Origin of the sequence: Paenibacillus sp. FSL R10-2736 (assembly GCF_038000245.1) — a bacterium.
Classification (GTDB): Bacteria; Bacillota; Bacilli; order Paenibacillales; family Paenibacillaceae; genus Paenibacillus_AQ; species Paenibacillus_AQ phytohabitans.
This window is the reverse complement of sequence record NZ_JBBOBN010000001.1, coordinates 3977299-4034969: the sequence shown is the minus strand read 5'-3', so window position 1 is coordinate 4034969 and position 57671 is coordinate 3977299. Positions and strand designations below refer to the sequence as shown.

53 protein-coding genes and 1 riboswitch (1 of these 54 running past the window's edge) are annotated in these 57671 nt (G+C 50.6%); of the genes, 29 read left to right on the top strand and 24 right to left on the bottom strand.

Annotated features, from left to right (window positions below; all coding sequences use genetic code 11):
* The 3 genes in view from NSQ73_RS17470 to NSQ73_RS17460 are tightly spaced (at most 39 nt apart) and all read left to right on the top strand, a layout consistent with a single transcriptional unit that may run on beyond the window.
* A protein-coding gene (locus NSQ73_RS17470) for a Gfo/Idh/MocA family protein (protein ID WP_340987455.1) crosses the window boundary here: on the top strand, positions 1–592 show its 3' portion. The gene continues 479 nt to the left of window position 1, outside the view; 592 of the gene's 1071 nt are visible here — the last part of the coding sequence; its start codon lies beyond the left edge, outside the window; it ends in the stop codon at positions 590–592.
* A gap of 39 nt (positions 593–631) precedes the next feature.
* Positions 632–1600, top strand: a complete 969-nt coding sequence (locus NSQ73_RS17465) for a sugar phosphate isomerase/epimerase family protein (RefSeq protein WP_042136766.1) — start codon at positions 632–634, stop codon at positions 1598–1600.
* A gap of 3 nt (positions 1601–1603) precedes the next feature.
* Complete coding sequence (locus NSQ73_RS17460) at positions 1604–2572, top strand: phosphotransferase family protein (RefSeq protein WP_340987454.1); 969 nt, start codon at positions 1604–1606, stop codon at positions 2570–2572.
* A gap of 101 nt (positions 2573–2673) precedes the next feature.
* Here NSQ73_RS17460 and fabV read toward each other — a convergent pair whose 3' ends face one another.
* On the bottom strand, positions 2674–3864 hold the full coding sequence (fabV, locus tag NSQ73_RS17455; RefSeq protein ID WP_340987453.1) for an enoyl-ACP reductase FabV: 1191 nt from the start codon (positions 3862–3864) through the stop codon (positions 2674–2676).
* 270 nt (positions 3865–4134) lie between these two features.
* Here fabV and NSQ73_RS17450 point away from each other — a divergent pair, with 270 nt between their 5' ends.
* The 3 genes from NSQ73_RS17450 (at position 4135) to NSQ73_RS17440 (ending at position 7542) form a co-directional block, all read left to right on the top strand.
* Complete coding sequence (locus NSQ73_RS17450; RefSeq protein WP_340987452.1) at positions 4135–4677, top strand: HXXEE domain-containing protein; 543 nt, start codon at positions 4135–4137, stop codon at positions 4675–4677.
* Positions 4678–4817: 140 nt separating this feature from the next.
* A complete protein-coding gene (locus NSQ73_RS17445; protein WP_042213143.1) occupies positions 4818–5888 on the top strand; it encodes an ABC transporter ATP-binding protein in 1071 nt (356 codons plus the stop codon).
* A gap of 220 nt (positions 5889–6108) precedes the next feature.
* Positions 6109–7542 carry a glycoside hydrolase family 43 protein gene (locus NSQ73_RS17440; RefSeq protein ID WP_445669530.1) on the top strand — a complete coding sequence of 478 codons (1434 nt, stop codon included), beginning with the start codon at positions 6109–6111 and terminating at the stop codon, positions 7540–7542.
* A gap of 80 nt (positions 7543–7622) precedes the next feature.
* On the opposite strand, the gene NSQ73_RS17435 is transcribed toward NSQ73_RS17440, so the two are convergent.
* On the bottom strand, positions 7623–8789 hold the full coding sequence (locus tag NSQ73_RS17435; protein ID WP_340987451.1) for an MFS transporter: 1167 nt from the start codon (positions 8787–8789) through the stop codon (positions 7623–7625).
* 166 nt (positions 8790–8955) lie between these two features.
* Between NSQ73_RS17435 and NSQ73_RS17430 the strand changes: the two genes are divergently transcribed.
* On the top strand, positions 8956–9831 hold the full coding sequence (locus NSQ73_RS17430; RefSeq protein ID WP_052421845.1) for a LysR family transcriptional regulator: 876 nt from the start codon (positions 8956–8958) through the stop codon (positions 9829–9831).
* Between the two features lie 406 nt (positions 9832–10237).
* On the opposite strand, the gene fabF is transcribed toward NSQ73_RS17430, so the two are convergent.
* Positions 10238–11476 carry a beta-ketoacyl-ACP synthase II gene (gene fabF, locus NSQ73_RS17425; protein WP_336100833.1) on the bottom strand — a complete coding sequence of 413 codons (1239 nt, stop codon included), beginning with the start codon at positions 11474–11476 and terminating at the stop codon, positions 10238–10240.
* A gap of 171 nt (positions 11477–11647) precedes the next feature.
* On the opposite strand from fabF, the gene NSQ73_RS17420 reads away from it, so the two are divergent.
* Both NSQ73_RS17420 and NSQ73_RS17415 read left to right on the top strand, forming a co-directional pair.
* Complete coding sequence (locus tag NSQ73_RS17420; RefSeq protein ID WP_340987450.1) at positions 11648–12499, top strand: helix-turn-helix transcriptional regulator; 852 nt, start codon at positions 11648–11650, stop codon at positions 12497–12499.
* Between the two features lie 114 nt (positions 12500–12613).
* On the top strand, positions 12614–13723 hold the full coding sequence (locus tag NSQ73_RS17415) for a citrate synthase/methylcitrate synthase (RefSeq protein ID WP_340987449.1): 1110 nt from the start codon (positions 12614–12616) through the stop codon (positions 13721–13723).
* A 95-nt stretch (positions 13724–13818) separates the two neighbouring features.
* On the opposite strand, the gene NSQ73_RS17410 is transcribed toward NSQ73_RS17415, so the two are convergent.
* Positions 13819–14106 carry a hypothetical protein gene (locus tag NSQ73_RS17410; RefSeq protein WP_039303550.1) on the bottom strand — a complete coding sequence of 96 codons (288 nt, stop codon included), beginning with the start codon at positions 14104–14106 and terminating at the stop codon, positions 13819–13821.
* Positions 14107–14467: 361 nt separating this feature from the next.
* On the opposite strand from NSQ73_RS17410, the gene NSQ73_RS17405 reads away from it, so the two are divergent.
* Entirely contained in the window at positions 14468–15235 is a 768-nt protein-coding gene (locus NSQ73_RS17405; protein ID WP_340987448.1) for an exodeoxyribonuclease III, read from the top strand.
* Between the two features lie 78 nt (positions 15236–15313).
* Here NSQ73_RS17405 and NSQ73_RS17400 read toward each other — a convergent pair whose 3' ends face one another.
* On the bottom strand, positions 15314–16861 hold the full coding sequence (locus NSQ73_RS17400; RefSeq protein WP_340987447.1) for an amidase family protein: 1548 nt from the start codon (positions 16859–16861) through the stop codon (positions 15314–15316).
* Between the two features lie 29 nt (positions 16862–16890).
* Complete coding sequence (locus tag NSQ73_RS17395) at positions 16891–18021, bottom strand: VanZ family protein (RefSeq protein ID WP_340987446.1); 1131 nt, start codon at positions 18019–18021, stop codon at positions 16891–16893.
* Between the two features lie 216 nt (positions 18022–18237).
* Here NSQ73_RS17395 and NSQ73_RS17390 point away from each other — a divergent pair, with 216 nt between their 5' ends.
* From NSQ73_RS17390 to NSQ73_RS17370, 5 genes are all read left to right on the top strand, one after another.
* Positions 18238–18585: a hypothetical protein gene (locus NSQ73_RS17390; protein WP_340987445.1), complete on the top strand. Its 348-nt coding sequence runs from the start codon at positions 18238–18240 to the stop codon at positions 18583–18585.
* An 85-nt stretch (positions 18586–18670) separates the two neighbouring features.
* Positions 18671–19219 carry a hypothetical protein gene (locus NSQ73_RS17385; RefSeq protein WP_340987444.1) on the top strand — a complete coding sequence of 183 codons (549 nt, stop codon included), beginning with the start codon at positions 18671–18673 and terminating at the stop codon, positions 19217–19219.
* Between the two features lie 103 nt (positions 19220–19322).
* The gene (locus tag NSQ73_RS17380) at positions 19323–20555 is read left to right on the top strand and encodes an aminopeptidase (RefSeq protein ID WP_340987443.1); all 1233 of its coding nucleotides are present in this window, start codon (positions 19323–19325) and stop codon (positions 20553–20555) included.
* A 169-nt stretch (positions 20556–20724) separates the two neighbouring features.
* Entirely contained in the window at positions 20725–21261 is a 537-nt protein-coding gene (locus NSQ73_RS17375) for a sigma-70 family RNA polymerase sigma factor (protein ID WP_340987442.1), read from the top strand.
* Entirely contained in the window at positions 21251–22384 is a 1134-nt protein-coding gene (locus tag NSQ73_RS17370) for a DUF4179 domain-containing protein (RefSeq protein ID WP_340987441.1), read from the top strand. Before NSQ73_RS17375 ends, NSQ73_RS17370 begins: the two co-directional genes overlap by 11 nt.
* 78 nt (positions 22385–22462) lie before the next feature.
* Here NSQ73_RS17370 and NSQ73_RS17365 read toward each other — a convergent pair whose 3' ends face one another.
* Positions 22463–23020 carry a hypothetical protein gene (locus tag NSQ73_RS17365; protein WP_340987440.1) on the bottom strand — a complete coding sequence of 186 codons (558 nt, stop codon included), beginning with the start codon at positions 23018–23020 and terminating at the stop codon, positions 22463–22465.
* A gap of 236 nt (positions 23021–23256) precedes the next feature.
* On the opposite strand from NSQ73_RS17365, the gene NSQ73_RS17360 reads away from it, so the two are divergent.
* Complete coding sequence (locus NSQ73_RS17360; protein WP_340987439.1) at positions 23257–23592, top strand: antibiotic biosynthesis monooxygenase; 336 nt, start codon at positions 23257–23259, stop codon at positions 23590–23592.
* A gap of 211 nt (positions 23593–23803) precedes the next feature.
* Here the strand turns inward: NSQ73_RS17360 and NSQ73_RS17355 are convergent, their stop codons facing one another.
* From NSQ73_RS17355 to NSQ73_RS17345, 3 genes are all read right to left on the bottom strand, one after another.
* The gene (locus NSQ73_RS17355) at positions 23804–24958 is read right to left on the bottom strand and encodes a hypothetical protein (RefSeq protein ID WP_340987438.1); all 1155 of its coding nucleotides are present in this window, start codon (positions 24956–24958) and stop codon (positions 23804–23806) included.
* A 64-nt stretch (positions 24959–25022) separates the two neighbouring features.
* Positions 25023–26594: a DUF4179 domain-containing protein gene (locus tag NSQ73_RS17350; RefSeq protein WP_340987437.1), complete on the bottom strand. Its 1572-nt coding sequence runs from the start codon at positions 26592–26594 to the stop codon at positions 25023–25025.
* Positions 26563–27144, bottom strand: coding sequence for an RNA polymerase sigma factor (locus tag NSQ73_RS17345; RefSeq protein WP_340987436.1), 582 nt, complete (start codon positions 27142–27144; stop codon positions 26563–26565). Before NSQ73_RS17345 ends, NSQ73_RS17350 begins: the two co-directional genes overlap by 32 nt.
* A 176-nt stretch (positions 27145–27320) precedes the next feature.
* Between NSQ73_RS17345 and NSQ73_RS17340 the strand changes: the two genes are divergently transcribed.
* Positions 27321–28250 carry a hypothetical protein gene (locus tag NSQ73_RS17340; protein WP_340987435.1) on the top strand — a complete coding sequence of 310 codons (930 nt, stop codon included), beginning with the start codon at positions 27321–27323 and terminating at the stop codon, positions 28248–28250.
* A 23-nt stretch (positions 28251–28273) separates the two neighbouring features.
* On the opposite strand, the gene NSQ73_RS17335 is transcribed toward NSQ73_RS17340, so the two are convergent.
* The gene (locus NSQ73_RS17335; protein WP_340987434.1) at positions 28274–29119 is read right to left on the bottom strand and encodes an ornithine carbamoyltransferase; all 846 of its coding nucleotides are present in this window, start codon (positions 29117–29119) and stop codon (positions 28274–28276) included.
* 111 nt (positions 29120–29230) lie between these two features.
* Entirely contained in the window at positions 29231–29950 is a 720-nt protein-coding gene (locus NSQ73_RS17330; RefSeq protein WP_340987432.1) for a L,D-transpeptidase family protein, read from the bottom strand.
* Positions 29951–30123: 173 nt separating this feature from the next.
* Here NSQ73_RS17330 and NSQ73_RS17325 point away from each other — a divergent pair, with 173 nt between their 5' ends.
* On the top strand, positions 30124–30396 hold the full coding sequence (locus tag NSQ73_RS17325) for a hypothetical protein (RefSeq protein ID WP_340987431.1): 273 nt from the start codon (positions 30124–30126) through the stop codon (positions 30394–30396).
* Positions 30397–30439: 43 nt separating this feature from the next.
* Here NSQ73_RS17325 and NSQ73_RS17320 read toward each other — a convergent pair whose 3' ends face one another.
* From NSQ73_RS17320 to NSQ73_RS17310, 3 genes are read right to left on the bottom strand one after another with little or no spacing between them, the layout of a single operon-like run.
* Positions 30440–31579, bottom strand: a complete 1140-nt coding sequence (locus NSQ73_RS17320; protein ID WP_340987430.1) for a toxic anion resistance protein — start codon at positions 31577–31579, stop codon at positions 30440–30442.
* A 27-nt stretch (positions 31580–31606) separates the two neighbouring features.
* Positions 31607–33295 (bottom strand): vWA domain-containing protein, encoded by a 1689-nt coding sequence (locus tag NSQ73_RS17315; RefSeq protein WP_340987429.1) that lies wholly within the window; start codon positions 33293–33295, stop codon positions 31607–31609.
* A 27-nt stretch (positions 33296–33322) separates the two neighbouring features.
* Complete coding sequence (locus tag NSQ73_RS17310; protein WP_340987428.1) at positions 33323–34072, bottom strand: hypothetical protein; 750 nt, start codon at positions 34070–34072, stop codon at positions 33323–33325.
* Between the two features lie 343 nt (positions 34073–34415).
* Positions 34416–34525: riboswitch (purine riboswitch) on the top strand.
* An 86-nt stretch (positions 34526–34611) separates the two neighbouring features.
* On the opposite strand from NSQ73_RS17310, the gene NSQ73_RS17305 reads away from it, so the two are divergent.
* The 4 genes from NSQ73_RS17305 (at position 34612) to NSQ73_RS17290 (ending at position 40235) form a co-directional block, all read left to right on the top strand.
* The gene (locus NSQ73_RS17305; RefSeq protein WP_340989307.1) at positions 34612–35577 is read left to right on the top strand and encodes a DMT family transporter; all 966 of its coding nucleotides are present in this window, start codon (positions 34612–34614) and stop codon (positions 35575–35577) included.
* A 326-nt stretch (positions 35578–35903) separates the two neighbouring features.
* Positions 35904–36740 carry a BglG family transcription antiterminator LicT gene (licT, locus tag NSQ73_RS17300; RefSeq protein ID WP_340987427.1) on the top strand — a complete coding sequence of 279 codons (837 nt, stop codon included), beginning with the start codon at positions 35904–35906 and terminating at the stop codon, positions 36738–36740.
* A 102-nt stretch (positions 36741–36842) separates the two neighbouring features.
* Complete coding sequence (locus tag NSQ73_RS17295; protein WP_340987426.1) at positions 36843–38741, top strand: beta-glucoside-specific PTS transporter subunit IIABC; 1899 nt, start codon at positions 36843–36845, stop codon at positions 38739–38741.
* Between the two features lie 45 nt (positions 38742–38786).
* The gene (locus NSQ73_RS17290; RefSeq protein ID WP_445669674.1) at positions 38787–40235 is read left to right on the top strand and encodes a 6-phospho-beta-glucosidase; all 1449 of its coding nucleotides are present in this window, start codon (positions 38787–38789) and stop codon (positions 40233–40235) included.
* A 277-nt stretch (positions 40236–40512) separates the two neighbouring features.
* Here NSQ73_RS17290 and NSQ73_RS17285 read toward each other — a convergent pair whose 3' ends face one another.
* Genes NSQ73_RS17285 through NSQ73_RS17275 form a run of 3 tightly spaced genes read right to left on the bottom strand, consistent with a single transcriptional unit; the run spans position 40513 to position 41984 of the window.
* Positions 40513–41268 (bottom strand): methyltransferase domain-containing protein, encoded by a 756-nt coding sequence (locus NSQ73_RS17285; protein WP_197074394.1) that lies wholly within the window; start codon positions 41266–41268, stop codon positions 40513–40515.
* Positions 41246–41629 (bottom strand): cupin domain-containing protein, encoded by a 384-nt coding sequence (locus NSQ73_RS17280; RefSeq protein ID WP_340987423.1) that lies wholly within the window; start codon positions 41627–41629, stop codon positions 41246–41248. Before NSQ73_RS17280 ends, NSQ73_RS17285 begins: the two co-directional genes overlap by 23 nt.
* 16 nt (positions 41630–41645) lie before the next feature.
* A complete protein-coding gene (locus NSQ73_RS17275) occupies positions 41646–41984 on the bottom strand; it encodes a cupin domain-containing protein (protein WP_340987422.1) in 339 nt (112 codons plus the stop codon).
* Between the two features lie 135 nt (positions 41985–42119).
* Here NSQ73_RS17275 and NSQ73_RS17270 point away from each other — a divergent pair, with 135 nt between their 5' ends.
* The 5 genes from NSQ73_RS17270 to NSQ73_RS17250 all read left to right on the top strand — a co-directional run bounded on the left by NSQ73_RS17270 (position 42120) and on the right by NSQ73_RS17250 (position 47847).
* A complete protein-coding gene (locus tag NSQ73_RS17270) occupies positions 42120–42803 on the top strand; it encodes a Crp/Fnr family transcriptional regulator (protein ID WP_340987421.1) in 684 nt (227 codons plus the stop codon).
* Between the two features lie 239 nt (positions 42804–43042).
* Positions 43043–44419 (top strand): DHA2 family efflux MFS transporter permease subunit, encoded by a 1377-nt coding sequence (locus NSQ73_RS17265; protein ID WP_340987420.1) that lies wholly within the window; start codon positions 43043–43045, stop codon positions 44417–44419.
* A 150-nt stretch (positions 44420–44569) separates the two neighbouring features.
* Positions 44570–45529, top strand: coding sequence for an ABC transporter substrate-binding protein (locus NSQ73_RS17260; protein ID WP_039303485.1), 960 nt, complete (start codon positions 44570–44572; stop codon positions 45527–45529).
* 174 nt (positions 45530–45703) lie between these two features.
* Positions 45704–46003: a heme biosynthesis protein HemY gene (locus NSQ73_RS17255; RefSeq protein ID WP_042136836.1), complete on the top strand. Its 300-nt coding sequence runs from the start codon at positions 45704–45706 to the stop codon at positions 46001–46003.
* 254 nt (positions 46004–46257) lie between these two features.
* Positions 46258–47847, top strand: coding sequence for an ABC transporter substrate-binding protein (locus tag NSQ73_RS17250; RefSeq protein ID WP_340987419.1), 1590 nt, complete (start codon positions 46258–46260; stop codon positions 47845–47847).
* A gap of 66 nt (positions 47848–47913) precedes the next feature.
* Here the strand turns inward: NSQ73_RS17250 and NSQ73_RS17245 are convergent, their stop codons facing one another.
* The 4 genes from NSQ73_RS17245 to NSQ73_RS17230 form a co-directional block, all read right to left on the bottom strand.
* Positions 47914–49263: an FAD-binding oxidoreductase gene (locus NSQ73_RS17245; protein WP_340987418.1), complete on the bottom strand. Its 1350-nt coding sequence runs from the start codon at positions 49261–49263 to the stop codon at positions 47914–47916.
* 115 nt (positions 49264–49378) lie between these two features.
* Positions 49379–50392, bottom strand: a complete 1014-nt coding sequence (locus tag NSQ73_RS17240; RefSeq protein WP_042136839.1) for a FecCD family ABC transporter permease — start codon at positions 50390–50392, stop codon at positions 49379–49381.
* The gene (locus NSQ73_RS17235) at positions 50389–51411 is read right to left on the bottom strand and encodes a FecCD family ABC transporter permease (protein ID WP_340987417.1); all 1023 of its coding nucleotides are present in this window, start codon (positions 51409–51411) and stop codon (positions 50389–50391) included. The genes NSQ73_RS17240 and NSQ73_RS17235 overlap by 4 nt, the downstream gene beginning before the upstream one ends.
* A 95-nt stretch (positions 51412–51506) precedes the next feature.
* Positions 51507–52478 carry an iron-hydroxamate ABC transporter substrate-binding protein gene (locus NSQ73_RS17230; RefSeq protein WP_042136842.1) on the bottom strand — a complete coding sequence of 324 codons (972 nt, stop codon included), beginning with the start codon at positions 52476–52478 and terminating at the stop codon, positions 51507–51509.
* Positions 52479–52693: 215 nt separating this feature from the next.
* On the opposite strand from NSQ73_RS17230, the gene NSQ73_RS17225 reads away from it, so the two are divergent.
* Positions 52694–55087, top strand: coding sequence for a polyprenyl synthetase family protein (locus NSQ73_RS17225; RefSeq protein WP_445669673.1), 2394 nt, complete (start codon positions 52694–52696; stop codon positions 55085–55087).
* 7 nt (positions 55088–55094) lie between these two features.
* Here NSQ73_RS17225 and NSQ73_RS17220 read toward each other — a convergent pair whose 3' ends face one another.
* On the bottom strand, positions 55095–55799 hold the full coding sequence (locus tag NSQ73_RS17220) for an alpha/beta fold hydrolase (protein WP_340987415.1): 705 nt from the start codon (positions 55797–55799) through the stop codon (positions 55095–55097).
* Positions 55787–55957 carry a hypothetical protein gene (locus NSQ73_RS17215; protein WP_340987414.1) on the bottom strand — a complete coding sequence of 57 codons (171 nt, stop codon included), beginning with the start codon at positions 55955–55957 and terminating at the stop codon, positions 55787–55789. Before NSQ73_RS17215 ends, NSQ73_RS17220 begins: the two co-directional genes overlap by 13 nt.
* 188 nt (positions 55958–56145) lie before the next feature.
* Between NSQ73_RS17215 and NSQ73_RS17210 the strand changes: the two genes are divergently transcribed.
* The gene (locus NSQ73_RS17210) at positions 56146–57129 is read left to right on the top strand and encodes a diaminopimelate dehydrogenase (RefSeq protein ID WP_340987413.1); all 984 of its coding nucleotides are present in this window, start codon (positions 56146–56148) and stop codon (positions 57127–57129) included.
* Positions 57130–57671: the final 542 nt, after the last annotated feature.

The window sequence follows — 57671 nt, the reverse complement described above, 5'->3', positions numbered from 1 at the left end:
CGGCGACTGGCGTCATGTGAAGGCGCAGGGCGGAGGGATGCTGCTGGACTGGGGCGTTCATCTGCTGGATCAGCTGCTGTTCATGATTGACAGCAAAGTCACAAGCGTAAGCAGCAGCCTGAGCTATATTCTCGGCAATGATGTGGATGACGGTTTCGAGGCCAGCCTGCAGTTTGAGAATGGGATCAAAGCCATCGTTGAAGTCGGAACCACCAACTTTATCACGCTGCCAAGATGGTATGTGAAGGGGCTTGAGGGAACGGCTATTATTGAGGACTGGTCTCTGAGAGGAAGAATAGTCACCCGCAATAACGCATCCGAGAAAATAGAACCGACACCGATCCGTGCAGGTGTAGGGTTAACCAAGACGATGGCTCCGCCATCGGAAGGCTCGACAATTACCGGAGACCTGCCGGCGGCGTCTGGGCTGTCCTCCAGCTTCTATGACAATCTGGCTGCAGTAATCGAAGGTACAGCAGAACCGATTGTCAAGAATGCTGAAGTGCTGCGTGTGCTTGTTCTGATTGAAGCTATCTTTGAAGCGGCAGAGAAGAATGAGACCATCAAGAATTTCGATATCTACGGTGCATAACAAGATACGAGAACTGATCAGGGAGAGGTGGCAACATCAATGAAACTTGGAGTATTTATGGTATTGTTCGGAGGCCGCAAGCTGGAGGAAGCGCTGGATTACGTAGCATCCAAAGGGCTGAAGGCAGTTGAGATCGGCACCGGAGGTTATCCCGGCAACAGCCATTGCGATCCGAAGCTGCTGCTTGAGAATGAAGCAGCGCTTAAGGAATTCAAGCATGCAGTAGAATCCCGCGGTCTGATTATCAGTGCGCTTAGCTGCCACGGCAATCCGCTGCATCCGCAGAAGGAGCTGGCAGCCAAGGACCATGAGGATTTCGTGAATACGGTTAAGCTGGCACAGAAGCTGGGTGTTAAGGTTGTGAATACCTTCTCCGGCTGTCCCGGCGATCATGAAGGCGCGAAATATCCGAACTGGCCGGTTGCGCCATGGCCGAATGATTACCAGGAGATTCTGACCTGGCAGTGGGAGAACAAAGTGATCCCTTATTGGACGGAGCAGGCTGCTTTTGCAACTGAGCATGATGTGAAGATTGGCCTTGAACTGCACGGAGGATTCTCGGTGCATACGCCAGCTACGCTGCTGAGACTAAGAGAAGCTGCAGGGGAAGCCATTGGCGCGAACCTGGATCCGAGCCATATGTGGTGGCAGGGCATTGATCCGGTACAGGCGATTCATATTCTGGGCCGTGAAGGCGCAATTCATCACTTCCATGCGAAGGATACGGTAATCGATCCGGTCAATGTCAACAAGCATGGCCTGACCGATATGCAGTCCTATACGAATATGCTTGACCGCGCGTGGCAGTTCCGTTCCGTAGGCTACGGACATGATGTCAAGGTGTGGGCGGACATGATGAGTGCGCTCCGCCTTGTAGGATACGACTATGTGGTCAGCATTGAACACGAAGACGGCCTGATGTCCATTGAGGAAGGCTTCTCCAAGGCTGTAGACAATCTCCGCCAGGTACTTATTGAAGAGCCTCTTTCCGAGATGTGGTGGGTCTAACAGATGGAGAGCTTCACCAAGGTCAAGCTGAATGACCGGGAGCTGAGTCTATTAGCAGCAAGCGCCTTCGGTGCAGATGCAGCGGTTGTCGGCAGCAGAGAGCTGACCGGAGGTTTTTTTAATACAGGATATGATCTGGAGCTGAGCGATGGACGGTCGGTCATCCTTAAGGTTGCTCCTGGGCCGGAGACAGCAGTGCTTAGCTATGAGAAGGATATTATGCGTGCTGAAGTGGGAGCTCTCCGCCTGGTCCGTGCTGCAGGCGGGATTCCTGTGCCTGAAGTCTACAGTTATGATGAGAGCCTGCAGCTGATTCCATGCCCTTATTTCTTCATGGAGAAGATTGAAGGTGAGCCGTACAGTGATGTGAAGGAGAGCCTGTCTCCAGAGCAGCGTTCTTCCATCGAGTATGAACTCGGGCGGTACCAGCGTCTGATCAATGAGATTAAAGGGCCAGTTTTTGGATTATTCGGTGCAGAGCCTGCCGGAGGCGGAATGTCCTGGAGGGAGACCTTCAAGGCGATGCTGCTGAATGTGCTTCAGGATGCTGTGAGACTGGATGCTGCGTTACCTGCATCGCTGCCGGAAATTGAGCAGGCGCTGGGGCGTTATCTGCCGGCGCTGGATGCAGTGACGCAGCCGCGTCTTGTACACTGGGATTTGTGGAACGGTAATATTTTTGTGCAGGATGGCAGGATCGTATCCATTATTGACTGGGAGCGGGCCATGTGGGGCGATGTGCTGCTGGAGTATTATTTCCGGCATTTCGAGAACTCGGAAGCGTTCTATGAAGGGTACGGGACAGCTTTCAGCAGTCCGGACGAACTGCTGCGGAAGCGGCTGTACGACCTGTATCTGGATCTTATTATGGTTATTGAGTGTTATTCGCGCCAGTATAAGGATGAGAATCATGTAAACTGGGCCCACGAGAACCTCGCGGAGTCCTGGAAGCTGTTCTCAGCTGTAATCTGACGAGACAAACAGGAGGCCGGTTCTCTTCGGAGATCCGGCCTCCTGGCTGTTGTTGTTGAGCAGCACATCAGAACAGTTGGATGTCAGTCAGCACTCAGTACTCAGTACCTGTTCCGGATGGCGATAACGGGGTTGATGTCTGCTTCGTAATCAACGCCGCCAGTCTCGAAGCCGAACAGCTGGAAGAACTCACGTCTGTAGCCGTCCAGATCGGAATATTGATAGACATTCTCCGTGCTTAGCTTGGGCCATATGCGGTCCACTTCTGTCTGCACAGCGGAGCTCATCTCATGATCATCAATCCGGATGCGCCCTTGTCCGTCTACCGGAGTCCCTTCCGGGTTGTACAGGAAACCGGTATACAGCCGGTATGCTTGCTCGATGCAGCCTTCGTGCAGTCCCTGTTCTTTCATAACCTTGTAGAGAACGGAGATGTAGAGCGGAACTACAGGGATCGCCGAGCTGGACTGGGTGACCAGGCCCTTGCTGACTGCTACATAGGCGCGGCCTCCGGTTGGTGATAATTGGGCATTCAGCTCTAAGGCTGTGGCTTCCAGATGATCTTTAGCCCGGCCGATGGTTCCGTCGCGGTAGACGGCCTGTGTTAGCTCCGAACCTATATAGGAGAAGGCGAGAGTGACCGCATCTGCCGCCAGAGCACCGGAATTCCGGAGCGCTTCAATCCAGAGCTGCCAGTCTTCTCCGCCCATCACATGAACCGTGTCATCGATTTCAGCTTCGGTGGCCGGTTCAATCTGTACCGTGCTTAGTTCTCCGGTATGGAAATTGACCGTTGTATTGGTATAAGTGCTGCCGAGCGGCTTCAATACAGACTGATGTACTTCTCCGGTCTGCGGGTCTGTTCTGCGTGCCGAGGCTACGCTGTAAATGACAAGATCAACCTGTCCGAGCTCCCTGCGGATTAACTCTATGGTCCGTTCTTTCGTTTCAGCGGTGAAAGCGTCCCCGCATACGCTGTAGGAGCACAGGCCGGCTGTATAGGCCATTTCCTCAAAAGCTGCGGAATTATACCAGCCTGCGGAGGCCGTCCGCGTCTCGCTGGCTGTGCTGGGTCTATAGACACCTACAGTTGCTGCTCCTGCACCGAAGGCTGCAGCAATCCTGACTGCAAGTCCATACCCGGTTGAAGCCCCGATTACGAGTACATTGCGGGGGCCTGTAAATTTTCCCTGATTTTGTACATAGTTCACTTGCTGCTGTACCTGATGCGCACAGCCTGCGGGGTGGGCAGTCGTACAGATGAAACCGCGCGTTCTGGGTTTTATGATCATTATAATATTGACCTCGCTTTCATCGATGGTTGCAGGGATTGTAGAATCGAGAGGAGTTGCCTGATTCGGAGTGAGTATTTTCTCATGGTGAACCTCTCAGGTGATCCTTATAATGAAGTGAAGAAACATCTGAGCTCCCAGATCAGGCTGTATGATTGCTATATTGATCTAATTTACTTCATTGAATGTTATTCCCGCAAGTAAGGCAGGGACGACGGGCAGCAGAGAACATACCGGATGACAACTTTCCCGCGAAAGGAGACGGATGTTATGATGTTGAACTGGCTGCAAATACATATGGACGTAACAAGCTTGCTCTGGCTGCTGCCTGTATTCTTCATGTTTCATGATTTTGAGGAAATTCTTACAGTTGAGGCATGGGGGAACAAATACGGTCCAGCTATAACATCGTCGCTTTCCCCGTCATTGCAGAAGCGCCTGGCGCCTATGATGGGCATGACCACCAGGAATTTTGCTATGGATGTGCTCTTCGTGTATATTCTGATAGTGGGGGTAACCTTCGTTGCGGTGTTTTTAGAGTTCTACTGGCTCTACTTAGCCGTGCTCGCTGTGTTTCTGCTGCATGTCTTCACACATTTGGCACAAAGTATTGTTCTGAGGCTGTATACCCCGGGTGTAGTGACTGCTGTGCTCGTAGCATTGCCGTACTCGATATATGCGTTTTACCGCCTGCTGTATGAGAATGTTGTCAGCGAAGCTGACATAGGATGGTCGGTGCTGCTCATGCTGATCCTGACACCACTGCTTGTATGGGGCATGATGAAGAACAGAACAAGACATAACCGCAGCTGAGAATGATGATTTGTTACGGTGACGTTTTCAGAAAAATCTTGACGTGACCCCCTAATGATAGATAAAATAATATTATTGCGTGTTTTTTGGCTACTGAGAATTATTATCATAATTTGAAAAGAAGCAGAGAGGGTGACAGGATGGAGCGCCTTTTAGAGGTAAAAGACCTAGCTATATCATTCAGAACACGCGGAGGAGAAGTCCAAGCAATCCGTGGTGTCAGCTTTCATGTAAATAAAGGGGAGACACTGGCGATTGTAGGCGAATCCGGTTCCGGTAAGAGCGTAACCTCGCAAGCAGTCATGAAGCTGGTTCCTCAGCCTGCGGGCGAATATAAGCGTGGACAGATTCTGTTCGATGGGCAAGATCTGATCGGCAAGAATGAGAAGCAAATGCAAAAAATCCGCGGTAAAGAGATCGGTATGATTTTCCAGGATCCGATGACCTCGCTGAATCCGATGATGAAAGTCGGCAGACAGATTACCGAAGTACTGTTCAAGCACGAGAAAATTACAAAAGAAGCTGCTTATAAACGCGGCATCGAGCTGCTTAATCTGGTGGGAATTCCTTCACCTGAACGCCGTTTCCAGCAGTACCCGCATGAGTTCAGCGGCGGGATGCGCCAACGTGTCGTAATCGCTATGGCACTTGCCGCTAACCCTAAGCTCCTGATTGCCGATGAGCCGACAACCGCGCTTGACGTAACCATTCAGGCACAGATCCTGGATCTGATGAAGGACCTGCAGAAGAAGATTGATACAGCGATCATTTTCATCACCCATGACCTTGGGGTTGTGGCGAGAATGGCAGACCGTGTAGCCGTAATGTACGCCGGTCAAATCGTTGAAATGGGCACAGCGGAAGAGATCTTCTATGATCCGAGACACCCGTATACCTGGGGCTTGCTGGCTTCCATGCCTAGCCTTGAGAGCAAGGGTTCCCTGCTTACAGCGATTCCGGGAACACCTCCCGATCTGATCAAGCCGCCTAAGGGTGATGCCTTCGCACTGCGGAGCACATATGCTATGGCGATTGACATGGAGAAAGAACCGCCAATGTACAAGGTTTCCGATACTCATCTTGTGAAGTCCTGGCTGATGCATCCGATGGCACCTGCGGTAGAACCGCCGGATGTCGTGAAGAAGCAGCGCCGTGTCTTGAGCAACGCCTATCCGGAGCCGGTTCTCGTGCAGAACAGCAGCGAGTATTAAGAACAGGGCAATAGCTCATACTATTAAGATTAGCGTCAGGCCGATTGCGGCTTGGCGCTTTTTTGAGCTTTCAGGACCACATCTAGAGCATGCATGACGGGTCTTCCAGACTTTTATAGTTTATATAAACCTAAAATAATATTAATGAGTATAAATAAAAGTATTGACTAATTTGTCTTGACGCAGCAAAATGTAAGGGTATACATAAGGGGGTTATAACTTGAGAACAAGAACGCTAACCGCTTTAATATCCTTAGCTTTGCTGCCTGCCTGCAGTGGCGGGAATGCTGCAGGCACACCTGAGTTTGAGAATGTATCGGTACACGATCCATCTGTGATCAAGGCTGACGATACTTATTATGTGTTTGGTTCGCATTTGGCTTCGGCCAAATCCAAGGATCTGATGTCGTGGACTCAGATTTCCTCCGGGGTAACGGATGACAACGTGCTTATCCCCAATGTAACGGAGGAACTCAGTGAGACTCTCAGCTGGGCACAATCGGACACGCTCTGGGCGCCTGATGTCATTCAGCTGGCGGACGGGAAATTCTACATGTATTACAATGCCTGCCGGGGGGATTCACCGCTGTCGGCACTCGGCATCGCAGCCGCTGACAAGGTCGAAGGTCCTTATAAGAATAAAGGAATTATTCTTAAATCTGGTATGACCGGCACCGGAGATGACGGTGAGGTTTATGATGCTACCGAGAAGCCGAATGTAGTAGATCCTGATGTGTTTTTTGATAAGAACGGCAAGCTGTGGATGGTATACGGTTCGTATTCCGGAGGCATCTTCATTCTGGAGCTGGACCCGGCTACGGGCTTTCCGCTGGCAGACCAAGGGTATGGCAAGAAGCTACTGGGGGCGGATCATGCCCGGATAGAAGGGCCTTATATGCTGTACAGTCCGGAGACGGATTACTACTACTTGTTCCTGTCTTACGGCGGGCTCGATGCGAATGGCGGCTATAATATCCGTGTTGCCCGCTCCAAGAACCCGGACGGACCGTTTGAGGATTCTGAAGGCAAAGCTATGATTGACGCGCAGGGGACGGCTGGTGTTCTGTTTGATGATCCTGCGTATGCCCCTTACGGGGTGAAGCTGATGGGGAATTATGAGTTCCTGAACACGGATCAGGAACCTTCAGCCAGCGGTGCAGGGTATGTCTCTCCCGGACATAACTCGGCATATTACGATGAGAAGAGCGGGCAGTATTATCTGATCTTCCATACCCGGTTCCCGAATCTTGGCGAGCAGCATGAAGTGCGGGTACACCAGATGTTCCTGAACGAAGCGGGCTGGCCGGTAGTGGCGCCCCACCGCTACAGCGGGGAGAAGATCGGCAAGTACTCCGGTAGGGATGTGGCAGGCGAGTACAAATATATCAATCACGGCAAAGATATTTCTGCTGAGATTGTAGAGTCGCAGCTCCTTAAGCTGAATACAGACGGTACGATAAGCGGCGCAGTAACAGGTACATGGAGCCTGGGTGAAGAGCATAGTGCGAAGCTGACTATAGACGGGACGGAGTACAGCGGAGTGTTCCTGCGCGAATGGAATGAAGCCACTGGAAGTAACGTAATGACATTTACCGCATTGTCGGCGGAAGGCATCTCAGTCTGGGGAAGTCAGGTTTCACCGGAGAACAAGTAACGTTACATTCCCCGGTGGCTATGATCATATGAAATAGCGGCAGCAAAGGACGCACTTTAGTCCCTGGCTGCCGCTGTTTTTTATTCTGGAGAACTTTTTTTGTTCCCTATTGCCAATTGAACGATAATCTGAAGCACGATGATGCCAGCCAAACCATAGAATGCTTGTACGAAGCTGCCCGTAGCATCGTAGTACCAGCCCATGGCCAGCGGCCCAAGCGCTCCGAGAATATAACCGCCGGATTGGGTCATTGCAGACCAGCTACTGGCTTCCTGGGCGTTGCTTGTTTCATCAATGGGCAACATTAATGCAATCGGGAACAGTCCGCCCGCACCAATACCGAGCGGGACCGCCGCGAGCCAAGGGCTAAAGGATAGGTTCAGCATCAGGACACCGGTCAACTCCATTAACGCACATCCGACAAGCCAGAATACACGTCTTTGGTAGCGGTGTACAAGCATGGGTATGAACAACGTAGAGGGCAGCGATATCAATGTGAATAAGGTTTGGATGTTTCCGGCCGTCTCCTGGCTGTACCCCTGGCTTTGGATGGCTGGCGCGAGCCAGGCGGTTAAGGAATAGAAGATTGCTGCCATCAGCCCGAAGAATAGGGTCAGCACCCAGGCACGCCTGTTTTTCACCGGAAGAGGTGCATGAAGTACACTCTTAGTTATACCGGATTGCCGGTCTGTGTGCGCAGACCAGGCTAACCGCAACCAGACAGGCAATGCAATGGCTGCGGGGAATGCCCATACAGCCAGTGAGCTCCTCCATGATCCCCCCAGCAGATGCTGAAGTGGAACCGATAGTCCCACACTAATGCTCGCCCCCGCCACCATCGCTGTAGAGTAGATCCCTACCATGGCTGCCACCCGGTCAGGGAAATGCTGTTTAATGAAGCTGGACAACAGTGGCCCTGCCAAGGCAATCCCTACACCCGACAGAAAAGAAGTGAACATCATCAGTGGAGTAGCACCCACAAACCAGCGTAATCCCGTACCCAGCCCGATGAGGATTAGAGCCAGAACAATGGCCCCTTCATTTCCCCACCTTCTGCTTAATCTAACGGAGAACGGAGCAAATAGGCCCATGCATAATACCGGAAGTGTGGTTAACAGACTGGCGGTAATCCCGCTTATACCCAGATCATTTTGTATGGTGCTCATTAGAGGAGAAATGGATGTAATAGGCGGCCGTAAATTCAGTGAAGCCAGGATAAGCGCCAAGACGATGTAAAAAAGTTTCATTCTGAATCTCCTCATGGTAGTAGTATTGTGGCTTTCACCCGTGAGCATGAGCCCGTGACAGAGCATTGGGGGATGCACGGTTAAGTATAGAATCATTAGAATGATTGAACAATACTATTGTTTCTATTAAAATGATTACTAAAACCAATGATTGGAGGTGGCTGATATGGAGATTCGTCAGATGGAAAACTTCATTGCGGTGTGCGAGGCGCTTCATTTCACACGGGCAGCTGAGAAACTTGGCATATCCCAACCTACCCTGAGTCAACAAATACGTGCGCTGGAGGATGAACTCGGCGTTCCCTTATTCGACCGGGTCGGCAAGAGGATTGTGATGACACAGGCAGGAAACCTGTTTCTGGAGCACTGTGTACAGATGATCCGTCATTTACAGAATACCCGGGATGCATTAGCTGAATTCCGCAATGATCAGCGGGGCCGACTGGTAATCGGTGTTCTCCCTTCCGATCTGGACTACCGGATTACTCCTTTGCTGGCAGATTTTCATACCCGGTTCCCCAAGGTGCAGCTGAAGGTTGTCTCTTCGGTCTTCGTCTTGAATCAAGTGCTGGAGAATGAAGTAGACATCGGCATCGACGTCTCGTCTGCTCCTGATGACCGGCTTGTACGCATTTCTTTGTGCAGTGAAGAATATGTGCTCGTCGTTTCCGAGAATCATGATTGGGCGAAGCGAAGCTCAATTGGTATCCGGGAGCTGCGTGATATCCAAACGGTGATGTTCCCCGAAGGATTTACAGGCCGAGAACTGGTGGATAACTATTGCCGTAAATATGGCTTCAGCTTAAATACGATCATGGAGATCAGTTCGGCCACTTCCATTATTAGCCTGGTAAAAGCCAATGTCGGAGGAACCCTGCTGCCGTATCCTCTGATCCAAGCGATGAATGAACCGACACTGCGCTGCATCCGAATTACAGATGATCCGCCATACCGTCACTTTGAGATCATTCACCGGTCAGACCGGTTTCTGACTCAATCGGCCAAGGCATTTATTGAGAAAACTATTGCGTATTTCAATTGATTTGTATGCAGATCCTGATAGGGTAACTTCTTGTAAAATTATGCCCAAAATACAACATTTCCCTGATCTTGGCGGCTGAAATTCAAGATTGCTGTATAAAATGCAGGATTTCAGCGTTTTCAAGCGGCTTAGCCGGATTATTCTTGTATTTTATACAACAATCTTTCCAACCACCCGGCTCCTTATCGGTCAGAGTTGCAGAACGTACAACATTTAGGTCTAGAGTGTTTCCTAAAAGTCTCCATTCTGCCGGTAACGAATCCAATTGCAGGAATTGTCTCCTGTGTTCCAGTCCCGTTGTGTGACCGGTAACTTGTATGACAAACAGCGGGTCTCCGCCTGGAGATCCGCTGTTATTGGTAACATTCTATTCTCAGGCCATTGAATGCCGCAACTTCATCCTTACTTAATCCTCATACCTGCGCAGCACAATGACCGCATTATGTCCGCCGAAGCCAAAGGAATTGGAGATCCCGATCTTCAGATCCGCCTGACGGGCATGGTTAGGAACATAATCCAGGTCGCACAATTCGTCAGGCTGCTCCAGATTGATTGTCGGCGGAATCAGGCCCTCCTGCATGCTTTTGAGCAGGGCGATAGCTTCCAGGCCGCCGGCTGCACCAAGAGCATGTCCGGTCATCGACTTGTTCGCAGTGACCGGAATCCGGTAGGCGTCATCGCCGAACAGCTTCTTGATTGCCATGGTCTCCGAACGGTCTCCGACGATCGTACTGGTCGCGTGGGCACTAATTACATCCACCTCTGCCGGAGCGATTCCGGCCTCTCTCAGCGCCAGCTTCATCGCCTGATAGGCACCTATGCCCTCGGGATGAGTGGCTACCATATGATAAGCATCGGAGCTGGCCCCATAGCCGGTTACTTCACCATAGATGACAGCATTCCGCTGCAAGGCATGGGAGAGGGACTCCAGGATGACAATGGCGCCGCCTTCCCCGATGACAAAGCCGTCCCGGTGCTGGTCAAAAGGCCGGCTGGCCTTCTGCGGCTCCTCATTGCGGGTGGATAGGGCGGTTGCATTGCCGAAGCTGGCCAGGGCAATTTCGGTCACCGCCGCTTCGGCACCCCCGGCGAGGATCACATCGGCTCCGCCGTAACGGATCAGGCGGAAGGCTTCGCCGATGGCAGTATTACCAATCGAGCAGGCAGTGACCGGCGAGAGGGTCGGCCCTAAGGCTCCGAGCTTAATGCTGATCATTGCTGCTGCCATATTGGAGATCAGCATCGGGATCAGGGTTGGACTTACCCGTTCCGGGCCACGCGAGCGCAGCAGATCACCCTGCTCCATCAGGGTCTGGATGCCGCCTACTCCGGAGCCTACATAGACACCGAGCCGTTCGCGGTCAATCTTGTCCAGCTGCAGGCCCGAATGCGCCCAGGCCTCCTCGGCAGCGGCAAGCGCGAACTGGCTGAACCGGTCCATGCGCCGCGCTTCCTTGCGGCCGAATCTGGCGTCAGGATCGAACTCTTGTACAGAGCCGGCAATTTTGGTCTTGAAATGTGTTGTATCAAAAGTAGTGATCGGCGAAATTCCCGATTCACCAGCAGCCAAGCGGCTCCAGAATTGTTCTACGGTATTGCCAAGCGGCGAAATTACGCCCATCCCTGTGATCACTACGCGTTCCATATGATAATCCTCCTAAAAGTTATGTGAGCATAAACTTAAGTGTTGTAAGTATAACCGGATTCGTTCTAGACCTATTGTTCCACTTAATTTATCCTATTACAAGTTGTAGTTTATACTAGTATAATTACTACTACACTAATAGGCAGACCAACCGGAAGGCAGGGAGATACAATGTCCAATCAGAACAGGCTGCAAGCATTATCCGATTTCCTAAAATCCAGACGAGCGGCCATCTCTCCGGCAGCGGCAGGACTGCCGGAAGGCTCGCGCAGAAGGACGCCGGGGCTAAGACGCGAAGAGGTGGCACAGCTGGCCGGGGTCAGCAATACCTGGTACACGTGGCTTGAGCAGGGGCGTGATATTAAAGTATCTCCATCCGTTCTGGATTGTATTGCCGCAGCACTGCGGCTGACCAAGGATGAGCGGAGCTACTTATTTGCCCTGGCCCTGGATAACGGGCCGGGAAGTATGGTTTATCCTCAAGAGGAGAGCTCAGTGATTCATCCGTCCCTGCAGAAGATCCTGCAGGAGCTGAAGAGCTGTCCGACAATCATCTCGGACCGGCACTGCGGCATTGTCGGCTGGAATGAGGCGGCCGCACATGTGTTTCTTGATTTCGCCAAGCTGCCGCCGGAGCAACGCAATATGATCTCCCTGTTATTTGTACGCAAGGAATTCAGACGGCTGGCCGTGAACTGGGAGCAGTTTGTCCGGGGGTACCTGTCGATTTTCCGCGCCTATTACGGACAATATCTGGAGGACCGCTGGTATGATGAATTCATTGCGGAGATGAAGGAACAGCATCCGGAGTTCAATCAGCTATGGGAGGAGAGCCGGGTAAGCTCCGCTCCGGACGTAGTACTGGAGTTCCGGCATGCCAAAGCCGGCAAAATGCTGTTCCATTTAACCTCGCTTCAGGTGCAGGGCAGCACGGATCTGCGCTGCAGCATCTACACCCCCGCCGGAGATTCCAATACAGAATCCAAGCTGAAGCAGCTGATGGCGCCTGAACCGCAGGGTTGATAGATATTTTTTATGGATTCATAAAAAACTATAAATATGCAATATCGAATTTGACGTTTATACTCCTTATATGATGAATCAATTCCTGCGGGATCGTAAAAGGAGCAAAGGTCAATGGCTAAAGTAACCGGATTGGAAGGCGTAGTTGCCGGAGAAACTGAAATCGGATTGGTCGATGGAGAGAAAGGACATTTGGTATACCGCGGATATTGGGCCAAAGAGCTTGCGGTAAGCAAAAGTTACGAGGAAGTAGCTTATTTGCTCTGGAACGGGCGTCTGCCGGATGCAGAGGAGCTGGCTCTGCTCAAAGCACAGATGGCAGAGGAGAGAGTCATTCCTGAGTATCTTTGCAGGATGCTGGATCTGTTCCCGGCTTCAGTACCGCTTATGCTGGTGCTCCAGAGTGCAGTTGCTGCACTAGGGGATAAAGAGAATACAACCTGGCCGCCAACGCTGAAGCAAGCGGTACGTCTGACGGCTGTTCTACCGGCAATCATCGTGTACAGAGCCCGCAGCCTGCAGGGCCTGGCACCGCTGGATTCGCTTCCTGAGCTTGGCCATGCTGCGAATTATCTATATTTGCTGACAGGAAAGCTGCCGGAGGAAGCCCATGTCAAGGCGCTCAGCGCTTATCTGATTCTCTGCATGGAGCATGGCATGAATGCTTCGACTTTTGCCGGGCGGGTAGTGCTCTCGACTGAATCCGATATGTGCGCAGCGGTATGCGGAGCTATCGGAGCGATGAAAGGGCCGCTGCATGGCGGTGCACCTTATGAAGTCATCTCAATGCTGGAGGATATCGGAACGGTAGAGCGGGCAGAGCCTTGGCTGCGCAATGCGCTGGATAACGGGACGAAGCTGATGGGCTTTGGACACCGCATCTATAAGACCAAGGACCCCCGTGCAGAAGCGCTGCAGATTGCCACGCTGGAGATGATCGGGAAGGATGCATCCTTTGACCTTGCCCTGCATGTAGAAGCCACGGCAATTGCACTGCTGGAGGAATACAAACCGGGCCGGCGGCTGTTCACTAACGTCGAGTTTTATGCCGCAGCGATTCTGAAGGCGCTGCAGCTCTCACCGGAGATATTTACTCCAACGTTTACGGCTGGTAGAATTGTCGGCTGGACGGCCCATATACTGGAGCAAGCGGCCAATAACCGGATATTCCGCCCGCAATCTACGTATATCGGACCGATGCCTGAATCAGAGGTTGTATCATAACAGCACACAAACATCCCCGGCCGTCAAACAGCCGGGGATGTTGAACAAGGGAATGTTAATGAGAGAGTATGAGGGGGGATACTCTGACATTAGATTTAGAAATCAGAGGTTGCAACTTCGATGGTGCCGAAGACTGCGCCTGCAGCTGTGCTGAGAAGAGCAGCAACAAGCAGCAGGTTTACAGAAACTGTGAGACTGTTCAGCGCAGGAATAGTATAAGTGACGACTGGCGCATTGACTCTGTAAAGAACAAGATCCACAGGGAAACCGGAGTTGTTATTTACAGTTACAGCCGCGTTGATGCCTCCAGCCAGATTCTCATAATAAGATTTACCAACGCCTGCAGCCAGGTTGAAGAATTGTTGCGGTAACAAGATTGCCATGGTAATGACCTCCTTTTTCGTTTGATAGGATATCATATTCGCCGAAACTATGATTGCTGTAACGTATGTCTTGGGAGATTAGCACATTTTAATAGGGCGATGAGAGTTAGAATTAAATAGAAGAAGAGCCTCTACCCATGGCGGGCGGGGGCTCTTTGCGGTTCAATTATTCTATGGATTAGAGGTCTATGACCTATGAAGCTGGCGTAATATACGCCTTATCTTTGGACCGTTTGCCGTAGAAGCGGTATAGGATAAGCCCGAAGAGCATTCCGGCAAAAGACAGGGCTGCTACGCTCAAATAGAGGACAATATGGTACACTGGAAGTAATTCTAGTGAATGGTAAGGAGAATGACAACGATGAAGCTGGTGTCCTGGAATGTAAATGGTCTGAGAGCTTGTGTAAACAAAGGGTTTAACGAATATTTCCGGGAAAGCGCCGCAGACATCTTCTGCGTGCAGGAAACGAAGCTTCAGGAGGGTCAGATTGCTCTTGACCACGGAGAGGAATATTCGCAGTACTGGAATTATGCCCTCAAAAAAGGATATTCAGGTACGGCCGTCTTCACCCGGATTAAGCCGCTGTCTGTCAGATATGGTCTCGACAAGGAAACCGAAGACGAGGGAAGAATTATTACCCTGGAATTCACAGACTTCTATCTGGTGAATGTATATACTCCGAATGCCAAACGGGATCTGTCAAGACTGGATTACCGGATGGAATGGGAGGATGAGTTCCGCAATTATCTGCTGAAGCTCGATGCGCATAAGCCGGTTCTAGTCTGCGGGGATTTGAATGTGGCGCATCAGGATATTGATCTCAAGAATGCCAAATCGAACCGCGGGAATTCAGGCTTCACCGATGAAGAACGCGCAAAGATGACAGAGCTGCTGGAGGCCGGGTTCGTTGATACTTTCCGGTATTTCTATCCTGAGCTTGAGGGTGCCTACAGCTGGTGGTCCTATATGCCGAAGGTAAGAGAGAAGAATGTAGGCTGGCGGATCGACTATTTCCTCGCTTCCTCGCGGCTGGCCCCGCGCCTTCTGGATGCAGGGATAGAGTGCAATATTCTCGGCAGTGATCATTGTCCGGTAGTCCTTCATCTTGCCGATGCGGCGGAAGTGTAGATTTATTCGTTGTACAAAAGAACATAAAAGAACAGAGGCGGTATCCCGGGTTGCGGGGTACCGCCTCTGTTTGTGATATCAATCGGATTCCCCGGCCGTGTCAAGAAGCGGCGGACGCCGGTGCTTCGTGGCCTGTTCGAAGCTGTATGCAATGCCGATCAGCACGGCTTCGCTGAAGGCTGAAGCGGAGAAGGTGACCCCCTGCGGACCGTTGGTGATATAGCCTCCCGGTGCAGTTATCCCGGTAGTGGTATATCCGGCCGGGACTGTAATGAGCGGATAGCCGGCTCTGGCTGCCAGGTCAGTGCCGTGAAATCCGGCAAACATGATGGCATCCAGACCGTAATGCTCCAGTGCATAATCGATGCCTTGTCTGCCAGACATGGACCGGGAGAATTGCAGCTGCTCCAGATATTCCTGCTCCGTAATCTCGTCTCCGGAAGTATCCAGCCATTCAAGCGTTCCCTGACCATATTTCAGCGTCTGTGCGCTGTGCTGGTTATTGAATTCGATTAACTCCTGCAGGGAATGCACCGGGATAGAAGCAGGCAGGCCGCTTAAATAACGGTTTAAGCCTTTTTTGAATTCATATTGCAGAATAACAGCATTCCACTCGGCATTCTGGCAAGGAAGCTCAATGGGATCAATGACTTCAGCTCCAAGTTCCTTAAGAACAGCTATGGCAGATTCCATCAGGAGCAGAGCCTCTTCATCCAAATCCTTATAATAGAATCTCGGGATACCAATCCGTTTGGATCTCACGTATTCAATATCCAGAGCGGCAGTATAATCCTGTCTGCCTGCTGTTCGATCCGATGAAGCCCTGTGGGGATACTCTCCGGTACCGGCAATGACACTGAGGAGCAGTGCGGCATCCGATACGGTTCTGGCCATCGGACCTGCGGTATCCTGACTGCCGATCCCCGGTATAATCCCCGCATTGCTTACCAGCCCCCACGTAGGTTTGATGCCGGCAAGCGAGTTCTGGGCAGCCGGACAAATGATGGACCCCGAAGTTTCCGTGCCGAGAGCGGCAGCTGACAGGTTAGCGGCAACGGCCGCAGCACTTCCCGAGCTGGAGCCGCCAATGAACAGCTCACCGGGCCCGTAAGGATTCAGCACCAGTCCGCCGCGTGAGCTGTATCCCGCCCACATGGCGGGCGACATGAAGTTGGCCCACTCCGTCATATTTGCTTTTCCCAGAATCACTGCGCCTGCAGCCCGCAGCTTATTAATTACTACGGCATCTTCAGCAGCCCTGTACTCTGCCAATGCCAGCGCTCCCGCACTGGTGTGCAGCTTGTCCGATGTAGCGATATTATCCTTAACAAGTACGGGGATTCCGTGCAGCGGACTACGCACTCCCTTGTCCCGGCGTTCCTGATCCAGCATCCGGGCAATCTCCAGTGCATCAGGGTTAATCTCCAGAACAGAGTTCAGCAGGCTGTCATACCGGTCAATCCGTTCTAAATACAGCGCTGTTAACCGCTCGGAAGTTAAATTCCCCTGCTCCATTTCCTGCTGCATGGCTGTTATATCCGCTTCAATTATCCATTCCTGCCACTTCCGGACGGGGGATTGAATGTTGCTGAGGGGGCTGCTAAGGTCTGCATCATTATTTTTCATGGCGGTTTCTTCCCTCTGTACATAGAATTTTAGTTGGCCAGCGTCTCAGCGGCAGCTGCCGGCTGCGTGTCCGGCCAGGTAATCACATTGCGTGTCCGGCTCCACTCTTCATAGAACAGCGGCCGGTCACGCTTAAACATCCGCAGAATCAGATGAATGAAGAAGATCAGATCGGCAAGCGCGGCTGTAATTCGTATAACCGTAGAACCTACAGTGCCGAAATTAAGCATTAAGGCAGAATCAAGGGACAGGAAGTTTATTCCTCCAAGCAATCCATAGAGTAGTCCATACCTCATCCACACCATCCAGAGTTTGAGCGGACCGCCATCCGCACTGCCCAGCCGGATACGCACCACCCATTTGCCGAGCGTCCGCCCTCCGGTTAAGAGAGGAACGATCAGGAAATACACCATACTGACTGCCCAGAATGAAATATTCAGAGATAGCAGATTGAGCAGAAGTGCCGCTGCCATCCATAGGACTGCATCCAGCAGGCAAGCGAGGCCTCGGCGTGTGTAGGTAACCTTTTTGGCGGATAAATCCTCCTGGCTGTCCAGCTGTTCAATCCGCGGCAGCAATCCGGAGATCCATAAGGCGATCCGGAATCCGGCTATTCCGCCGAATGTATTGGTGATCAGGTCATCGACATCAAAGATCCGGTAAGGATGGTCGAAGAAACCGTAAATTCCGGTAATCTGTGTAATCTCAAACAATAGCGACAGCCCGAAAGAAAGCATGATGCACACGACCCAGCGGGTCCGGAAATAGTAGCCCAGAAACAGCCCGAAAGGTAAGGTCAGCACAACATTGAAGGCAGCCAGCAGGAAATCCGTTTCGCGCAGTACGTTAAAATAGCTTGACGGATCATTACGCGAGAGATGCGTATTGCGCAAGATGTCCTGAATGAACTGCAGCGGCACAGGCTGGAGCATATGCCCGGTAGGCGCAGCGTTATGGCGTGAGTCCGGCATGGGCAGCAGCACCAGGAAAAAGGCATTCAGCAAGTATAAGAGCAGCAAATAGAGGATCAGCGCCCGAATCTTGTTGATATAACCGTGCCGGCGGTATTGAACGATCAGGAACGGCAAAGTGAAGAGCAGCGCCGCTAACGGAAAAGCCATAAATGCATAAGAGATCGGAAAAAGATAGGATTGAAACATGGTTCACCTGCTGCCCTAGTTTTTGTCTGAACGAATTCTCGATAGGATGCTACACATTATGTAAGAGACCCCGTTTCTTAACGTTGCAGACTATTCCCCTATTATAACTTGCTTGAACCGACTTCAGTATAGAATTAAACCTGGGCTTAATCCATGGAATTAATCATTCTATCCGTTCTTTCCTGCATACATATGAGGAGAGGAGCGTGAGACAAGATGGAGAAGAAGGTACAGCAGTATTATAAACTGAAGACCAGGCAGAAGGAGCTGGAAAAGGAGCTGGCCGGGCTGAGGCAGGATATACTGGCCTATTTTGCTGAACAAGGCAAGGCGGAGTCGGTTATCGGCAGCTACAAAGTGAAGCTTGTCACGCAGAACCGGAAGGAATATGATGATGATAAGCTTTACCAGACATTGTCAGATCCGGAACTGTGGAGGCTGCTCTCCAAGGCAGACCCGGCCAAAGTAGCGAGTCTCACGAAATTGAAAGTGATTGACGAAGAGAAGATTTCGCATACGTATGACTTGAAGACAATTACGCTGCTGCAGGTGGATAAACAGTAGATTCTGCGGTACCGGAGGCGGAGGGGGAATGCACTTTCCGTTTCCGGCGCAGCAGGGAGATTAATATGATTGGAGGGGGAAGGAAATGAACAGGACAAGGACCGGAATGAAGAAGGCCCGGTTTCGCCTCGTTGCGGGAGTGCTGCTCATTATCGCTCTAGGATTGCTTGCCTTTTTTTACAGGGAGATTTCTTCCGGACCGGAGAAGCTGCAGGCATGGCAGAAGGTATTTAGTCTAACGGTTCTTGCTGCAGACGGAACACCGGAGCTGGCGCAGCCGGATCGTGAGGCTTCTTATGGAAGCTACCGTGTCACCGACAGCAAGACACCCGGATATACGCTAATTGTAAATGCTGAAGATGCGGATGAGATCAGGCTGAGTGCAAGTACGGGCAGCTTCATACGCTGGAATGCGCCAGACTATAAGGTGAACCAGGCTGGTAAGGAGATTACTATAGCGCCGGGTGAGACGATCTATTGGACTCCGCTAACAGGAGAATCACCGGAGAGGATTACAGAGAGTGAGCTGACAATGTCTGCTTACCGGCATAACTCGGTGTTCAGCGAAGCCCGGTTTATGATCCGGAGTGATGAGAGCGGCGTCTATACAGGAAAATGGGCAGAGGGGGATTAACTGATCGCCACATGCCCTTTTTTGCGTTAAAATAACAAGTGGGTTTGTTCAAAGTAAGGCAAGAATCATTCACAGACGGAATAGATACGGAGGAAGAGAAGACATGAAGGATTTTGATCTGATGCTGGAGAAATATGCAGAGCTTGTGGTAAAGGTTGGCGTGAACGTGCAGCCAGGGCAAGTGCTGATGGTGCATGCACCGCTGGAGACCGTGGAGCTTACCAGGCTGATCGTGGGCAAAGCCTACGAGGCCGGGGCTAAATATGTGCTTGTGGACTGGGATGATGAAGCGGTAACGCGCATCCGTTATGAGAAGGCTTCTGAGGATTCCTTCGGATATTATCCGCAGTGGCATGCGGATATGCTGGAGGGGTTCGCTGAAGAAGGCGGGGCTATATTACATATTAAGGTACCGGACCCTGAGCTGTTCCGCGGAATTGATTCCGCCAAAGTCTCCACAGCGGTTAAGGCTGCTGCTGTAGCCCGTAAGAAATATCAGAACTATACCCGCAACAACCGAATCAGCTGGTCGCTGGTCAAGGCACCTACGCGTGCCTGGGCGGACAAGGTATTCGCTGATCTGCCTGAAGAGGGCCGGATTGAGGCAATGTGGGAAGCGGTCTTCCAGATGAACCGTGTGGGCAGCGAGGATCCGGTTGCTGCTTGGCGCAGTCATATCGGTGACCTGAAGCAGAGCCAGGAGCGGATGAATGCCAAACGGTATAAAAGCCTTCATTACCGTGCACCGGGCACGGATCTGCGCGTAGAACTGCCTGAAGGCCATCTGTGGCGCGGCGGCGGCGGCGAGAATGCCGGCGGTGTATATTTTGTAGCGAATATGCCTACGGAAGAGATCTACACGATGCCGCATCGCACCGGTGTCAATGGTACTGTCAAAAGCACCCTTCCGCTTAATCTGAACGGACGGCTGGTGGACGGAATTACGGTTACCTTTACGGACGGTAAGGTTACAGCCTATGATGCTGAATCCGGACGTGAGCATCTGACCTCACTGCTGGACACTGATGAAGGGGCCTCTTATCTTGGGGAGGTGGCACTGGTGCCGCATGACTCTCCGATCTCCCGGCTGAACAGAGTGTTCTATAATACCGGGATCGATGAGAATGCATCCTGTCATTTCGCCCTGGGCAGTGCGTATCCGGTTAACATTGAAGGCGGGACTTCCATGACAAGCGAAGAACTGATTGCCAGGGGAGCCAACGTCAGCCTTGCGCATGTCGATTTCATGATTGGCTCGGCGGAGCTTGATATTGACGGGGAACTGGCCGATGGAACCATCGAGCCGGTGTTCCGTCAAGGTAACTGGGTACTGTAGCTGTAGAATAACCGGCAGCACGTCTGCTGCACATCACAAGAAAGGCCGCAACTTTTCACGCTCAGCGGGGAATGCGGCTTTTTTTGTTATAATAAATGCCGCAGGATAAAACTGTTTGTGATACCTCTCCGTCTAATTCATGTAAAAGTGATGGAGAGGAGAGGGAGAGATGACGATGTCCGGGGCAGAGATGAAACGGGTTGCTGCTGCTGTGCCGCATGAAGAGACGGATTTTGTTAAGGCGGTTATGGAGCACAGTGATCAGCTGTATCATATTGCATACAGTTATCTGGGCAACCGCAACGATGCGCTGGAAGCCCTGCAGGAAACAACCTGCCGGGCCTGGATGAAACGAAGAACCCTAAAAGACCACCAGGCCTTCAAATCCTGGCTGATACGGATATTAATCTATGTCTGCATTGACGAACAGCGGAGAAGGAAGAGGGCGGTCCCAACCGCAGCGGAGAACATGATGGAGCCGGTCATTCATAACAGCACTCATACTATGGAGATGCAGTGGGCGCTCTCGCAGGTGAAGCTGAAATACCGTCATGTGCTGCTGCTCAAATATTACAATGATATGACCTTGGCTGAAATCGCCGTCCTGCTTAAGAAGCCGGAAGGGACAGTCAAAACCTGGCAGCACAAAGGACTGAAGCAGCTTAGGATGATTATGAAGAACCGGGGTGAATGGAATGAACAGTAGCAGGGAAGAACAGGCGATGTTGTCTGATGCAGTCCGTATACACGAGGCAGCTGAAGCGGACGCCGGAGGCAATGCCATCAGAATGGCAGTTCAGGCGGGAATGGAGAGCGGACGCAGGAGAAGCTGGCAGGGCAGATTCACCAAAGGCTCCATTATCGGCCTGGCTGCCGCTGCGGTTGCCGCGATGATCCTATTTTTCATTCCAGTAATCCACGATTCTGCATCGCATACAGCCGCACCTCCTGGAGTAGTGAATTGGGGAGAGCTGGAAAAGTTTAAACGGCTCTATTCTTTTGATATGGAGGCGGCGACTCTGGATTCAGCTATCCGGCATGATTATATCCAGATGATTAATCAAAGTGCCGCTAGCGGAGATTATAAGATTACATTGAATGCCGTTACAGCGGATGAGAACCGTATTATCTTTTTGTACACAGCAGAAGTGGCTGAAGGCCAGGAGGTCTATGGTACCAGCAGTGCACGAATGAAGGATATATCGACAGGACAATATTTGGAGAACGGTGGCGGAATCGGGGGCAATGCGACGGCTTCTGGCCTGCTCAATAACCGTATTTATTACGGCCGAAGCATTATTAATCTGGACCGGAACAAGCCGTTCCCGGAGCAGCTGGAAGCGGATTTCCAGATCGCCTCTGTGGACACCGGCAAGCTTGGTCAGCCGAAGACAGGGACAATTGTAGCCGACATGCATTATTCCCCCAGACTCAAGGTCAGCTTCAAGCTGGACCCGAAATTCAAAGAGCAGCAAACCGTTATTGTTCAGCCGGACGAAGACTTCGTCCTGGACGGGATCGAAGTGACACTGGAGAAGGTGGAAATCTCACCTCTGATGATCCGGACGATGATTAAAATTAAGAATGAGTCAGATATTACCTGGCAGAACAGGCAAAATATATTTGAGGTTATATACGGGAATGAAATTCAGTCGATCACAAAATATGGAACTGTCCATCTAGGAATGACGCTGGGTTCCGGAACTTATGAGGGCTTTGAACGGAGCTTCGGCAGCAATCTTCTGGATCAGCCCGAGTCCCTGAATTTGATTCTGAAGACAGGTACGGGGAAGAATGCCAAGGAAATTAACGTGCCCATTCTGCCGTAAAATATGATGAGAAAAGGCTGACCGCCGGTATTTTCAGCGTGTCAGCCTTTGTGCTGTGTGACCTGTGAAGTGTCTAAGTTAACACTCATTCAATCGGTTATTAAACCGGAAGGCAAGCATATTTCCGTCGAAGGTCTCTCCGGTGCGCTCTGTATATTGACCCTGCGTATAGCGGGAGACCGTCTTCCGCCAAAATTTCTGTCCGGTTATATTCCTCGCCGCCGGATTGGTGAACAGCTCCCATTCGCCCCGAAACCGTTCAAATACCTCCACAGCCGCTTGCTCCGCGATACCATTCCCCCTGAAGGGCTGCAGCAGAAAAAAATCATTCACGAAATAATTAACCTCCTGCGCGCAGTGCGGCGGAGTGGCAATCAGTGCGAACCCGGCCGGCAGTGAATTCACCATGATCAGAAAAGGGTAGAGAATCCCCGGCTTATCCCACCAGATGTTCTGCACTTCATACTGCTCAGCAAGTGTGCGGCAATCGTCATCATCCTCAAATATACCGTGCCGGTTAGGGGTATGTCCTTCCACAAGTCCGTAATGTCCCGACAAGTCATGCAGATAGAGCGGGTACATATTTTTGATGATATAGGCTTCATTAAGCCCGGTAAGCTTAACTTCGATGTTCATCTGATATTCTGCCTGCTTTCTATGCGTATTGGGTAACAACAACTATTAAAACTTTATACCGGAAGTTCTATTCTTTCTAGTGAGATCTCTGTTATAAAATAAACTTTATCTATTGTGCTGCAGCTTAGCTGGAAATGATAACGATTATCAATTAGAATGAGAGTATTAAATTTTTGAGCGGACTGCATCAATATTTAAGCCCGGTGCAGCAGCTTTTTCAGGAGGAATAGATCAATATGTACGTGCAAACCAGATCCATCGTTGTAGAAAAAGGCAACAGTAGCGCCGTAGTGGAACGCTTCAGCAAACCGGGGGCACTGGAGGAAATGGAGGGGCTGATCGATGTCAGCGTGATGGTCAATAAGAAGAGTAAGGAGCATGAAGAGGTTCTCCTGCTGATCCGCTGGGAATCGGAGGAAGCCTGGAAGAACTGGGAGAAGAGTGATGCCCATCTTCAGGGCCACAAGAACAGCAGAGGGCAGGAGAAGCCTGCTTATATCATTAGCACTACAGTAAATATGTATCATGTACAGACGGTAAAAGAGGGCAAGGCCTACGGGAAACGCTCCTAAACCGGGCTGATTCAACCCACATCTCTAAGACTACTATATATCCAGACGGCCTTAGTTAAGGCTTAATTAAGAAAATCTGGGATGAAAAGATACAAGACTTCCATAATTATGGGTATGAATACAGGAAAGCGGGGACCCGGCGCATAGGCTGATCCCCGCTTTTATTGCGTGTGGTAGGGACGGTATCGAAAATTATGCTAGAGATTGCATGTTATAAAGAATCTGTTCCTATATAGGCCTCCAGCAGTTCCCTTGAGGTTTTGCCTACCAGCAGGTTGCCGTCAGTGGTCCATTTCAGCAGACGTCCCCTCTCCAGCTTCACGGCTTGCCGGGTCTTCTGATTAAGCAGCCAGATATCCGAATTCATGCCTTGAACCGCATAATACGCGGGCTGGTCTCCAGGCTCGGGGAGGAAGTGCAACTCTTCAGGGAATTTCAGCTTTCCGGCGGATTCCTCTAAGAGAAGCACCAGGTCAGCGGGAAGGGAAGGCTTCTCCAAGAACTCGGTTACCCCAGTATCGGTATGAACCAGATTTACTCCACCGTTGCCATATTGCTCATATCCGCTGACCGGAACTGTGAGGATACCGGGATCTTTCCAGGCCATCGGATAAATAAACAGAAATCCGTCACTGTGGCTTTGAACGCTGGCCCTCGGTTTGCTGAAAACTTCTTCGCCCTTGCGGTTCAGCACAATCAAATCGGCTTCAGGTCCTATATAAGGCTCAGAGGCAACAAGCAGGGCAGCCTGGCTGTTATCCGGGGATGCGGTGAGGCCATAGACCGGCCGCTCGGCAGAATACAGCTTTTTGGCTTCTCCGGTTGTAATATTCACCAGGTATAAAGTGCGGTTTCCTTTGACGGCAAAAATCTCATCATTCAGCAGCCGGTCGGCATAGAGCACATCATTGCCGTAGTCATTACCGTAGGGAGGTTCCTCACCGGACCATTGCGGCGCCGGCCAGGATGTTATGCTTCCGTCCTCCGCCAGCAGCTCAGGCTGCTCACTGCCGATGTGGTAGATAAGCAGCTGCTGCTGTTCGTTCAGGCCGGTCCTTACCGGTTGGAACAAGTTAATGGCTGCTGAAGCCCATTCTCTTATAACCTCTCCCTGTTTGCTGACAAGCCGGACACCCCGGAAGGAATCTGCCGGATCCGGCACAGCCGCCGCAGCAGGGGCTACGCTAACTCCAGGCGCAGACGGAGAAACGGCAGGTTCAGGTGTGCTTGTGGGCACCGTTCCCGTGAATCCGGGAGCAGCGGATGAGGAAGAAGGCTTAGGGGAACCAGCCTGCTCTGAACTGCAGCCGCCGAGTGCGGCAATCGATACAAGCAATAGCAAGAATAGCCTAATACTGCGGTTCATAGATTCACATCCATTTCCTATTAATGGGATAAGGAATCCCTATTATTAGGAATAGACGCGGAAATCATTGTGAAGTTGCAGCCGAGCGAGGCAACTCGAAGCTCCAGTCGGCGTCATTGAAGAGTTTGTCTGTGACTGTTCGGATTAGCGTCAGCTCCTTCGGGATGGATTTCATACCGTCAACAATCAGATACACAAGATCGGAGTTCCCACTGCTCTGGCCAAAGGTAACGAGATCCCCCTCCCGGTAGGAACCCCAGCGGATTACATCATACTCAGTGCCATTGCCGTCCCGGGCCATCCATTTGTCCATATCGAATTCATTGCTGAATTTGCCGCTGACAGCCATCCAGGCTGACAGCCCAGGCAAGGTCTGAGTCTCAGTGATTTTTATATTATTCACATTCAGGATATCACCCTCTGCTGCAAAGACAGCAGGCTTTGTCTTCAGAAGCGCCGGATTGAACGTTAATGAATCATCCGATTCAACAGGGATGGAGAAGCCGTCGAGTACGAAATAAATAGGCTCGCTGAGATATGGAAGTTCCGTTAAGTAATAACTCCAGTTCAATTGGAGATCATGACCGACTCTGTACATCTCAGACATTCCGCCATATTTACTATTAATGAGTGAGCCCACAATTTGACCTTTGGCATTCTCGAAATGATACCTGACACCCAGATTAACCCTGCGGTTCTCCGGAACTTGGGAGGCCAGCTCATCCTTCAGCAGGGTACTGAATTCAATTTTGGCACCGGCAGGAGAATGCGTGATGCCTTTCATCAGAATTTCCAGCCCTTGAGGTGTGGTGTAGCTGTATTTACTCAAATCAGTGTTCACTGTCAGAGCATTGGCGGTTGTCATGTCTGCAGCATAACTGAAGCTCCAATTCCCCGAAATCCTATCATTGGTCTTGTAGTTCAGCATCAGCTCGTGAACCTTCCCTTCAATGAACACGGTATCCCCGGGCTGTTCTCCTTTGAAATAATAGGTTAATAACAGATATTCAATCCTGAACTTATCGGGGCCGAGCTTAGTACTCATATGATTGATGCCCTGCAGGTCTCCAATTTCAAGCCCTTCCTCGTTACGGAGCTGCAGCTGGGTGATATCAAACATACTCATCATTTCTTCATCTGGCTGCCCTTTGGCATCGGTAATTCTGAGATTCAGAATCATCCGGTTCGGGTCGGCAACAACCTCTTGCAGCGTCAGCGTATAGCCCTGATCCGTGACCTCAATATCCGGGAGCTTCACTACCCCGGCCTTCTTGGCTTCCTGCAGATGATGGTCACTCCACTCGGAAGGGATAATGAGCAGCCGCTGGGATTTGGCGGATTGGATCTGCTGTGGAGCAGATAAGGCCGGGAGCAGGAACAGCAGGACCGCCAGCGCAATGGCAGCTGTACCCAAGCCTGCCCATAGTACATTACGCCGGAACCTTCTGCGGCCGGGATTGCTGGTATAGCCAGCCATGGACCCGTTTGATGCGGGCAAAATCTCCGTCTGGCGGATTTGCTCCATAACACGCCCCGTGAAATCCTCATCCATCTGATGATCATCATAACCGGACAGAGACATTAGCATTTCCTCATCTGCCACATTATCGTGTGTGCGGTAATCCGATTTTTTCATTGGAATCCTCCTTCGGTTTCGGCCATTGTTTTTTGAGCTTCAAGCGGGCGCGGTGCAGACGGTTCTTCACCTGATGCAAAGTAATTCCCGTGATGGCGGCAATCTCCTCATAGGTCAATTCATTGGTATAACGCAACAGCAGCACGATCCGGTAGCGTTCCGGAAGCCGGGCCAGCTTTTTTTGCAGCTCCAGCTTGTTTTCCTTGATCATATACCGCTCTTCAGGTGTCGGGGTCTGATCCCTCTCCTCCAGAATGGAGCCCCCCGAGAAAGAGAAGGCCTTGCGCCGCTTCTGTGATCTGAACCGGTTGATGGCAATGGCGTAGAGCCAGGCGGCGAAACTGGACTGTTCATTATGGCTGCGCAGCTTCTGATAGGCCTGAATGAAAGTCTCCTGCGCCAGATCCTGCGCATCCTGATGGCTCGCTCCGAGGCCCAGCAGCAGACGGTATAAACCGGATTTATACTGGTCTACCAGTATAGCAAAGGCCTCACGGTTTCCGGCCAGCACCTCGGCAATTATGATTTCGGCATTGTCTTGTTCCTTCATCTATTGCCTCCAAATGGACGTATTTACTTATAAGACGTGCGGACGGTCTGATCTTTCTCACTTTTAGCGCAAATATTTCGTATCCGGTCATCCAGGGGGCTGAATGGGTAATAGAATATGAATGAACTAATGTTCAATTATTACAGAGACATCCATTCTTTCGGGGAGGTTAACAGATGAAACGGACCTTATTTACTTTATCGTCATGGACCAAAGGAGTTTTACTAGGCCTAGTTCTGATCTTTGGCAGCATTTTCGCAGGGAATTCTACACCTCAGGCCACTGCGGCAGCATTCTCAGAGAAGGAGGCTGTGTATAACCAGTTTCAAAAGTACATTAAGAATCCCGCCAGCCTCATACAGGCGCGGAACTATTTGCTCAATCATATCGGTGAAGCGGGCTCCTGGTATGCTACTGTAATGACGCTCCAGCTGGAGAATGCACAGGCAGCCCGGCTTGACACTTTCGCGGAGAAACTCTACCCGGAGCAAGTCCAGCAAGTAATTGATAGAGCTGCAGCCAAGAGCGGGCTAACATACAGCGGATTGTTGAGCTCGGTTCAGGAGGCCAATATCCGGAAGTTGTTAATAGAATTGAGAGATACGGGTTATAAAATCGAGACCAGTGAGGGGATGTATTATCCTATTATGCATTATGAGGGCTTCAAAGCGTTTAAACCGTATATTGCAAAAGATATTGCAGCCTATATTGATCTCATGGCTACAGAGAGCAACCGCCCGGCGACCTACGATGCCGGAATCGTCATTACGTGGGATGAGGTTATTGCCAGGGCGGTAATCATGGAGGATTTTGTCCAGAAATATCCGAAGTCCAACCGGGTCAGCGTTGTCAAAACTGAACTGGGATACGCAGTGTCGAGAACGTTCTATGGGACGGACAACACTCCGGCTTATGATTATGAGGATGAAGCTGTTGACCCTGCACTTAAAAAAGCCTATGAGAATGTGCTGCTGGAGGGGCCAGGGGATAGCCGTATTCTGCAAATAATCCAGAAGCTGCTGCCTATGCTTGATGCCTCGGATGACCGCTTCACACCTCGAATTGAAAGCAATCTGAAAACTGCCCTTAAGCCCATTATTAATTGAACAGGATTAATCAGGTCCTGAAGTTAACGGGACAAACAATAGATAAGAATGGCCTGCTGCAGATAGATCAGGCTTTTCTTGAATCCGAATCCGGCAAAATAAGGCGAAGCAATCGCATCTTCACTTACTTCCTCATTGCGGAAGAATGGGGGGCAAGGATTTAAGATGGCATCCGGTTTGGCAGACTTCATCCGCTCAAGGGTAATTTGATAGGCGCCAAGATACTCCTGGGTCAGGCATGTCACTGGCAAAGAATCGGTAAGAATAACGTCGCTCTCCGGCAGAACGCTGTCCAGACTGGTGTGATATTTATAGTTAGCGGTATCTGTTCCCATCTCTTTTCCAGCCGTGCATACATGATTGAAAGAGAGGTTCAGGGTCTTGGCGGCTTCCATCCAGGTTCTGGATATATTGCCTGCCGGGCCTACGAAGGTATAGGTTAGGTCCCGGTAGTTGTCCCTTGTGGACCGCAATGCGTACAGGTCAGCCAGAATTTCACAGGGGTGATTATGTGATGTCATGGCATTGATTACAGGAATAGAGGCATGGGAGGATAAGGCCTCCAGCTTGGACATGTCCGGATGCCTGGCGATAATACCGTCACCCCAATTCTCAAGATAGCGGATCATATCGCCGGGAGACTCTTTCTTGTCCAGGGCTTCCGGCGGAAATGTGATATACGCTCCACCCAGGTCCCGGATGCCTTTCTCGAAGCTGATCCGTGTCCGCAGACTGGTGTCAGGGAAGAACAGAATCATGGTTTTGCCTGCAAGTAAAGGCTTCGGGCTTCTGTAACGAAGCTGATCGGTTAATTCAAATATTTCAAGGATCTGCTCAGCGGTGAGCTGGCTTATATCCAAAAAATGCATCCTGGTATCCCTCCTTGGCACAGGTATATTCATTACAGTAACTGTATAAATATACATTAGTGCGGAAGGATATACAAACCAATATTTGTTAAAAAAGTTTCTTGATTTGTATCAGCCGGATATGCCAATAGCAATGGCCGGGGAAAGTTCAGGGTCAAGCAGCCTCATCAGCTGAAGCAGATTAGACTCCGACATGGCAATGCAGCCTGCAGTAGGCTTGCCAGCGGCTCTCCAGATATGCAGGAAGATAGCGCTGCCTTTGCCGGACACAACCGGATCATCGTTGTATTTCAGAATGATAGCGTATTTATATAGGGGCTGCTGGAGCCGCTCATAAGACCGCCAGCGCTGATCCGGATTGCCGGCATAATTCACCCATTGATTGTACTGGCTGGAGAACGGATCATCGACCCAATAATCCTGATTAGACGTTCTTGTATAGGAGATACGAAGTCCGCCGGGATCCGCTGCTGATCCGAAGCCAGAGCCAAGGCGGTAGATGCCGGAGGGGGTCCGCCCGTCGCCTTCCTTGATTTTGCCGATGCCCTTGCTGCCCAAGGTGACGGGAATTCCTGAGAGGACGGATTGCCATTGCCCGCCGATGTTCTGCTGAAGCGACAGCTGGCCGGTCTGGGAATGGATGGACTTCGCTTCGACAACAATCATCTGCTGGCTATGTATAACATCTGCCTTGTAGGGCCAGGAAGCGGCGAAGCCGGCTGCATAGGACCGGGGAGACCAGGTGGCGCAGCTTAAGAACAGGAAGAAGAGAGATAATAACCAAATGGCAGGTTGTACGGAAATCCGCGGTTTCATATTATGGCAACGCATAGCTCAGCCCCCTTTGTCTTTTTATTACCTCTGGAGGACTGAGGGGAATCTCTGAACGGTTGTTTACAACTAGATAGACTGAACTTTAGATGACAACCTATGCTAACTAAAGAAATGTTGTACGTATTACAACTTGGCCTCCCCGATATCCGGGTGTTCCGGCAGATTGTTGTATGAAATACAAGAATTTTCCCGTAAAGCCGCTTGAAGTAGGAGGAATGCTGCATTTCGTACAACAATTCCGGATTATAAATGAAATCTCAAAGAAAATGTTGTATTTTGGGCAGGATTATCTAATTGTGATCAGACCTTCACCCCAACCTGCGGTTGAACTCGCAAAATCCTTGCAGCAGCAGTGCGAAAATTTCAATATTCACTATGGTGAATGGCGTACACGCATAATAGTGAATTATCAGTCACATACCAAAACAGAGCATCCGGCGTAAATCCCGCAATGCTCTGTTTTGCTGCTGCCTATGCACAGTAGTGCTATAACCCCAGCGTACTGCCTTTTTCCAGCCGCCGGATCTGCTGTTCGCCGCTATCCGCCAGTTCCCGGAACTGGTTGATCGTCTCCCGCATCTTGGGGAGGGCTTCCTGCTTGTAAGTGCTGATAGAATCAAGTGCAGACAGGACATCTGTAAACGCCTGCTTCAAGGTGTCAGCGGAAATACTGGTTTCGAGCGATTGCTTGTGAATGGCCGCGCCTTGGTCCTTCAACATTTTGGAGGTGCCGCTGATCAGGTTGTTGGTGGTCTGGTTCAGCAGCTCGATCTTTTTGAGCACGATCCTCTGATTGTATAAGGCACTTGCGACCGTAACCGAGATTTTGAGCGCAGATACCGTAACATTCCGTGCTCTGTCCACACCGCGGATCAGCTCTTTGTTGTTGCGTATTACGACTTCAATGGCCATGATCCCCTGCTGATTGACCACCAGCATCTGCTGCAGATCCATTACCCGCTGACGGAGTGGGAAGAGGACTTCTTCGGTGATGAACCGGATTTTATCCTCGTCTTCACTGCGCTGCTTAGCCGCCTCAATCTGCGTCTCGATCTCCTGATCCATCAGGATGCCGAGCTGAATTTCCTTTTTCAGCCGTTTAGTCAGCTCCCGCAGAGTCTGCTGCTCAATCTCTAAGGTGGTATTATCATTTTTCAGTACGCTTTTGCCTTTATCCAGAGACAGAATGATATCGGAGATGACACTATCCGCCTTCTGGTATTTGGCGAAGTAATTGCGCAAGGGATGGAAGAACTTGCCCAGGAAGCCGCTTTTGGCGAAATCAACTGCACTCGGGTCCAGATCCTTCAGCTGCAGATGCAGCTCTGTTAATCCCTTGGCGACCTGGCCGCCTTCATCACCGGTCTTGGAGAGATTACCTACAGATACCTGCAGGAGCGAATTCTTCTCCGAAGAAGAGCGCATGGTGCCCATCCCGAAGCTGTCAATCGACTGCAGCACTGATTTGCGTTTCTCCAGTGAATCGAAATCCAGTGCAAGAATATTGGATACATTATTGACCGCCTGTTCCTTCAGCTGCGTAACTTCCTCCGGCTCCGGCTGCACCTGCTCTTCGACGGCCTCTTTCAGCTTCTCACGGCTGGGAATTTCCATTGAGAATGACATGGGAACCCTCCTTCGGGATTATGGGACTTACATTTGCACATTGAGCAGATTGCCGATTTTGTAGACCACATCTTCAGTATCTGCATTGATATTAGCCGCCTCGTTGATACTTGAAATGCTCTCCAGCGCCTTGATGTTGGCGTTATATCCAATTGTATATACGGGGATTTTGTAGCTCTCAATCAATCCTCTGATCTCATCCAATGAATGTCCTTCGTTCGTCTCCCCGTCGCTAAGCACGAAGATCAGCGGTTTCATCTCCGGATGCAGCGCGAGCTCCTCCTTCAGCATCTTCATGGCCACGACCATTCCGTCAAAAGTAGCCGTCCCCCCGGCAGCCTGCAGGCTATTGATCGCCCCAACGAACATGGACTGCTGATTGGTGTCGTATTTGCCGATCGGCAGATTAATCGTCACATCACTGGAGTAGGAGACAAACCCGATGCTGTTGTCCTTGCCCAGAAACTTCTGGCCCTTCAGCAGTGATTCCTTGAGCCGGTTCAGCGGTTCGCCGGCCATGCTGCCTGATACATCAGCTACGAATACTGCAGCAATCGGTTTGCTGCCGTCTTTTTTCTCCTTCCACAGCTTCTGGGCTGAGGAAAGGAGGGAGCCGTCCACCGGAGCCAGCTCGGACTTGTAATCATTCAGACCGTTAAAGCCTCTGTCCGAGGCTGCTGTCTGGTATTTGTCCTGCACGGCAAATTCGGCGAACTTGCGGATGATCTCCAGCTTTTCTTTTGGCAAATCACCCAGTGCATAGAGCGGACTGTCATGCCGTACCCCGAAGGGAGTAAACATATACCCGCTTGTCAGATCCGCCGCATTGACATACGTCTGATATTCCAGCACAAAGGCATCCAGCATGCCCGACTTCGCCGCATCCCGCATCTGCAGGGTAGTGGAGGCAATGAAAGGCACATTCGCCTGGAACTTCTCAAAGCCTTGAACTGCCTTGTCCCCCAGCAGATCCGTACTGTCGAACGTGCCCAGTGCAGTCACGAGGAAATTCAATCCCGTGGAGCTGGCAAAAGGATCAGTGTAGCCCATCGCAAGCTCATTCGCTGCAATGGCATCGGTGATCGTCTTCACATTAATCGAGCCGTATTTGCCGACCAGCTGATCATATTTCTGCTTGCTCATGACCACCCCGGCCACATTGCCAGCCAGCCGTTCAGATACAAGTTCCGCAGAGACGCCGCTTGCCTTGACCATTTCACCCCATAGCTCATTGGACGGAGTGTAGGCGTCAGGCACATATTTGCCGGAGCGGATATAATCTGCGGCTGTACCCGAAGCAATATTACGGATGCTGACTGAGACAGGCTTGCTGTCCACAAGGATACCCGCAGCATTGAAGTCATTGGCCACTTCATTCAGCCAGCCGTCGTTGCCGGTGCCGGATTTCTCGGTCGAGGAGAAAATTTCGGCATAGCTGTCCGTTGTACTGTTCACAGAAAGCGGGAATTTGGAGATGTCGGGCAATGAATCGCCGACTGCTGCCGGATCAAGATCAATTTGCCCTTTTACAGGTGCGGTACTGCTCACGTTAATATCTTTATAGATCCTGTTCAGCCTTTTATCAGCATCTTCTGCAGAGATCTCTGTCTTGGATTTGCCCAAGTTCGCGGTCAGGCTGATTCCGAAGTAGACAAGCGCAAAGACGGACACGGCAATGAGGCCCAGAACGATGAATGTTTTGCTTTTCCTGGCCATAATCATCTTCCTTTCCTTACTGATTCACTATTGATAGAGTTTCGTCTGCCCGATCAGGGCGGTCAGCTCCTGCATGCAGGGCATCTCCAGAGCGGCGTCATAATCAGCACTTCCGAGCTGGGAGATCTCCAGCAGCAGTTGATCCAGCTTCAGCAGAATCTCCTCGTTGGCTGCCAGACAGCCTTTGACATGGGTGAAATATTCGTTGAACAAGGCGTTCTTCTTCTGGATGAATGTACTTGTGAATCTGCCGGAGTTGATTGTACCCGTAAATTGGGAGAACTCGGCGGCATCGAATACACTTAGCTTGTTCAAGATACTGCGGATATTCAGGTATAGGAGCTTCTCAACGTCTTGAATCACCGTGTGGAACTTCCGGAAACTGAGCTCTGTCCGCTCGAAACGCCCGGCAAGAACATTCAACAGCGTCTGCTTCTTCTTATCCATCCGCTCCAGCTGATCCAGGGCCAGGGCGACATCCTCTTTCAGTACCCTCACATTACGGTAGCGGTTAAGTTCAGCTATATAGTCTTCCCGTGAATCGAGAGAGGGGACAGCGGGAACAATTGCCCGTTTGAAGAGCAGGGTATAACTCCCGTAGAGCACAATCAGCAGGCTGACAACCAGCAGGGTTACCCCTGATGCAGTTTCAAGAGCACTGGGCCCGCCGATGGCTACTCCCAGTAATCCTGGCGATAAGATAGCAATGTTCAGAATGACGACTCCGGCAATTACGCCCAGCAGCTTCACAGGTCCGGAATTATTCAGGATTAACACCCCCTCCAAGAGTATATTTAGCTACTGCTCCTTTTGATTCGTAAATGGAGAGAAATACTGTGCAGGGTCTGTTAATAATGGGGGACAATATGCATTTGTGAACAATCAGTCATGAACAAGGCAGCTTAACTTCTGGACATTCCGGTCTACAACTTGTAGACCGAAAGGGCTGAATAACTTGAGGAAAAATGCATTAACGGATATGGAGTCCAAAATACGATTACCGTCAGCAACGATGAAGTTAAGTCGGTTGCTGAGGTTTATGTTCCGTAACTCCACAAATTTTAAGAATTAAGGGTTGACGCCAGCTCACTTGACGTGTAACATATGAACAGTCGTCAACCCGATAATTACATATTGTTCTCGTATAACCTCGCAGCCATCAGGTACATCAGGGCGAGGGTTTCTACAGGAAGCCTACTCTTCCTAACTACGATGATAAGGACTTTGTTACACAGGTCCCTATCCCGGAGTTAGGATTATTTGCGTGTTGCGGCCGACACATCAAAGATTCAGGAGGCATAATTGAAATGAAAGATATGAAATACTTAATCTCCGTGCTCATAGGCGCTATGAGCTACGGCATTTTATCCACAATTGTTGTATTAGCATACGGAGAAGGCTATAAGCTGGGCGAAGTCGTTGGTACACAACTGCTGACCGGCTGCATTCTTGCCTGGCTGCTGGCCTTATATACTAAGGTTAGAGAGAACCGTAAACAGCGCAGCCGCAATAATACTGCGGCCGCTGCTGCTGTCAGCAAGGCTCCGGCCATGAAGCTGGCCTGGAAGCACAGATTGCTGCTGATGCTCGCCGGCGCGCCAACAGTGGTTACCGGTCTGCTATACTATCAGTCCCTCCGGTATATACCGGCTTCGCTCGCGATTATTCTTCTGTTCCAGTTCACCTGGATCAGTGTGCTGATCCAGGCCGTAAGCAAACGCCAGCGTCCTGATAAGATCACCGTGTTGACCTTGATCCTGCTATTCGGGGGAACGCTGCTGGCGGCCGGGATTCTGAATCAGGGAGCTGCCGAGTTTAACGCACTCGGGCTTATGCTCGGGCTGTTATCTGCGGTAAGCTACTCTATGTTCATTATCTTCAGCGGCAAAGCCGTTCCGGCTGCGCATCCGGCTTACCGTAGCGCCTGGATGGTTACCGGCGGCCTGCTGCTGCTGTTCATCCTGTTCCCGCCATACTTCCTGTTTAACGGTTTGCTGTGGAGTCAGCTGCTGCTGTTCGGCTTCCTGCTTGGATTGTTCGGCGCCTTTATCCCGCCAGTCCTGTTCGCCATCGGTGTTCCGCATATTGGCGGAGGCATGGCTGGTATTCTCGGTGCCGCTGAACTGCCGGTTGCCGTGCTGCTGTCCTCGTTCGTACTGCATGAGCATGTAAGCGGCCTGCAGTGGACCGGAGTGGTTCTGGTGCTGATCGGAGTTGTACTGCCGGAGCTGTATAAGCTGCGTTGGAGAAATTCCCGGTCGGTCACTTCATCATCCGTGTAAGTTCTTATTCAAAGTAACATGAAGCAGAGGATTAATTTCCGTATTACCCGGAAATCAATCCTCTGCTTATTTGCATACGCAGAATGTTCCGGTCATCCGGACGGAATAAAGCTCATTGAAAGCGCAAACATTTTTGTTGCCAAAAGAGAAATAGAGTGCTATTCTGAATTTGGGATTGTTACTGAAAAGGCAAAACCCAAAACATGGTCACGTGTTTTGGGTTTTGCCTTTCTTTGTGTTAAGGCCTGCGGGACGCCGCAGGAAATCCCAGACTCGTCTACATCCTGTATTGATGATTGGAATTCGGGATAAAGGAGGGCAGAGGATTGATTATCGAAAAGATATTCAATAACAATGCCATAATTGCCAAGGATTCAGGCAAAGATGAGCTGGTGGTCATGGGACGCGGCATCGGATTCAAGAAGAACGCCGGCGATCCGGTCGATGTATCCCTGATTGAGAAGACGTTTGTTCTGAAGCAGAATGATGCTTCGGAGAAATTTAAAGCATTAATGGCAGATGCGCCCGCCGAATATGTAGCTTTAAGCTACGATATTATCGAATATGCCAAGCAATCTCTGAAGGTGCGCCTAAGCGATTATATCTATGTTACATTAACGGATCATTTGACCCATGCACTTAGGCTCTGGGACCAGGGGATCCGTAATACCAATCCGCTCATCTGGGAGATACAGCGCTGTTATCCCAAGGAATATGGTATCGCATTTCAAGCCTTGCAGATCATTGAGAGTTATACCCGCATCCGCCTGCCGGAGGATGAAGCCGGCAATATTGCCCTGCATCTGATCAATGCGCAAATAAACAGCTCCGGTCATAGAATTGCTGATGTCACCAGACAGACGCAACAGATCGATGACATTCTCAATATTGTTAAGTATTCCTATAACAACGAGATTGATGAGAGTTCGGTCAGCTATGAACGGTTCATTACCCATCTGCGGTATTTTTTTCAGCGGTCACGCAAGAAGGAAGCGGTGGAGCCGGTTGATGATTTTCTGCTCAAGCAGGTACGGACCAAATACAAAAAGGCGCATAGCTGTGTACTCAAAATTGAGCAGTACCTGGACACCCGGCTTCTGGATGAGGAAAGGCTGTACTTGACGATTCACATTCAGCGGGTAACACAAAGACAAACTGAATAAAACCTTTGGATTGTTACTGGTCATGCAGGCGAAACCAAATCGGCAGAATATTGCCGTGTGGTTTCGTTTTTTGTTTTTTAATCGGGAATGGGAGGGTTTAGGATGAAATATGATGCACTCGCGAATGAAATTATCAGGAATGTCGGCGGCAAAGAAAATGTTAACGGATTAACCCACTGTGTGACCCGCCTGCGCTTCAAACTTAAGAACGACACACTGGCGAACACAGATGTGCTGAAAAATATGGATGGAATCGTTACAGTCATTCAGAGCGGCGGCCAATATCAGGTCGTCATCGGCAATCATGTATCTGAGGTATATGCCCAGGTTATGGCTGCTGGCGGATTCCAGGAAGACGGGTCAGAGGCAGCCACGGCCGGGAAAACAAGCTTGTTCAACAGATTTATCGATATGATCTCCGGGGTATTCTCTCCGACGCTTGGTGTGCTGTGCGCAACAGGAATGATTAAGGGGTTCACTGCCCTGTTTGTGACGCTGGGACTGATTACGAATACTTCGGGTACCTACCAGATTCTTAATGCGCTCGGGGACTGCCTGTTCTATTTCTTCCCGATTTTCCTCGGATATACGTCGGCGAAGAAGTTTGGCGCCAACATCTTTATCGGAATGGCTATTGGTGCTACATTGGTCTATCCGACATTTAGCAGCACCATGGCAACCGGCGTGCCGCTCTATACGCTGTTTAGCGGAACGATCTTTGAATCTCCGGTCTATATTACCTTCCTTGGGATTCCGGTCATCCTAATGTCTTATACGTCCAGCGTCATTCCGATCATCATCTCTACTTATATCGGATCTAAGCTGGAGGGCTTTTTCAAAAAGGTGATTCCGAGTGTGGTACGCACATTCCTGGTCCCGTTCTTCACCCTGCTCGTCACCGTTCCGCTGGCCCTGATCGCCATCGGCCCTATCTCCACCTGGGCGGGACAACTGCTGGGAGAGGGAACCTTGTTCCTCTACAATCTCAGTCCGGTTATTGAAGGCTTGCTGGTTGGCGCGTTCTGGCAGGTATTCGTCATCTTCGGCCTGCACTGGGGTCTGGTGCCGATTGCGCTCAACAACATGGCTGTGCTGAAATCCGATCCGATTCTGGCAGCTTCCTTCGGGGCTTCCTTTGCCCAGACCGGTGCCGTGCTGGCTATTCTGCTGCGGACCAAGAACGTCAAGCTCAAGTCATTGTCTATTCCGGCAATCATCTCAGGCATCTTCGGTGTCACTGAACCTGCTATATACGGGATTACGCTGCCGCGCAAGAAGCCATTTGTCTTAAGCTGTGTCGCTGCGGCAGTCGGGGGCGGTATTGTCGGTCTGATGGGCACCAAGGGCTATATTCTCGGCGGTCTGGGCATCTTCGGCATCCCAAGCTATATCAGTCCGGACGGTATGGATAAAGGCTTCTACGGGGCAATTGCGGCGATTGTAATCAGCTTCATTCTAGGTTTTATTCTGGTATTCTTCTCCGGATTTAAGGATGAAGAGGCTGCAGAGAGCAAGAGCACAGGCACCCCGCGCAATACGCTGGTGAAGCAGGAGACTGTGGGTAGTCCGCTGAAGGGCCAGGTCAGAGCGCTGTCCGAGCTGACAGACGAAGCCTTCTCTACAGGAGCCATGGGCAAGGGCATCGCGATTGAGCCGCTGGAAGGCAAGGTATACTCACCGGTAGACGGGGTACTGACCACATTGTTCGCATCCGGGCATGCCATAGGGATCACCAGTGATAACGGGGTCGATATTCTGATTCATGTGGGCAAGGATACCGTCAAATTAAAGGGCAAATACTTCACCCCTAAGGCCAAGCAAGGAGATCTGGTCAAAAAAGGCCAGCTGCTGATGGAGTTTGATGTAGCGGCGATCAGAGAGGCCGGTTATACCCTGACCACACCGGTCATTATTTCAAATTCCGCCGAGTATCTCGATGTGATTGAGACGGACCTGAAGAGCATTGATTACAGGGAGAATCTGCTAACTGTCATGATCTGATCTGTGCAAAGAAACCCCAAACGAGGAGGAACTATAATGAGCACAATGTACAAAAGTTTTCCGGAGGATTTCCTGTGGGGCGGCGCAACCGCTGCCAATCAGCTGGAGGGCGGATTCGATGCTGGAGGCAAGGGACTAAGCACTGCCGATGTGATTACTGCCGGAACGCATACGGTATCCAGAAGAATCACACCTGTTCTTGAAGCCGGTTCTAACTATCCGAGCCATGAGGCTGTGGATTTCTATCACCGCTACAAGGAGGATATCGCTTTGTTTGCCGAAATGGGCTTCAAAGTATTCCGCTTGTCCATCGCCTGGTCACGGATTTTCCCGAATGGGGATGATGCGCAGCCGAATGAGGAGGGCCTTCAATTCTACGATCAGGTCTTTGCCGAGCTCAAAAAGCATCAGATCGAACCGCTGGTAACGATCTCCCATTATGAAGCCCCTTTCCACCTGGCTGAAGCCTATAACGGGTGGGCCGACCGCAGAACGATTGACTTCTATGTCCGTTATTGTGAAGTGATCTTCAACAGATACAGGGACAGTGTGAAATACTGGCTGACCTTCAACGAAATCAATATTCTGACGATGCCGTTCGGAACATTCATGGCAGGAGCGATCATGCCGCAGGGCAATGCAGAGCTCGGCACTTCGGCAATCGGCGACAATGAGCAACTGCGTTATCAGGCGCTGCATCACCAGTTCCTCGCGAGCGCCAAAGCCGTGAAGCTGGGGCATGAGATCAATGAGAAGTTCCAGATCGGCTGCATGATTGCCTACATGTGCTCTTACCCGCTGACCTGTAATCCGGAAGACGTTCTGCTGGCGCAGCAAAAGGATAATCTGAGCAATTTCCTCTGCTCGGATGTACAGGTCAGAGGCGCATATCCGGGCTTCGCCACAAGATACTTCAAGGAGAAGAATATTAAGCTCCAGGTGGAGGAGGAGGACGGGCAGACACTGCGGGATGGCTGTGTAGATTTCTACACCTTCAGCTACTATTCATCCACCTGCGTGAGTGCAGCGCCGGATCAGGAGGCTATTGGCGGCAATCTGTCGATGGGGCTGAAGAATCCATATCTGCAGGCAAGCGCATGGGAATGGCAGATTGACCCGCAAGGACTCAGATGGTCCCTGAATCATATTTACAACCGGTATGGTATTCCTATGATGGTAGTAGAGAATGGACTTGGCGCTGTAGATACCGTTGAAGCGGACGGTTCAATCCAAGACGGTTACCGGATCGATTATTTGCGGGAACATGTCAAGACCATGGGTGAAGCGCTGGAGGACGGGGTAGAATTGATCGGCTACACTCCGTGGGGCTGCATTGATCTGGTCAGTGCAGGAACAGGCGAAATGAAGAAGCGCTACGGATTCATCTACGTCGACAAGGACAATGAGGGGAACGGCACACTGTCCAGATCCCGCAAAGACAGCTTCTACTGGTACAAGAAAGTAATCGCCAGCAGCGGAACACAGCTGGATTAATCAGGCTGTCAGCAATGAGTTCATAAGCATAGCAGCCAACAGTGTTCTGCACTGCTTGGCTGCTATTTGATTTTGTAACGAGCATGCTTGCACAAGATGAAGGATCGGACTCGGCCCATTCTTGATGAATACGATCATTATCGCTCTGATCTTGCTGACTTCAGCTATTCCGGTGATTCAGTTCGGACTCCCAAGCAGCCAGTTCATGGCTTTTGGGACAGCTCCTTTTTGTTGTGTATGAGCTCTTCTGACCGGGCGGCAGAGGGAATATAATTCATCAGTCCTTGCTGCTGCATACTGCGATATAATTCAGGTCCTTGCCTGTTGTATTGAAGAAGGTATACATCTTCTTGAACTGGGCACGGTTTTCTTTTTTGAGTGCATTCTTGAAAATACGCAGTGTACCGGGGACGCCTTCATCACGAATCATGCCTTTAACACTCATAAGCGACATGGTGCCTGTAGAATGTTCGATCTTCTTGAATCCGGTGGAGTTGAAGAGTCCTTCCCATTCTGCCACAGGCAGCGGCTCTACATTAATATGAATTGTCCGGCGCAGCTCCGCCAGTTCCCCGGCCATGTTATTCTTAGCAAAAGTGATATCATGCGTAAGCAGAACTCCGCCGGGTTTCAGCACACGGAAATATTCAGCTACAGCCTTCTGCTTTGCCGCCTGATTCAGCATGGTCAGCATCGCTTCGTTAATGACGACGTCGAAGCTGTTATCCTCAAAAGGCAGCTTCATCGCATTGGCCTGTCTGACCTGAATGTACCCCTCCAGATTGGCGTCTCTAATATTCTTCTCAGCCTTCTCAAGTGCTCTAGGGTCCATATCAATCCCGGTAATCTGGCACTTATACTCCCGCGCAAGCTGAATAGAGGTGGTACACATGTTGCAGGCCACTTCCAGCACCCGGCTGTCTTTAGTCAGCTTCGCATGCCGGATCAACCAGTTCGTAGCAGCGACACCGCCGGGACGCAGCCGCTTTTTGCCCAGTTTGGCCAGGAAATTATGCCCGACTTCCTTTTTCAACGTGTCTCAGCTCCTTCTTCTCCGGTTTGACCACAATCAGGAGCATTTGGAAGGCTTCGGTAGCATACAGCGCATGGGGAATATTAGCCGGCAAAATGATCGTTTCCCCTGCCAGCACAGTGTATGGCTTGTCTGCAATGGTGATTTGAGCCTCGCCCAACAGAATATTCACCATGGCATCGCCCGGGGAGGAATGGCCGCCAATCGACGAGCCTTTATCCAGGGAGATCAGTGTCATGGCGAGACTGGAGCGCTGGACCAGAGTAAGGCTGGATACCTGCTGCTCCTCCACTGTAATGATCTTCCGTAAATCCATAACTTCAGCTTGCGGCAATCTTTTAATATAGTGTTCTTGCTCCATACGATCTACCTCCAGGTTATATACTGATTTGCAGAAATTTGCAGCTGCTCTGCGCAGCGAATTCATGCCAGATACCGGCTTGGACGATTACCGCTGCCCCGGCGGTTAATTGACAGGGCTGCTGTGCTATGAGCATGTGGAGCTCTCCCTCCAGTACGTGAATGAGCTTGGATCTGGGCGAGGTCTCCGAGCTGATGGTCTCATCCTTATCCATACCATACAGTACCCATTCAGGTGCTTCAGCGGCTTTTACCGAACCTTCTGCGAAATTCAGTGTTCTGCTTGATATCTGATAGGGCCGGATGCTAATCATGTCATTGAAATAAAATACTGTGCCTGCAGTCATTCCACTCATGCCGTCCTCCTGTATATGTTGAATGATTCTTAACATTTGCTATAATGAGATAAGGTGAGAATCGTTCTCATTTATTGAATTGTAGCAGAGTTTGTACAATGACTCTGTTGCCATGGCAACAGGAGGCGGATAAATGTGCAGCAATATATGAACAAAATCCAAAGTACGGTCTTATTTAAAGGATTTATGATCAGCGAAGTGCAGCAGGCACTGGGTTGTCTTCAGGGTACAATCAAGGATTTCGCCAAGAAGGATGTCATCTTCAAGCAGGAGGAATATCTGGATTCGGCGGGTATTATTCTCCAGGGAAATGTATTGCTGTGCAAAGAGAATAGTGCGGGCATGCGGTTCATATTCTCGGAGCTTGAGAGCGGGGAGATTATCGGGGAGACCGCACTTCGTCTGGAGCAGGAGCCCAGCGGCTACGAAGCGGTTGCAGGCTCGGCGTGCCGGGTGCTGTTCTTCAAGATTAACAAAATTGTACGTCCGGGCCAGGCGACCTGCCATTTGAGAAGCCGGATTATTGAGAATATGCTGACCTTGCTGCTGGAGAATAACCGGTCGATGTATCAGAAGCTCGATCTGGTCTCACACAAGTCACTGCGGGAACGGATTATCCACTACTTGAGCCTGCAGGCCCAAAAAAATGATTCGCCCGTCTTTGAAATTCCATTCAGCCGGAATGATCTGGCGGATTACCTGACTGTGGACCGGAGTGCCTTATCCAGAGAGTTGCAGCGGATGGCACAGGATGGACTGATCCGGTTTACACGGAACCAGTTTGAATTGCTGAAGGCAGATTATGAGAAGGAGTGGTAAAGTAAGCAGTGGTGAAAGAATCAGTGGTAAAAGCATGCGGACTCCTGTAAGTACAGATTGACAATCTGTACTTTTGAATATATTGTAGATACATTAAGTCTTTGATTGAAGGTGTTTACTGCCTGTCCAATTAACGGAACAATCTGTCAGAAGTTAAAGTGGAGGGCGTAGTCCGCTTTTATTAAGGACTTAGTATATCTTTAATATATTTTATAACAAGAGAGACAGGTGGAGACGGAATGAAAGGCAGACCCGGATTAATCGTATCTTCGCTGGTCATCGCGAATTTCCTCGGGCAGCTGATGCAGACGATGCTGAATACGGCATTGCCCAGAATGATGCTGGATTTGGGGATTAATGAAGGCAGGGCCCAGTGGCTGATTACAGTATACTATCTGACTGCAGGCATAACAGTACCTGTTGCCGGATTTTTAATCGGAAGATTCACGACAAGAGGTTTATTCTTCACCTCGGCAAGTGCCTTTGCAGCAGGCACACTGATCGCGGGAATATCCCCGGACTTTATCCTTATTCTGGGCGGGCGTATTATTCAGGGCTTGGGCGCAGGACTGCTGATGCCTCTGTTCCAGACAACGATTCTTAGGGTGTTCCCGAAGGGTAAGATAGGCTCGGCTATGGGGTTAATCGGATTGGTAATGGGCCTTGCTCCGGCGCTGGGTCCGACCCTGTCAGGATTAGTCGTTCAGGAACACTCCTGGCGGATTCTCTTCTATGCATTGCTGCCTGTAGTGATAGCCAATCTGCTGCTCGCTGCGTTCAGTCTGCAGAATGTGGGGGAGAGGCACCGGGAGAAGCTGGATTACATATCTATTCTATTATCAACAACCGGATTCGCCGGTCTGTTATACGGTGTTAATCTGGCAGGAGACCAAAGTGCCCCGCGGGTATGGGCAGGGGCCGTTATCCTAAGCGGGATATTGTTCATAATTCTATTTATCAGGCGTCAGCTGAAGCTTACCGTTCCATTGCTGGATTTCAGGCTGTTCAAGAGCAGGAGCTTTAGCCTCGCCTCAATCATTGGAGTGCTGATGTTCATTGTAATGGTGGGTGCTGAGCTGCTGATTCCGTTATATGTGCAGAATGTCCGGGGGCTGACGCCAAGGGAGTCCGGTCTGATGCTGCTGCCGGGTGCGCTGCTGCTGGGGTGTACCAGTGTAATCTCCGGAAAAATATATGACCGCTATGGAGTGAAGATAGTGCTTCGCGGCGGGTTTACCCTCATTGCCGGGGTAGCTTTGCTAATCTCGCTTATGTTATCTATGGATATATCCATACTTTTACTCGCTGTGCTCTATGTATTTCTAATGGTGGGAATCGGGTTTATTATGACCCCTGTTACCGCCTATGCGATGGCAAGTGTATCTCCCAGAATGATTGCACATGCCTCTCCAATGACGATATCGATCCGCTCGTTAGCCAGCTCTATGGGAGGGGTTCTGCTGATAGCCATAATGACGATTACGATGAATTACAGTTCTTTCACATTCCCGGTGAATATGATGCACGGATTCCATGCCGCTTTTTGGAGCCTAACCGTAGTAGCCATAGCCGGATTAGGTTTATCGTTTAATATGAAGGGGCGGACTCATTCGTAAAGAATAGTTAAGGGAATATTCACTTTACGCAGATCGTCCATGGTTTTAACGACAATAATCCATGTTCAAAAAGGGGAGATGAATCTATTATATTAGTAATGGTGATAATGATTATCATTATTAATAAATGATGGAGAGTGGTAGCAGGCTATGATTAAGAGAATAACAGGTTTGGTACTTGCTGGTGTTATGGCGCTGGGTATCGTTTCTGCCGCAGGTGTAAATGTCGCACCTGTGGGCGTTGCGGAAGCCGCACAGGCGACGCAAAAGATTACCTATAAAGGCAAGGTATACACCGTTCCGGCCAAAACCAATAATATTGTCATTACCGGTGCAGTAGAGGCGCTGGAAGACGCACTGGTACTCAATTTCAAACCCAAGGGAGCACTGACTGTCGGCGGTGAGTTCCCTTCAATCTTTTCCAAAATAACAAGCGGCGTAACAGCGATCGGGGAAAAGGCAGAACCTGACCTGGAAGCGATCCTGAAGCTCAAACCGGATATTATCCTCAGCAGCACGAAGTTCCCGGCGGAGACCAATGAGAAGCTGGCGAAGATCGCGACTACGATTCCAGTATCGCATATCGCGACCGATTGGATGGACAACCTCAAGCTGCTCGCAGCACTTACGGGCAAACAGAAGGAAGCGACCACTGCGATTCTGAAATACCAGAAGGAATTGAAGGAAGCCAAAGTGAAGCTTGCACCGAAGCTCAAGGACAAGAAGGTCATTGCTCTGCGCATCCGCTCAGGCAGCCTGTTCCTCTATCCGCAGGACGTATTCTTTAACCGCTCCCTGTATGCCGACCTGGGTGCAACCGTGCCGAAGGAAGTGCAGCAGGTCAAAGCCCAGCAGAATATTTCCCTTGAATCCTTTGCGGCAATCAATCCGGATTACATCTTTGTACAGTTCTCGGCGGATGAGAACAAAGACAATCCTAAGGCACTGGAAGAACTGCAGAAGAACGCCATCTGGAAGAGTCTGAAAGCTGTGAAGGGCGGCAATGTATTTGTCAATCTTGTTGATCCGCTTGCACAAGGCGGGACTGCATTCAGCAAGTTCTCCTTCCTTGAAGCCCTGATGAAGACCAAACTGTACACAGGGAAGTAAGATTAATTCCAGCCAGTATAAGCAAATGGAAGAGAACAGGAGAGAGCCCAGGCCGGCTCTCTTTTTGCTGCACCAAGAGCGGGCGCAATTTATTGCTGAATTATATATAGCACCTTATATTATGTTATAATGAATTTCTTATTGTAAATTACAAAGAATAGAGGTCGCTAGAGGATGAAAGTTAAAGTTAACCGCAATGCTGCAAAGGTTCTGAAGGATATGCTGAACACTCCTGAAGCGGAAGGCAAGAAGATCCGCGTCATTATTACTCAGGATCACGGCAATCACGGGCACTATGATGTTGCTCTTGATACACCGACTGAGCATGATGAAGTGGTTGCCACGGATAAAGGTATCGAGATTGTGCTGGATACACGTCAACCGCTGCTGGATGGTGTCTGGATTCAGTATTTCTATGTTCCCCAAGAAGGCTTCTTCATTACGAATCCCTCTACAGGATTTCTTGAGAAATAAGCAGCTGAACCTGATATAGGACCATATGGTTTGAGACGGTATTGTCTTAACAGCCTTAAGGGCTGCTAAAGATAATGCCGTCTCTTTGGGTTGTTTAATTAAACAGAGCGGCAAAATTCATCATTTATTGTACTTCCGCCCAAAAAGTCGTTGCAAAAGTATGTATAATCGTTGACTGCCTACATTAGACGGGCTTGGATTTTTTATTATACTGTAATTGTAAGCGATTACACATACGCTGGGGGGAAATTCAATTGAATAAGAAAAAAAGATTAACACTAATGTCCAGTATACTGATGATCTCTCTGCTTGCTGCATGCGGCAATAACAACGGTAATGCCGGAGGAAGCACGGCGGAGCCGCAGGCTTCGGCAGCCGCGACAGAAGCTGCAGGGACGAATGCCAGCCCAGCCGGAGATTCCGGCACAGTGGATACGTCCCAGCCCGTAACACTGAAGATGATTTTTGTAGGACCTAAGCCGGTCGACTATGACCTGGTATTTGGCGAGATCAACAAGAAGCTGAAGGAGAAAGTTAACGCTACGCTGGAAGCCGAGTTCCTGGACTGGTCGGATTGGGCGCAGAAATATCCGCTCAAGCTGGCGGCGAATGAGAATTTTGACCTCATCTACTCTGCCAACTGGGCAGGCTATAATGATCAGGCCCTCAAAGGCGGGTTTCTTGAGCTGACCGACGAATTGCTGCAGAAGTACGCGCCGATGACCTGGGAAGCGATGCCGGAGGTGGGCTGGGGTCAGGCGAAGGTGAACGGCAAGCTCTATATGGTGCCTCAGAACCGCGGGGAAACGATTGAGAAGCTGATTCTGTACCGGGAGGACCTGCGCAAGAAATATAATCTGCCGGAGATCAACAGCCCGGAGGCGTATGCTACTTATCTCAAGACGGTCTCCGAGAAGGAGCAGGGTGTCACTCCGTTCGTACCGGAGACAGGGGACTGGAAGCTGCACAATCTGGACCGGGTCCTGCTGAAGCAGCAGAATGAATGGAACATGTTCGACTTCGATCTGCCGATTGGCTTCAAGCTGACAGATCCGGCCGGTAAGGTATTCAATGTATATGAAACTCCGGAATTCAAAGAGCTTGTCTACTATTATAAAGATCTTGCGGATCACAACGCCTGGTCGAAGAGCGCACTCAACAGCAAGCTGGATCACCAGCAGGAGTTCCGTGCAGGCAAGACAGCATCGATCACACACAATCTTGGCACACTTGGGGCTTTAATGACGGATATGCGCGAGAAAAATTCACCGTATGAGCTGGCTCTGGCTGATATTACACCGGACAAGAAGAAGTCTGTGGCTGTCTCCACCCAGAACGGGGTCTCCATTCACGCTACGACCAAGAACCCTGAACGTTCACTGATGGTGATTGATCTGCTGCAGAATGACAAGGAACTGCATGATCTGATGATGAACGGCATTACGGCTGTGCATTATAATCCGGTTGGCGACGATAAATATACGAATGCTGAGAAAAATGCTAACTATACCGGATTCTCCAACTGGGGCTTTAACTCCCCATTGAACCGGGACAACGCCTCCTTCCCTGACGAAGGCAATGCGCTGACCGACAAATGGGAAGCTGAGGTTTACCACTATCCGCTGGAGACCTTTGTCTTCGATAACAGCAAAGTGAAGACCGAGGTAGCTAATGTCGGTAATGTGATGCTGCAATATGGCATTCCGCTGGAATACGGTTCAGTGAAGGATGTGGACGGCGGACTGGCCAAGCTTCAGGCACAGGTGAAGGAAGCTGGAATTGATACCATCATTGCAGAAGTTCAGCGGCAGATTGATGAATTCCTGGCTAATTCCGGGCAGTAAAAGGCTGGAACCATAAGAAGGAGGCCCGCGCGGATACATGCGGGCCTCTTTATGTTCAGTTTATTCTTATACCTTGCGGGCCGGAGGAATGCTTTGCGGATTGTTGAATACATTTCCGGGGTCATATTTGGCTTTGACTCTCCGTAACCGGGGATAGTTCGCTCCATAATAGACCGGGCCGGAATGTTTGATCCCCTGGTCCGGAACATTAATATAGCTTCCCACGATGAACGGCTGCAGCTTCCGGCGTGTATTCCGCACTATGGCAATATTTTTGGCAGCATCCGATTTCTTGACCCATGAACTGTTCCACTCTACATAGAATTTCGCTTTACGCCAGTAGAAGGCGGTAGATCTGGGTGATTTACGGCTTACAGCCCCGCCCCAGTTGAGGAAATAGAACCCTGCGAACTCACCCTCCACGTTCTCAAGGAACTCACGCATAGACTTAAACGCTTTGTCCGGGAAAGGTTTTCTTCCGAAACCGCTGGAGAACTGGTTGCTGAATCTTTGGGTCTCCACCGGATCGGGAGCCAGCAGGAAACTCACTACTTTGGGATAAGGTAATGAGCGGATCAATTGATTCGTGGGCGTCCCTACGTCCGTAATGGGCTTTAAGAGGCGGACCGCCTCCGCTTTTGATCCGAGGAACAGGCCCAGCATGCTGACATTCCCGCCCTTTTTGGGACCAATGGATAGCTCGCTGCCCAGTCTGGTGTTAACGGAAGGAGCCCAGCGCTGCCAGGCTTTGAGTACCTTCTCGAACTGGTTCCAGGGCCAGGTGATGCGGAATACGGTCGCCGTGGCCGGCGCGGGACGCACTTTGAACTTATAACGGGTGCAGACTCCAAAATTACCTCCGCCACCCCCGCGGGAAGCCCAGAGGAGATCGGCGTTGCTGTTCTTATTGGCGATAATAATTCTGCCTTTGGCATCCACCATTTCAAGCTCAATCAGATTATCACTGACCAGACCTACGGTCCGCTGAAGCGGCCCAATTCCCCCGCCTAGTGTAATGCCCCCGATTCCGACAGTTGGGCTATCCCCAAAAGGGGCCATGTATCCCTGGCGCGCAAGCGTATGGGCGATTCTTCCCACCGTATTTCCGGTCCCCACAACTGCAGTTCCCGATTTTTTATTGAGCTTGATGCTCTTCAGTTCACTTACATCGATGACAATGCCTCCGTTGACCTGGGACAGATTGACCTCCAGCGAGTGCCGGCCGCTTCTTGGCCGGATAGGGATGTTATTCTCGTTGGCCCAGCGGATGGCGTTGGCTACATCCTGCGTTTTCTGTGCAAAGACAAATACCTTCGGGAATCTGTCCGTATGCGGATCCCAATTTTTGCGTGCCGTTTCATAGCCCGGATCACCTTTATAGATAACCCGCCCGGTAAGTCTCGTTCCTGATTTCACTGATTCCAGCTCCTTTTGAGCTAACAATTTAACTGCATGTATGCAGTCAGGTCCCAATATAGTATGTAGGGCGTTAGTCTATGGAGTGGGCTTACGCGGAGAGTTTGCGTCAGTACTACCCTTCTTTCTTCAATAGAAGATACAGGAAATAAGGAGCGCCGATAAATGCAACCATGATCCCGGCAGCGATACCGTCAGGCTGGGTCAGGTTACGGCCAATCGTATCCGCCAGCAGCAGCAGCCAGCCGCCGATTAATATGGATACCGGCACGAATTGCTGATGCCGTGCTCCTACCAGGGCTCTGGCAATATGCGGAGCCATCAGGCCGACAAAGGCGATGCCGCCGGTCATCGAAACAGCCGATGCCGCCAGTGCAACCGCCGCCAGCATAAGGAGGACCCGGTCTCTGGAGACCGCCACACCTGCCCCGATAGCAGTAGGCTCGTTCAAAGCAAGCAAATTCAGTGTTCTGGATTTGTACAGCACATAAGGGACCAGAATGATCAGCCAAGGCAGCAGGGCGAGAACGAAAGGCCAGTCTGTACCCCACACATTACCGGCCAGCCATTTGGAGATGAAGTCCACCTTGGTCCGGTCCACTGAAGAGATGAGTACGATCATCACGCCGGAGAGCGCCATGGAGAACCCGACTCCGGTGATGACCAGCCTGATCGGCTGAACGCCATCGGTGCGGGTGTAGGAGAAGGCATAGATGAGTACAGCGGTTACCAGGGCTCCGGCGAATGCCGCAAGCGGAATCATATATATGAAGGACCCGGCGTCAATGGATGCAAAGATGAAAAAGACGGTAACCCCGACCCCGGCCCCGGCATTAATGCCTATAATTCCCGGATCAGCCAGCTCATTGCGCGTAATGCCCTGCAGAATAGCACCGGATAAAGCAAGCGCCATACCTGCGAGCAGCGTAATCAGTATCCGGGGGAGGCGGATGGAGAACAGTACAAAATTATCCTCGAAAGAACCGTGCCCGAGGATTGTCGGAATCAGTCTCCCGTATGACACCGGGGAAGAACCGATCCCTATTCCGATAACGATGGTAGCCAGGATAAGAAGCATAAGCAGCGATACGACAAGCGGTTGATTACGATACAGCCGGGCTGGTTTCATGAGAAGGATCGCACTCCTTTACGGACAATGAACAGGAAGAACGGCAGGCCCAGCACAGCCACGATCGCGGCGACAGGCGTTTCGAACGGGACGTCAATCATCCGTCCGAGTGTGTCGGCGAACACCATAAAGGTGGCGCCGGAAATGGCGGACAGCGGCAGAATTGCGCGGTAATCTGTCCCGGCAAACACCCGCACGAGATGGGGGATCATTAGGCCGACAAAAGCGATGTTGCCGACAAGCGCAACAGCAGCGCCTGCGAGCAGTGTGATTAATATGTACAAAGCAATCTTAACCTGAGTCGTCTTGAGCCCAAGACTCACAGCCGTTCCCTCATTCAGACTAAGGATTGTCAGCTGACGGGACAAAAGGATAGAAACGATAAGGCAAATGATAATAACCGGGGCAATTGCTGTAATCTGGCCCCAGGTAGTGCCGATCAGCCCGCCGGATGTCCACATCGATACATTTTTAGAAATTTTGAATTGAAGACTGATTCCTTCGGCTACTGCCGTCAGCAGGGCTGATACGGCAGAACCGGCCAGCACCATCCGCAGAGGCGACATATTCTGCCTCCGGAGTGCAGCGATGCCGAACACCAGCATCACGCCACAGGCTGCGCCGATGAAACAGGCGATCATGATTCCGTAGTATCCGATGGAGGGGATGAAGGCAAAGGATACCGCAAGTGCAGCATTGGCACCTGCCGTCAGACCAAGCAGTCCCGGGTCGGCAAGCGGATTTCGGGTTAGACCCTGCATGATTGCCCCGGCAACAGCGAGGGCGGCACCTACCAGAATACCGCCGACTTCGCGGGGGAGCCGCAGTTCACGGATGATAGAGATATCACCACCCGTAGCCTTCGGGTTGCTGATGGCGCTCCAAATATCCGCCAGTGAAACATTTTTGGCACCGAGCCTGACCGCCAGGGCAAATACAATCACAAATAAAATCATGCTGACGAGCAGCTTAAGCACAAAAGTAGAGTTTATCGGCTTTTGCGGAGACTGTTTCTCCATTTCGACCATCCGTTCCTTATCAATTTGCGAAAAAAAAGAACGCGATTTGCGCTCCTTTTTTTCGGTTTCAACCTGGCTGGATTCCTAAATAATAATTAATTTCCCAGCAATGATTTGGAAATGAAATCAAGCTGATAGTCAAGCGACAGAGCATCATTGAAATAGAAAGATGTAGCATCTATTTCGTAGACATGATTATTTTTGACGGCCGGGATATCCTTGTAAGTGGAAGTCTCCTGGAAGGAAGCATCCCCGGCAGGGTCTTTGCTGTAGATCACGTAATCTCCCATATAATCCGGCAGGATTTCCAGTGATAAATTGAAGTATCCTTCTTTGGCTGTCATTTCCTTCACTTTATCCGGCATTTTCAGACCCATAGCCTGATAGATGATTTCTGTACCGCGTCCCCAGGCGCTGCCGAAGGTGTACAGATTTTTGGAATCTCCTTCAATAACGGAGATCGTGCTATCAGCACCGATTTTGGCTTTGATTTCTTCACCGGCCGCCAAGGCACGTGCCTTGAAATCAGCAATCCAGTCAGCGGCTTTCTGCTCCTGGTTAACCGCTTTGCCGATCTCCAGGATCTGGGTCAGATAATCCACTTTGTTGTATGTATAGGTAACCACCGGTGCGATTTGTTTCATTTTGTCCAGGTTTTTGGTATCTGACGAAGCAATGATTAAGTCTGGCTTGAGATTCAGAATACTCTCCACATTCTCCTCGGAGACTTCCGCGACGTCCTTCAACTGATCCTGGAAATTTGGATTTGCTTTGATGTAGGAATCTACTCCTGCTAGGGGGACATCCAGAGCGAGCAGGTTACCTGCGTACCCGGCAAGAACTACAACACGCTGGGGATTGGCGGGAACTTCGATAGGTCCGGTTTCGGACTCATATGTAATGGTATCTGTGCTGCTGTTATCAGCACTTGCAGTTGCGCTGGCTTCGGGTGCCGGTGTAGCTGTGGCAGCAGCCGTGTTGTTGCTTGCACTGTTGCTTGCATTATTGCCGCAGGCACTTAGTACCAGGAGGGTAAGGATGAGTAGAGGTAACAACAATTTCTTCATTTCTGATAATCTCCCTTTCAATGATAAATTTATGAAATTGATAATCATTATCAATGATGTAACTGTTAAAACTTTAATTGTTTATTGACCGTTTGTCAATCCTTAACTTGATTTCGTAACCATGCTGCCACTTGTTCGTATAAGGATAAAAAGCAGGCTCCCCATTTGTTCAAAGACCCCCATACAGCATGATAAACCAATATGAAGCTAAGGTTGTGCATCCTATGAATGAAATTGTCAGAGAACATCCCCATACAGGTTATCAGCTGGCAGAGCAGAAGGCAGCCCGCTACTTAAGCTCACTCCATGATCAGCTGAAGAGCCAATCTTATGTGACGGCGTTGACGGCGGATATCCATGAGTGGAAAAAGAAGCATATCCGGCGGTTCTCCGTGTTGTCCTTGTGGTCACCGGGTAAGAAAAAGCCGGACACCCAAGATTATTACCGCTACATCCAATGGCTGAATTACACGAAGAAGCTGGATGATTATCTGGACCGGAGCGTCTCGTACATTTATATGAGGGATCTAGGTAAGGCACCGGATTCTCCAGATACACAGAAACGGATCAGGAGAACCATAGCTGATCTGAACCAGCATCTGCTGAAGTCAGCCCGCTCAGGCAGCGGAGAAGTGCCGGATTTCATGAATCTGGACGGGGTATACCGCTGGGCCCAGAAGGAAGGGATAGAAGCTGCAGTGATCTGGGTTTTTGCCAAATTAAGATCTGTAGCAGCCCATATACCGGAGGGAATGAACGCGGAGCATGCCCAGCGCAAGCTAATCAAGATTATCGTTGGCGTTATACTGCATGTTATAGAAGAGATGGACGGTGATACTGCGCCTGTGGAACGGTCCCGGAGATTGGATGAAGCGATCAGGCTTGGCTATTCCTATGGACTGACGTATCCTTTCGTTGACGATCTGCTGGATTCTCGGATACTGACGGTTCAAGAGAAAGAGCAATACTCTGAGCTGATTCGTTCAGCGCTGCTCACAGGAGTTGTGCCGGTACTTGGGGATTGGTCCGGAGAGAACATGGAACTGATCAAGTATATTCATTCGGAGCTTTCTGAGGCATTCGAGTATATTAAGCAGCAACAGCGGCCGGAGACGCAGCATATCTTTTTCGGCCAGTCCTATGTTTTTTTTCAGGCTCAGGATAAGGACCGTGTCAAGGTACTCACCAGGGGAGATTACACTAACGATGATTTGTACATCCCCGTTATCTTGAAGTCATCGTCATCCCGGCTCATTGCGCGTTCGGTGATTAGTGCGCCTGCGGATGAGGGATTTGAAGAGCGGACCTTCTTTTTTGGCCTCTACAATCAGCTTGCCGATGATTTCGCGGATATGACCGAGGATATGAGTGACGGAGCCGTAACACCGTATACCTATTATTTGAAATATCATAAGCAAAGGCCTGATCTGATTAATCCTTTTGAATTATACTGGGCGGTGATCTCCAATCTGATCCACAGTGTATATCATTCCGATGCCAAGGCCCGCGAGGTTATACTTGACCGGGCAATTAACGGGCTGAAACGTTATAAAGAACGTGCCGGGACGGATAAGTATAATGAGACGATGAGGATTTTTGCAGCACGCAACCCGGAGTTTAACAGGCTCATTCAGATCATGGTTGACAAGGCGGATGATGTGGACTTTTTTGATAAGCTGCTGCGGGACCGGATGATTGAGCACTTGAAGAAGGATGCCGGGGAGCAGAAGGAGTTCTTCGCTACGTTTAAAAGTGTCCGCAGTCTGATCAATGACGAACTGCTCTTTACCAAACCTCAGGAACTTCCGGCCATGAAGGAGCAGCTGATCGATGCGGCCAATTACAGTCTGGAGGGTGACGGCAAGCGGGTGCGTCCGATTCTAACCTGGGTGATGGGTGTGAAAGAATACGGCTTGGAGCCAGCAGCCATAATTCCGCTTCTCCGCTCGCTTGAATACATGCATACCGCCTCCCTGATCTTCGATGATCTGCCTTCCCAGGATAATGCCTCTACCCGCAGAGGGCGCACGACCCTGCATGAGATTCACAGCAGTGCAGTAGCAGAGTTAACCGGTCTGTATCTGATCCAGAAGGCGATTGGGGAGCAAGCCTCGCTTGACCGCTTTAAGGCGGAAACTGTGCTTGCCTTGATCCGTTATTCGGCCCGGAAGGCAGAGGATATGTGTATGGGCCAGGCGATGGATTTGGATGAAAAAGGCAGAACATTGACGCTGGAGCAGCTGAATAATGTGTGCTTTTACAAAACAGGAGTGGCCTTTGAGGCGTGCCTGGTCATGCCGGCCATGCTGGCTGAGGTTAGCGATGCGGAGATCAGTGCGCTCATAAAAATCGCTTACCATATGGGCATTGCTTTTCAGATTAAGGATGATTTGCTTGATGTGGAAGGGGATATGCATGTACTTGGTAAGCCTGTCGGCAACGATGCTGTTAACAATAATTCGAATTTTGTCTCGATTCTTGGTCAAGAAGGGGCCAGTAAAGAGATGTGGGATCACTATTGCAAGGCCAATGAGGCTCTGCGCGGGATCCCGCGTAATATCACCTTCCTGAAGCATTTAATGAATTATGTGGTGAACAGGGAGCGGTAAGCCCGGACTAATCGATCATCCGTCTGACCTCATCTGCGATCAGCCGGGGCTCGCTGTACATGATCATATGACCGGATTGCCGGGCTTCGACCAGGCGGCCGTCTGCCAATCCTGCTGCCGTCTGCTTGTGCGCTGCATGAAGCGCAGGCCGGAAATTCCGTTCCATCCGCGTGATTAGTGTTCCTGAGAGCACGGATACCTCAATACCCTCCAGCTTCAGCGGATGCGCCAGAAGTGCCCGTAAATCCTCCAGGAAGGTTGCTCCCTCAGCAACCATGGTATGAGCTGCCCGCATAGTGAAATCCTCCTGCCGCTGTTCCTTGTAGACATCCGCTGGCAGCACCTTGCCCGGTTTACTTCCCATCAGCTTGTATAAGCCGGTTCCCACAAGCAGCGGAAGGAGAGTATTCATCTTGGCGAAATGCTTCACGGAAGCTTCCTCGAAATACAGCCCGCAATGCTCGTCTGTCGGATCGACCAGAACGAGTCCCCGGATGATGTCAGGGTTCCGGGAAGCTGCTGTGCGGACAACGGGGCCGCCCCAGCTGTGTCCGACGAGAATGAAGGGGCCCGCTCCCAAGTGACTCAATAAGCACATGAGATCATCAGCCATTCTGCTGAGGGTCCTTGGGGCGCGGTCCACGTCGCTCTTTCCGCTGCCCGCCCTGTCGTAGACGACGGCCCGCGCGTATCTGGCGACTACCGGCTGCACCAGCCCCCAGGCAGAGCGGGGGACATGCCCATGCCCGATTCGAATACCACAGTTACCGGACCGGCTCCGTTCTCCATGTAATGGAGCTGACGCCCGTCCGGTGTTTGTATGTAATGGCTGTCTCCATACGTATGAGAGATCACAGCTGGCATCTTCATTTTCCACCCCATCCATTAAGAATGATTATCAATTGGACTCATTGTAAGTGAAGAACGAGGAAAGGACAAGTCCGGGAAAATTCAATTTATATACTCTTAAATGTTTACATTTCGTGTAATGTATATATACTTATAATTTAAAGGATTCATATCTCCGGGATAACCGGCAAGGGAGGACTATATTAAACATGACTTCAAACATCAGAGTTGGGATTGTCGGTTACGGGAATTTGGGCAAAGGGGTACAGCAGGCGATTGAACAAAATCCGGATATGGAGCTTGCAGCTATTTTTACCCGCAGAGACCCGCAGCAGCTGGCGGAGATCACAGGAACAGTCACAGAGCATATATCCGCAGCCGAGCAATACATAGGCAAAATTGACGTAATGATTCTGTGCGGCGGATCAGCAACAGACCTGCCGGAGCAGACTCCGCAGCTGGCCAGATTGTTTAATACAGTGGACAGCTTTGACACCCATGCCAAAATTCCTGACTTCTTCACTGAAGTGGATAAGGCAGCCCAAGGCGGCGGGACAGTCAGTGTGATCTCAACGGGCTGGGACCCGGGAATGTTCTCCATGAACCGTCTGCTGATGCAGTCCATCCTGCCGGAAGGTGAGGATTATACCTTCTGGGGCACAGGGGTCAGCCAAGGGCATTCGGATGCGATCCGCCGCGTTCCCGGTGTGAAGGCAGGCGTGCAATATACCGTTCCTGTCCAGGAGGTCATTGACAGCATCCGGGGCGGAGAGACCCCGCAGCTGACTACCCGCGAGAAGCACCGCCGGGAATGTTTCGTGGTGGCGGAAGAAGGGGCAGACCGTGAAGCAATCACCCGGAGCATTGTGGAGATGCCGAATTATTTCGCCGATTATGATACAACCGTCAACTTTATTTCAGAAGATGAGCTTGCTGCGAAGCATTCCGGCATGCCGCATGGCGGCTTCGTTATCCGTAGCGGTATAACCGGCGGCGGAAGCAAGCAGATTGCCGAATTCGGGCTGAAGCTGGACAGTAATCCTGAATTTACGGCCAGTGTACTGGTAGCCTATGCCCGCGCAGCTGTCCGCCTGAAGCATGAAGGCCATAAGGGTGCCAAGACGGTATTCGATATTCCGCTCGGCCATCTGTCCCCTAAATCGGCAGAGACGCTGCGGCGCGAGCTGCTGTAGGCTGGCGAAGAGTTCGCAACGGGCATGCTGGTGCGAGCAGCGGGCTGCTGTGATGCCGATGATCTGGTCAGGGCTCGCCCGGGTGCTTAAAGAGCACAGCAATTAGAACTACGGTCCGATCGCTGAGCGTTCTCCGGCATGCTTAAGTATCGCATACTCAAAAAACGAGGGGTGTCACAAGCAGTCATTTCATGGCTATTGAGACACCCCTTCTGCAGGTTCTGATGGAATCAAAAAAAATCAGAGGTAGAAATACCTCTGATTCATAGAGAGGAAGTAACCGGACAAATGCGGTAACTAAATAAGCTGAACATAATAGCCTTGTTTAAATCCTGCACGAAATACAACATTTCCCTCATGGTATCGGGTCTATTCAAGAATTGTTGTATAAAAAGCAGCATTTCCCACGTAATCAAGCGGCAAAAGGGAGAATTGTTGTATTTCGTACAACAATCCTTACAAATTCCCCAGTATCAGTGAATCTATGTTGCACTACGTACAACAATATGTACAACGATAGATTCAGGCCCAGCTCTACAGAT

What these genes read in the sequence shown, in the direction of transcription:
- NSQ73_RS17465 (WP_042136766.1), top strand. Translation starts at nt 632, where the DNA reads ATGAAACTTGGAGTATTTATGGTATTGTTCGGAGGCCGCAAGCTGGAG.
- NSQ73_RS17275 (WP_340987422.1), bottom strand. Translation starts at nt 41,984, where the DNA reads ATGAGTGGAATGACTGCAGGCACAGTATTTTATTTCAATGACATGATT.
- NSQ73_RS17420 (WP_340987450.1), top strand. Translation starts at nt 11,648, where the DNA reads ATGTCCAATCAGAACAGGCTGCAAGCATTATCCGATTTCCTAAAATCC.
- NSQ73_RS17410 (WP_039303550.1), bottom strand. Translation starts at nt 14,106, where the DNA reads ATGGCAATCTTGTTACCGCAACAATTCTTCAACCTGGCTGCAGGCGTT.
- NSQ73_RS17345 (WP_340987436.1), bottom strand. Translation starts at nt 27,144, where the DNA reads ATGAAGGAACAAGACAATGCCGAAATCATAATTGCCGAGGTGCTGGCC.
- NSQ73_RS17295 (WP_340987426.1), top strand. Translation starts at nt 36,843, where the DNA reads ATGAAATATGATGCACTCGCGAATGAAATTATCAGGAATGTCGGCGGC.
- NSQ73_RS17375 (WP_340987442.1), top strand. Translation starts at nt 20,725, where the DNA reads ATGACGATGTCCGGGGCAGAGATGAAACGGGTTGCTGCTGCTGTGCCG.
- NSQ73_RS17290 (WP_445669674.1), top strand. Translation starts at nt 38,787, where the DNA reads ATGTACAAAAGTTTTCCGGAGGATTTCCTGTGGGGCGGCGCAACCGCT.
- NSQ73_RS17260 (WP_039303485.1), top strand. Translation starts at nt 44,570, where the DNA reads ATGATTAAGAGAATAACAGGTTTGGTACTTGCTGGTGTTATGGCGCTG.
- fabV (WP_340987453.1), bottom strand. Translation starts at nt 3,864, where the DNA reads ATGATCATAAAACCCAGAACGCGCGGTTTCATCTGTACGACTGCCCAC.
- NSQ73_RS17395 (WP_340987446.1), bottom strand. Translation starts at nt 18,021, where the DNA reads ATGTTTCAATCCTATCTTTTTCCGATCTCTTATGCATTTATGGCTTTT.
- NSQ73_RS17330 (WP_340987432.1), bottom strand. Translation starts at nt 29,950, where the DNA reads ATGCGTTGCCATAATATGAAACCGCGGATTTCCGTACAACCTGCCATT.
- NSQ73_RS17380 (WP_340987443.1), top strand. Translation starts at nt 19,323, where the DNA reads ATGAAGGATTTTGATCTGATGCTGGAGAAATATGCAGAGCTTGTGGTA.
- NSQ73_RS17385 (WP_340987444.1), top strand. Translation starts at nt 18,671, where the DNA reads ATGAACAGGACAAGGACCGGAATGAAGAAGGCCCGGTTTCGCCTCGTT.
- NSQ73_RS17460 (WP_340987454.1), top strand. Translation starts at nt 1,604, where the DNA reads ATGGAGAGCTTCACCAAGGTCAAGCTGAATGACCGGGAGCTGAGTCTA.
- NSQ73_RS17360 (WP_340987439.1), top strand. Translation starts at nt 23,257, where the DNA reads ATGTACGTGCAAACCAGATCCATCGTTGTAGAAAAAGGCAACAGTAGC.
- NSQ73_RS17240 (WP_042136839.1), bottom strand. Translation starts at nt 50,392, where the DNA reads ATGAAACCAGCCCGGCTGTATCGTAATCAACCGCTTGTCGTATCGCTG.
- NSQ73_RS17390 (WP_340987445.1), top strand. Translation starts at nt 18,238, where the DNA reads ATGGAGAAGAAGGTACAGCAGTATTATAAACTGAAGACCAGGCAGAAG.
- NSQ73_RS17445 (WP_042213143.1), top strand. Translation starts at nt 4,818, where the DNA reads ATGGAGCGCCTTTTAGAGGTAAAAGACCTAGCTATATCATTCAGAACA.
- NSQ73_RS17365 (WP_340987440.1), bottom strand. Translation starts at nt 23,020, where the DNA reads ATGAACATCGAAGTTAAGCTTACCGGGCTTAATGAAGCCTATATCATC.
- fabF (WP_336100833.1), bottom strand. Translation starts at nt 11,476, where the DNA reads ATGGAACGCGTAGTGATCACAGGGATGGGCGTAATTTCGCCGCTTGGC.
- NSQ73_RS17435 (WP_340987451.1), bottom strand. Translation starts at nt 8,789, where the DNA reads ATGAAACTTTTTTACATCGTCTTGGCGCTTATCCTGGCTTCACTGAAT.
- NSQ73_RS17415 (WP_340987449.1), top strand. Translation starts at nt 12,614, where the DNA reads ATGGCTAAAGTAACCGGATTGGAAGGCGTAGTTGCCGGAGAAACTGAA.
- NSQ73_RS17450 (WP_340987452.1), top strand. Translation starts at nt 4,135, where the DNA reads ATGATGTTGAACTGGCTGCAAATACATATGGACGTAACAAGCTTGCTC.
- NSQ73_RS17280 (WP_340987423.1), bottom strand. Translation starts at nt 41,629, where the DNA reads ATGGAGCAAGAACACTATATTAAAAGATTGCCGCAAGCTGAAGTTATG.
- NSQ73_RS17340 (WP_340987435.1), top strand. Translation starts at nt 27,321, where the DNA reads ATGAAACGGACCTTATTTACTTTATCGTCATGGACCAAAGGAGTTTTA.
- NSQ73_RS17235 (WP_340987417.1), bottom strand. Translation starts at nt 51,411, where the DNA reads ATGGAGAAACAGTCTCCGCAAAAGCCGATAAACTCTACTTTTGTGCTT.
- NSQ73_RS17370 (WP_340987441.1), top strand. Translation starts at nt 21,251, where the DNA reads ATGAACAGTAGCAGGGAAGAACAGGCGATGTTGTCTGATGCAGTCCGT.
- NSQ73_RS17215 (WP_340987414.1), bottom strand. Translation starts at nt 55,957, where the DNA reads ATGAAGATGCCAGCTGTGATCTCTCATACGTATGGAGACAGCCATTAC.
- NSQ73_RS17265 (WP_340987420.1), top strand. Translation starts at nt 43,043, where the DNA reads ATGAAAGGCAGACCCGGATTAATCGTATCTTCGCTGGTCATCGCGAAT.
- NSQ73_RS17400 (WP_340987447.1), bottom strand. Translation starts at nt 16,861, where the DNA reads ATGAAAAATAATGATGCAGACCTTAGCAGCCCCCTCAGCAACATTCAA.
- NSQ73_RS17315 (WP_340987429.1), bottom strand. Translation starts at nt 33,295, where the DNA reads ATGGCCAGGAAAAGCAAAACATTCATCGTTCTGGGCCTCATTGCCGTG.
- NSQ73_RS17430 (WP_052421845.1), top strand. Translation starts at nt 8,956, where the DNA reads ATGGAGATTCGTCAGATGGAAAACTTCATTGCGGTGTGCGAGGCGCTT.
- NSQ73_RS17255 (WP_042136836.1), top strand. Translation starts at nt 45,704, where the DNA reads ATGAAAGTTAAAGTTAACCGCAATGCTGCAAAGGTTCTGAAGGATATG.
- NSQ73_RS17335 (WP_340987434.1), bottom strand. Translation starts at nt 29,119, where the DNA reads ATGCATTTTTTGGATATAAGCCAGCTCACCGCTGAGCAGATCCTTGAA.
- NSQ73_RS17320 (WP_340987430.1), bottom strand. Translation starts at nt 31,579, where the DNA reads ATGTCATTCTCAATGGAAATTCCCAGCCGTGAGAAGCTGAAAGAGGCC.
- NSQ73_RS17355 (WP_340987438.1), bottom strand. Translation starts at nt 24,958, where the DNA reads ATGAACCGCAGTATTAGGCTATTCTTGCTATTGCTTGTATCGATTGCC.
- NSQ73_RS17325 (WP_340987431.1), top strand. Translation starts at nt 30,124, where the DNA reads ATGAAATACAAGAATTTTCCCGTAAAGCCGCTTGAAGTAGGAGGAATG.
- NSQ73_RS17230 (WP_042136842.1), bottom strand. Translation starts at nt 52,478, where the DNA reads ATGAAGAAATTGTTGTTACCTCTACTCATCCTTACCCTCCTGGTACTA.
- NSQ73_RS17305 (WP_340989307.1), top strand. Translation starts at nt 34,612, where the DNA reads ATGAAATACTTAATCTCCGTGCTCATAGGCGCTATGAGCTACGGCATT.
- NSQ73_RS17405 (WP_340987448.1), top strand. Translation starts at nt 14,468, where the DNA reads ATGAAGCTGGTGTCCTGGAATGTAAATGGTCTGAGAGCTTGTGTAAAC.
- NSQ73_RS17210 (WP_340987413.1), top strand. Translation starts at nt 56,146, where the DNA reads ATGACTTCAAACATCAGAGTTGGGATTGTCGGTTACGGGAATTTGGGC.
- NSQ73_RS17350 (WP_340987437.1), bottom strand. Translation starts at nt 26,594, where the DNA reads ATGAAAAAATCGGATTACCGCACACACGATAATGTGGCAGATGAGGAA.